Here is a 55,464-nt window from a genome sequence, read left to right on the forward strand (position 1 = left end):
ACGACGGACCAGTAGCCGGCCACGGATTCGTCCGGCTCGGAGGATGCAACGCAGCCTTCGCCAACCAACTCGCCGAACTCATCACCGCAGGAGCCCGCGCCCTGCAACACCAACGCTAAAAAGACGAACAGCCCCCTACACCACGGGCAGGGAAGCCCTGCCAGCACCCGCTCGCAGTGCCGCCACGAGGACACTCCCAGCCGGGAAGCGTCCACGGGCGGCCAGTGGGAACACCAGAGCGGTCACCGCCCATCCGGTACACCACCAGGAGATCCCCGACGCCGGACACGGACAAGAACACCGCACACACCGGGCAGGCCAAGAACAAGACCGAGAAGACCGCCAGCCGCACAACCCGGCGACGAACGCATCCCAGCGCAAGACCGCACGGACCAGGCCAAGAGCAAACCCCGCCACACCAAGAAAGACGCCAAAGACACCCAGCGCCGCTGACCGCACACCCGACGGCCGCCCACGCGCCGGGCCCCGGCCTACCCCCCCAGGCCGGGGCCCAGTCAGAACCGTTGTCTTTCCGATCATGGGGGACATTGGTTCGAGGATCAGTTGGCTGGACGGCCGCGCAGGCTACTGGGGTCGTCGGAGGTCGCCGATGCGACGTAGTTCAGGGTGGTCGACGTCGTCGTTGCCGATGACGATGCTTGCTCGCGTGGCCGGATCGGCCTCGGCCAGGTACTGCCGACAGGCCGCGTGGTAGCGGTTGTCGAAGGCATTCTCGGCCTGTTCAAGTCCGCCGAAGAGCGCTGCGTCCCGTGTCGTGCCGCGCCGACGGGCGACGGAGAAGCTCGTGTCGGCGAACACGACCTCATCCCACAGGTGCGCCAGTTCGCTGCGCTGGAGGAAGCTGCCGTCCACGATCAGCACCGCTTGGGCCGGCGCGGTGGCCGGGGGTTCGTCGATCTGCCGGTCGCTGGCCAGGTCGATGACGCGACCGCGGTAGCGGCGGTCGCCGCCTGGGCCCATCGGTGTGAGTACTGTCCGTGCGAACGCGGGAAGGTCGTAGGCGTCCTGGTAGTAGCCGACTGCTGAGTCGCGGCCCTGCCGGTGGCGGTGGGCGCGCGGGTGGTGGAATCCGTCCATGGACAGGTGAATCGCGGGTCGGCCGCGACCGGCGACCGCAGACGCCAGCGCACGGGCCAGGGTTGTCTTCCCTGCGGCGGTGATACCGTCCACCGCGACACGAAGCGGATGCCCGGGGTCCCGGGCCGCAAGGTGGTCAGCGATCCGCCCAATGACCTGGTCGCGGGTGGGCTGGCCCGAGCGATCGTCAGGCTGGGTCTCGCTGGTCTTGATCAGTTCTGCCACCCCGCAGATTCTACGATGTGCCGTGACGGCCGCATCTCTCTTCGAGCGCGAGTGGGCGGCCGCGCTGGAGTGCTCGCTCTGGCCGAGCTGCTGCTCGCCGACCGAGGCACTGAGCCCGAACCCGTCGCCCACCGCCACGCCGCGACCGGCACCCGCGGCCGGCCCGCCGCCTGACCCTCGTCGAACACCTCACGCACCGAGCGCACCACATCACACCCCAATCCACACACCGAGGCGGCCCGCCGATCGGGCCGCGCCGGAAACATGCCGAAAGATCCTGTCTGTTGCCAACAGGCATGATTTTGGGGCGAGTTGGAGGCACACCGCACAAGCCGCGTGCGCGTACACGAGGGCGAAAATCACCCCTGTGGGGGGGCTGACCGGCTCCGGACAGACGGAAGCGGGGGGCACCACCGCGACTCAACTCATCCCGGTGACACCAGCTACACCGCATCAGACTGTCCCCGCGAGCCGTTCCTCGCTGGCCTGAGCAGACCAGAAACAAAACACGGCCCGGAAGGACACCGGGCTGCGGCTTGCGGGACAACCACCTGCGTGTCGCAATGCGGAGAGCGAGGCGGGGCTTGCGCTGCTCGACACGGAACGTCGGGCCGACCACTGCGCCGGAGAATTCGACCCTCTGACGGAAGGAGTTCAGGGCGCGATCATCTCTCCTTCTTGTGTGATGTGAAATATCACATCACACAAGGCGGGTTGATGGCCCGTCACGCATCGGCGAAAACACAAAGGAGAGCACGTCCCATGAACCGCTTAGCCCTTCTCGCGGTCGGCGTTGCCGGCCTGACCGTTCTGGCCGCCAGCCCGGCCGCCGCGACCCCCGAGGCCGCCGCCGACCAGACCGTGACCACCTGCGGGAACTCGGGGCTCCAGGCAGGCCTGCTCACCCGGCTGTGCGCGGAGGTCACCGGTAACGCGGTGCAGTTCTATGGCAGGGTCAGCCTCGCCGGGCCGCCCTCTCCCGGCAGCCCGACGCCGGCCGCAAAGGAGCTGTCCACCACGCTGTCCGCCGAGGTCGTGGGCGCCGGTGCCCCGCCCCTCACGCAGTACAAGCCTGTCGTCTTCACCGCCACGACGCTCGAGGTGCGCGGCCCGGCGAGCACCGTCCCGTGTGGCACCACGGTCCGCGGCACGTTCGGCGTGGCCTCCTTCCCCTGGACACCCCAGCCGGTCGTGCACGAGGTCACCCTCACCTGCTGACGCCCCGCCACCCGGCGACTCGCCCAAGCGGGTCGCCGACGCGGCCTCCACCCGCGCTGCCGCCACGCAACCGGGGCCCGCTCCACACGGCAACCTGCCCCGCCCGGCTCTCACCTGAGCTGCCGCCTCTCACCGGATGACAGCCCTCACCGCGAACGGCCCGTCGGCGGGGGGCGCGCCCCGCACCCACGACACAAACCCCGAAGGCCGGCCTGGCGCCGCTGGGGGCGAGCCGCGCAGGTGAGCACAATGCCAGTCTGTAAACCCGGCCCCCACCTCTCCATGCGCACAGGTGGTTTCGCACTTGGCCCACGTGCGCCGAGGGCATGTACAAGGCGCCCGGCCACAGCGGTGATTCCCCTCCCCCACGGCACCGCTGTGGCCGCCACCCAAAGCCGACGACCGGCCCCTACTTGACTCTGTCGGGGATCTTGGAGTTTCCCGGTGCGGCAGCATGGTCAAGGGCACGCTCGGGTAGTCCCGATGACCGGTCCCAGCTGGATGCCTGTCGATGGGCGGCCGACTTCGTCAGACGACGGTGGCCGGGCTGGCTGCGCCGTTACCTTCTCGCCGGTGAATCGTTTCTCCGATGGTCGCGACGGAATGCATACCGCTCCCCCGCGGTGCCGCGACACCGGCCCGGGCGCCACCCTTCCCCCCCTTGGCTCCCGGGCCCTACCGCTGAGCTGGCCCCAGTCATACGACCGCCTCCGCCCTGGCTTTGGGGCGCGTCACCGCGGTGAACCCCGACGATTGTCGCGACGTGTGCATGGCCCGGTCGGCGGGGACCAGGAGGTCCGCGTCCCTGATGGTGAGCCCGTCCTGGACGGGGCGGGAGCCGGCGCACCACGGCGTACGGGGCGCGGGCGGGGGGCGCGCGGCGCCGGCCGGGTGCCGTTACCTGTCCTGCGCGGTCAGGAGGAGAACCAGGGCCTTGGAGCGGGTGGTCCCGAGCCCGGTGGCGACCGTCTCGGCGGACACGCCGCCGTCGCACAGCGCGCCCGTCTCCTCCCGGCCGACCTGGGCGGCGACCCGCTCCAGCACCCCGGCGGCGCGCAGCGCGGCCAACGGGGCGACCGCGGCCATGGCGGTCAGCTGCTCGGTGATCTCGACCAGGAGGGCGGCCAGCTGCTCGGGCAGCGGTACCGCCTTGTCGCGGACGAGGGACAGGTGCGCAGTCCAGTCCGCGAGCGGTCCGGTGAGGTCAACGTCAGCCTCGTATAGGGGCCGGTCGCCGATCGCGTGCCAGTCCAGCAGGTATTCGGCGGCACCCCGCCATCCGCACGCGCACACCGCCCGGAGCGCCTCCGCGCGGGCGGCGGTGTACAGCCGCTGTGGACGCTGCCTGTCGGCAAGCGATCGTTTGACGACACAAGGCTGTGACGGATCAGGGCGTATCGGCCGGGAACCGCCACAGCCTTCGACCGGAAGACCACCGCTGGTGTCTTCAAGGCCGCCGGGATAGCGCGTCGACTGGTGTTAGCCGAGTCGGAAGTGCTCGTTGTGGCCCTCGTGCACCCCTCCAGAGCCGTTGGTCTCACATGACCGATTGCTGGTGATGCTGGCCTCAGACCTGCTGGTACGGGTGTTCCTTTCCTTGCGGCGCGGCCGAGAGCAGGGTTCGAACGACACGGCCAGCGAACTCCAGCCCTACACCGAAAGGCCCGGCCAGCGGGTATCCGTACCGTACGCAACGGTGCTCCGCACGGAACTGGCTCTGCGACACGAAGCAAAAGCAGCAGCGCTACCAGACATGCGCGACCGACTGGCAGAGACGGCGGGCCTCCTGGTTCAGGCCCGCCTGGGTTCTCCCCCGTCAGCGTTCCCGCCCGCTCCACAATGGGGCCGCGACCGTCGGGCGCAATCGACAAGGGCGGTGAGCGGCCAAGGATCCCAGCGAGGTCGCTCGCGGTGTCGTGAGTCTCTGCGGCCAGGACCTGTCCACCCACGGCAGCTCCCCATACCGGGGGCTACGGGACAGAGCGCCGACCAGCGCCTCGCCGGACCGGGCCCACGGCCAACCCGGCAACTTTTCTATCTTACTGAGCTCAGATTTTCGTATGTCCGAGAACGATATATCCTGCCGTTGCTACAGCCACTACACGGGTGCGCTGAGCTGCGACAAGCCCGTCTCCCGCGGCACCCGCGTGGAGAGTGAGGTGATGAGGGAGAAGACATGGGGGACGTGGCTCGCGTCCGGACCTTGCCCGATCAGGACGGCATCCGCACTATCGTCTGCTCCGGGGAGTTCGACATCGGCTCCCAAAGCGCCTTGACTCAGGCTCTGAACGCCGCCTGCCACGACGGTGTCACCCGGACCGTCCTCGACCTCGCGCACGTCTCGTTCGGCGACTCCTCCATGCTCAACGCCCTGATCATCGCCCACCACCGACAGCACCTCGTCCTCGCCGGTCCTCTCTCACCCCAGATAGCGAGACTCTTCGAAGTGACCGGCACCGACAGCGTCTTCAACATCTGCGCAGACCTGGCCAGCGCGGCCAGCCGGTAACGGACCCGCTGGTCAGGCCGACTCCACGGTCTGCCGCGCCCACCAGCATGCGGCCGGGGCCCGCAAGCAGGGCAACCTGCAGAAGGAACCGCCGGGTGGCCTGTTCAGCGAGCCTCATGATCACGGGCTGGGACGCTCACGCGGCGGGTTCACCACCAAGCTGCACCTGGCCGTCGAGCAAGGCCAAAAGCCCATGTCGATCGTGGTGACGGCAGGACAGCGCGGCGGCTCGCCGCAGTTCGAACCCGTACTGAAGAGGGTCCGCGTGCCCCGCATCGGACCGGGGCAGCCACGCGTCCGTCCCGATCGCGTGAGTGCCGACAAGGCGTACGCCTCCCGCAAAAACCGCGCCTAGCTGCGCCGCAGCGGAATCCGCTGCACCATCCCGGACAAGGCCGACCAGGCACGCAACCGCCAGAAGCTCGGCTCCCGCGTCGGCCGGCCACCGCACTTCGACCCGGTCGACTACCGCCAGCGCCACGCGGTCGAGTGCGGAGGTCAGTCGCGGCGGGGTATGGGCGAGCGCCCCAGCGATTCCCAGCCCCACGCCGCGGTCTACTCGGGGCGGACCTGCGCGGCCTGCATGCCCTTCTGACCCTGCTCAGCCACGAAGCTGACGGTCTGGCCTTCCTTGAGGCTCTTGAAGCCATCGAACTCGATCGCCCTGAAGTGGACGAACAGGTCGTCGCCCCCGCCATGCGGGGTGGTGAACCCGAAGCCCTTCTCCTCGTTGAACCACTTCACCGTGCCGGTCTGTCGATTGCTCACGTGGCTTCCGTTCTCGCTTCATGATGCTGATCAACCGATGGAGATCCCTAACCGGCACGATGACCGCTGGACCGATGGCGCTGTGACTCGCCACGGTGATGTCCACCCGGGCGGCCGGCGACCGCGCAGGCACTCAGCAGCCCCTCCCTCCGACCGTGATGTCGGGAACGGCCCATACCCGTATGAGTGGGCAGAGCCGTTCGATGCGGTGTAGAGGTCCGTGAACTTCACGGTGTACCACCCTTCGCCCGCGCAGCTGTATGGAATGCGGTAGAAGGTCCCTCCGCCATGAACTGGATCGCTTTCGTAGGAGAAGGGCCCCTGCTTGATCACCTTCTCATTCATGTAGACGGTGTAGCCTCCACTGACCTGGCACTTTGAGTGGTACCAGGAAATCCCCAGCTCCCTTCGCTTGCAGTCGGATTCCATCTTGATGAAGGGGTTGTCGTGGGTGATGAAACAGCCCCGCAACGCCGTCCACCACGTGTCGGTCTGGCGGGCTTCCACACGCTTGCACCCTTGCGGATACGGGGCGGCAGGAGCGGCCGGCCTGGAGAGGCTCGCGCGATCCTCCTTGGCTACGGTGGCCGAGGCGGCATTTGGGAGTGTGCCTCCCAAAGCTGCGATGACTGCTGTGGTGACGGCGACGACTGTGGCGCGCTTGTGCACGGTGACCTCTTCACTTCGCTGGGTACGTCTCTGCACTGAGATGTACGCCGGCAGCCGGTGCTTGATATACGACTTAGACGTCGTTTCAGTTGGCGAGTCTGCGGTAGCCGATGAGGGCTGCGGCGATGCCGACGAAGGCGAGGAAGTGTTCGGCCTTTCGCTCGTAACGGCGATGGAGCCTTCGGCATCCGGCCAGCCAGGAGACCGTTCTCTCGACGACCCAGCGGTGTCGGCCGAGTCGCGTGGACGACTCGATGCCCTTGCGGGCGATGCGGTGGCGGATGCGACGCTCGCGAAGCCATTTTCGCAGGTGGTCGTAGTCGTAGCCCTTGTCTGCGTGGAGCTTGGCCGGACGCCGGCGGCGCGGGCCGCGGCGGGAGCGGATGGGCGGGATCCCGCGCACGAGCGGTTCCAGGCCGAGGCTGTCGTGCATGTTGGCGCCGGAGACGCCCAGCGACAGCGGCACGCCGTTTCGGTCGGTGATGAGGTGGATTTTCGATCCCAGCTTGCCGCGGTCGGTCGGATTCGGTCCGGTCAGTGGCCCCCTTTTGCCGCCCGGACGCTGACGGAGTCGATCGCGCACCGCGACCAGTCCAGCTCGCCCCGAGCGCCGAGTTCGTCGAGGATGACCCGGTGCAGTCTGGCCCACACCCGGTCCTGGCTCCACTGGGCGAAGCGCCGGTAAACCGTGGGCCAGGCCGGCCCGAACACCGGCGGCAGCTGCCGCCAGGTGCAGCCCGAGGTGGCCACGAAGATGATCGCTGCCAGGCATTCGCGGTCACCGGCCCGACGTCGCCCGCCGCCCTGGGGGCGTATGACCTCCGTCGGCGGGACCACCCGTCGGAACAGCACCCACAACTCGTCCGGCACCAATCGCTCCATCAGATCCGTCATGCACGGCTCAACGAGCGATCACGCCATCAGAAACGACGTCTTAACCGGTGTGGGTGATCACCTGATCCCCGAAGTCTGGCTTTGTTCACCGGTTTCGGTTCTGGCACAACTTCTGTGGTGGCGAGCTGATGCCATACCCATCGGGGTGACCAGGTCAGATCAACCCTCGCGTAGCGTTCAACGCATGCACACCACCCTTACGGAGCACGCGCGGTGCGTCTGGGGCGACGAGTACGGCCCGACGCCTGAGTGCGAAGCCCGAGAGCACCACTGGATGTACTTCGCGGAAGAGCTGACCTTTGCCGATGCCGAGGCGATCCTTGCCATGTTGCGTGAGCTCTGCCCTCACTTGGTCGACGGCCTCCTGCCGGTGTGGGTCCGCAACCTCGCCTACCGGCTGATTCTGCTCCAGCGGCCCGACGACCCGGCGAGGATGCGGGAGGCGGCCCTCAACCTTGAGGCACACGGCCCTTCCTGGGACGACATAGCCGAGGACCTCCGCGCCCGAGCGGACGCCCTTGACCCGGAGGGAGCCAGACCTTGGGGACAGGGTCCGGGGTAGGGGCGTAACTGTGAGCCGTGGGGGCGTATTCACGTGCGCACGCATGACTGCGTGGGACCACCCCGCATCCCCCTGCGGCCGGCCATCGGCCCGTCACCACAGAAGTTGAGCCAGAACCCCGGTTTCGACAGCAGTTGTTCAGTGCTTCGGGAGGCGCCCGGGCCGCGGGTGCTGTCGCTTCTCGTGTTCGATGTTCACGAGAAGCGACAGCACCCGCGAACGCCGATGAGTCTGTTGCCGCTCCAGGCAGACCCTACGAACTACGGGATGCTCCAGCGGTGCGGATGGTCGGGACCGGCGGGGCAAGCGCAGACGTTGCGCTCGCCGGAGCGGCCCACGGTGACCTCGGTGGGGGTTACGGACCGAGTCGGGCAGGTCTCGGTCCTAGCGGCCGGCCGTCGGCGTGGCCGTCGGGCGCCACTCGCGGCGAAGGAGGCCGAAGACCCAGGAGTCGGAGACGTCGCCGTTGACGACGCAGTCCTCGCGGAGGGTACCTTCGCGGACGAAGCCGAGCTTCTCCAGGACCCGGGCGGACGCCACGTTGCGGGTGTCGGTCTCGGCCTGGACGCGGTTCAGGTCCAGGGTGTCGAACGCCCACCGCAGGACGGCGTGCGCGGTCTCCGTGGCGTAGCCGTGGCCCCATGCGGCGGCGTCGAAGATGTAGCCCAGGGACGCGCTGCGGAAGTCCGGGTTCCAGCTGGTCAGGCCGCACCAGCCGATGAACGCGTCGTCGGAGACGCGGTCGACGGCCACCCGCGCTCCTGTGCCTTCCTCCTCGATCGTCCGGCAGGTCGCGATGAAGCGCTGGGCGCGGGCCGGTTCGGTCCACGGCGGGGAGTCCCAGTAGCGCAGCACGTTGGCGCTGCTGTGCAGCGCGTAGAGCGACGCCGCGTCGGCGTCGGTGAACGGCCGCAGTCGCAGGCGGGCGGTGTGCAGCTCGGGGGTGGGCAAGGTCATGCGGAGCATCCTGCCGCGTCACGTTCGCCTTCGACCATCCGTTTATCCGGACGGTTGGAGGCGCCTACGTCCGCGGTGACGCCGGACGCGCCGGATGGGCGGTGAGTCCAGTACCGTGCCGGCATGGCGAGCAAACGGCGGCCGTACTGGCGGACCTTCGGGACGCCGACCAGCCTTGTCCTGTACCGGATCCCGGACGGATGGAGGTACGCCGTCCACTTCACCGGGCCGGCCGGCATCGCCGACGGCACTCTCGCTGGTCCTTCGCCCTCTCCCGAGCCGGACATCGCGCAGGCGGCCCTGGTTCAGAAGGCGGAGGAACTCACCCACCGCCGGCTTGACGTCCTCTGGCACGCACCCGATCAACCGGACTGGTGGAGCGGCACGGTCACCGTCGCAGGGCCGCTTCCACCTGCCTGAGGCCGGCGCACCGATGCGGTCAGGGCATCAGACCCCGACGGCGTCGGTCATCGCACCCAGCAGCAACCTCTCCGTGCCAGTGCTGCTGTCGAAACCCGTGAACATTTCGATTCCCTCTCGGGTGGCGGCTGCCTCCCAAACCGGTGTACATCCGCTGCCCGTTCTCGCGGACAGAGCCACGTGGGCGGACGTCCACCGCCAGGACGTGATCCCGGCGATGCGCCGGCTCTACATGACCGCCACCCCCCGGATCTGGATGGAACGGCCCCCGCGGTTCCGGGCGCAGGAGCGTGAGATGGCGGAAGCGCGTCGGCTCGCCGACGAGGAACGGCGTAGGGAGGCCGAGGCGGAGGAGCGCAGGGAGGCCGAGGCCGAGGGGCAGACTTACGTCTCCCGGCCGCGCTAGGACCGGCTCCCGAAGGAACTCGCCTGCTCGATGGACGATCCGAGGGTGTTTGGGCCCGTCGTCTACGAACTCTCCCTCGCATCCGCCATCTCGCGGGGGCTGCTGGCGAAGTACCAGATCGTGGTCGCCGAGCTCACCGACCCGGTCGTCACACCGGACCGGCTGGTCAGTGAGGAGCGGTACGACGAGCAGCTGCGCGGTGAACGGCTCGCCGCCCTGCAGACCACCCTGCTGGAGACCATGTCCGCCCACGGGCTGCAGCCCAGCATCACCTTCCACCACCGCACGATCGAAGCGGAGGCCTTCGCCACCGGGCTGGACCGCGTCGCCCGCCGGCTGCATGCGGTGGATCCGGTGCGGCATCCGAAGCGGGTGTGGTCGGGGTGGCTGTGCGGGGAGCATGAAGGCGCCCACCGGCAGGCGGTCCTCGCCGACTTCGGACGCCGGGCAGGCCGAGCCGTGCTCTCGAATTGCCGGGTTCTGGGTGAGGGCGTCGATATCAGAAGTGTGGATTCGGTTGCCCTGGTCGACCCCAAGGGGTCCGCGGTCGACATCGTCCAGGCCATCGGCCGTGCCCTGCGCCAGCACCCCGGCCAGGGCAAGATGGCGACCCTCATCGTGCCCGTCTTCTTGGGCGCGGATGAAAAGCCCGAGGACACGCTTTCCTCGAATTCGTACCGCCCTCTTATTCGGGTTTTGGAAGGATTGCGGACTCATGACTCCCGTGCCGTGGAAATGCTTGCAATTCCGCAGGAAAGCCAGAAGCGCGTTGTCGAGCCGTCGCTGCCGGTCGGACCGGCCCCGGAGGACGGCCAGGAGGAGGGTCGGCTGCTGCTCCGCTTCGCGGCGCCCCGTGATCCAGCGCTGATCGCCAAGTGGATCAGCTACCAGGTCATCAACACCGAGCGGCAGAACTGGCGCCGGGGCGCCGAGGCCGCACTGCGGTACCGGCAGCGGGAGGGCCATCTCGACGTCCCGTACGAGCACGTCGAGACCGCGGGAGCGTTCCCGCTCGGCAGGTGGCTGTCCGACCAGCGGCGCGCCTACCGGGCCGGCACCATGACCGGCGAACGCGCCGCCGAGCTCGAAGAACTCGGGATCGTCTGGGGCACCGCCGACGCCGCCTTCGCCGAGAACCTCGCCGCCGCCCGCGCCTACCACGCCCTCCACGGCACCCGCGCGGCCCCACGCGGCGCCACCATCCTCGACATCGCCGTCGGGCAATGGCTCACCAACGTCCGCCGCCCCGGCGGACTGGGCAAGGACCCCGACCGGGCGCGCCGGCGGGCTGCCGCGCTCGCCGCCATCGACCCCGACTGGAACCCGCGGACGCTGGGGTGGACGGTCGACTGGCAACGCCACTACGCCTACCTCACCCAGTTTCTCGCCGAAGGCGCCCGCCTGACGGCCGTCGTGCCGGGGGTGACCAGGCACGGCGAGGACGTCGGGCGCTGGCTCGCCACCCAACGACGGAACTGGGACCGACTCAACGCCGAACAGCAACGCCGGCTCGCCGAACTCGGCGTGAAGAAGGCCCCACGCGCCCGCAAGGCCCCCACAAAGACAGCCCCGGCCTCCGGGACGCGCGCCGGCGGTACGGCGTTCGCGAAAGGGCTCCAGGCCCTCCAGCAGTACATCCAGCGGGAAGGGACAGCAGCAAGGATTCCCCGCTCGCATATTGAAGTCGTGCGCTACGACGGGAAGGACGTTGAGGTGCGGCTGGGGGTGTGGCGCAGCAACATGCGCAGCCGGCAAGCGGCACTCCCACTAGAACAGCGGCGGCAGCTGGCAGATCTCGGCCTCTTCGACTGAAAGGGCCGGCGCGGCAGGTGGGCTGTGTCACCGCTCTGCGGCGCACTTGTGAACAGGCACGTCCCTGGCAGCCGGCCATCTTCGGGATTGGCGCCCGACGGCAGCAGCTTGGTCACCTCATGCCAGCCATGATCACTATGGGTGGGCATCGTGAGCAGGGATACCCTTCCCGTACGGGCTGACGCCCATCTGGAGCCACCGCCGCACCCATTCACAGCGGTCAACGGGTCAAGGCGTCTGCCACAGGTCGGGGTAGTAATTCGGACAGACGCAGCGCGGGTTGTCCAACGGGGGTCGATGATGCGCTCAGCGAGAACCCCGAGCGCGGGTTCGATGATTTCTGCTGCGGCGAACTGCCGTTCGGTGACCTCCCACGCGTCTACCACGCTGAGTTCCAGCCGCCCCGAGTGCACATAGGCACAAACACCTTCGCCCGCTATCTGGAACCAGCCTGGCTGCGCCAGCCGCGGAAATTCTTTGATGCGGTTCGGGAAGGCGTCGGACACGCCCACCGGGGAGATGCCGAGTAGGTCGAACACAGCCAGCAAGTCCGCCTCGGTCTCGGCCCGGATTGCCACCCGCAGGTCGTCGTAGTCGTTGGTGTGCCCGCCCAGGCCCCGGCAGTAACGGAACAGTCGCAGCCGCCGCGCCCACGGAGCGTAGATGCGCTCGGCCCACCCCTCGCCATAGCCTTCCCGGTTCCGCCTTTCCCGGTCCCACTGCGTCCCCGCGTCATCAGTCATGGCAGCAATCTACCCCTGTCTGGAACCCGGATCCCGGCGAGATGAGCGCAGCAGTGCGGGCCGCAGGAACCGGATACCGGTGGATTACCGCGGCCATGGTCTGCGGGGCGGCCAGGCCAGGTGCTTCAGAATGAGGCGTCGAGCCCGGCAAACATAACACGGTCATAAACAGTCATTTTTTTCCAACGGTATTACTCGGAAACTCCCACTTGATCACCACGCGAGTCGGGCGGCACAGTATTCGCGGACTGAATACACGCGCATGACCCCGGAGGGCGGCGCGACAGCCCTGGCGGGAAACGCCTTGTGTCCTCCGGCCGGTCCCGGCGTGCTTCGCCCGGCCGGGAGCCGGACGGAGGAACAGGTGGAGGCGTTCACGGGCCTAAAGCGCGAGGACCCCGATCAGATAGGTCCCTACCGCATCATGGCGCTCCTGGGCGAGGGCGGCATGGGACGGGTGTATCTGGGCCTGTCGCGGGGCGGCCGCTCGGTGGCGGTGAAGGTCGTGCGGCCGGAGCTGACGGACGACCGGGAGTTTCGGCGGCGGTTCGCGCGTGAGGTCGACGCGGCCCGGCGGGTGAACGGGCTGTTCACCGCCGGTGTGGTCGACGCCGATCCGCATGGGACGCCGGCCTGGCTGGCCACGGCCTACATCCCCGGGGTGTCGCTGGCCGACGCGGTGAACGAGTACGGCGCGTTGCCGTGGGAGTCCGTCGCGGCACTGGGCGCCGGGCTGGCCGAGGCACTGGAGGCGATCCACACCGCCGGACTGGTCCACCGGGACCTGAAGCCGTCCAATGTGCTGCTGGCCGAGGATGGCCCCCGGGTGATCGACTTCGGGATCTCGGTGGCGAGCGAGTCGACCGTGCTGACACGGACCGGTCTGGTGGTGGGGACGCCGGGATTCATGTCGCCGGAACAGCTGACGGATCGGCGGGTCAGCCCGGCGAGCGATGTGTTCTCCCTGGGTACGGTGCTCGCGTTCGCCGCGTGCGGCGCCGGGCCCTTCGGCACGGGGTCCGTGCAGGGGCTGCTGTTCCGCATCGTGTACGAGGAACCACACCTGGAAGGGATACCCGAGGCGTTGCGGGAGGTGTTGGCGCGATGCCTGGCGAAGGAACCCCACCAACGGCCCTGCGTGCCGGAGGTGTTGGAGGAACTGGCTGGACTGGCTACCCGGCAGGGCGGTTCGCCGGGCCGGAGCGTGGGCTGGCTGCCCGGGCCGCTGGCCCACGCCGTTCGTCTACGCACCGCCCACCCCACCCCCGCGACGGCGCCTGCCGTGGCCGCGCCGTCGGTCGAGGACAAGGTGGAACCCGCACCTCCCACCGTCCGGCCCGGCTCCGAGCGTACTCCGACCGTCTCCGCCCGACCAGGCCCGCCGTATGCCGCGGCCGATCCTGCGGGCAACATCCGGACAGCACGGGGGGACATGAGCCATACCCTCACACAGACGGCCGTGGCCGACGGGCCCCCCGGCCCGGCTCTCCCGTCCCCGCCCGAAGACCCGGAGCTGACGGAGAAGCCGGGTTCCCCGACCGGATCTCCCGCCGCGCCCGGCATCAGCCGGGACGAACGACACCGCCCCACACGCCGCACGATGCTGCTGTCCGTCGCGGCAGCCGTGGGTGCTGTAGGGCTTCCCGCCAGCATCTACCTCACCCGGTCGGCCAGCAACAACCCTTCCCGGACCGGCCAGTCCTCGGCCACCCCCTCCCGGTCCGCGCGGCCCACGTCAGCTCCACCACGACCGGCAACGCGGATCTCCGTCGGATCCGCTGTGAACACGCTGGCATTCAGCCCTGATGGCAAGGTGCTCGCGGGCGGCTGCGACGACGGGGCGATCCGGCTGTGGAGCACGGCGACCGGCAAGCTCAGCGCTACCCTCAAAGCCGAAGAGCCCAACCGGGACGACGGGACCGATGTGCTCGCCGTGGCATACAGTCCTGACGGTAGGACCCTGGCCGGCGCCAGAGATTCCGGCACCCTCCAGCTATGGGATCCGGCGACCGGCAACCTCACCGCCAGCAACGCAGGCGACAGTTTTCATACCTTGGTGTTCAGCCCCGACGGTAGGAATCTGGCCGGCGTGGATTCTGCGGGCACCTTGAGCCTGCGGCACCTGCCTGCGGGCAGAGACCACATCAGGCATTCCGGTGTTGCCGTGTCAGTGGCTTTCAGTCCCGACGGCCAAACCTTGGCCGTTGGCAGCCGCTCATCCGACCCGGGCCGGGCCCGGCTGTGGAGCACGGCGACCGGTAAGCTCACCGCCACCTTGAAGGGCGCCACCTTCGGGGTGAACTCGGTGGCGTTCAGCCCGGATGGCAGGGTACTGGCCGGCGGCTCGGGAGACGACACCGTCGCCCTGTGGGACCCGGCGACAGGTGAACTCACCGCCACCTTGACGGGGGAAGACGTTGACGATGGCGAGGCCCAGAGCGTGGACGAGATGCGGTTCAGCGCGGATGGCACAGTCCTGGTCACCTGCGGCTACCCCAACACAATACGGCAGTGGAATCCGGCGACCGGCAAGCTCAAGGCCACCTCCAAGGCCCCTGCCTACAGGATGTACAACTGGGCGTTCAGCCCGGACGGCAGCGTTCTGGCCGGCACCGATTTGGACAACACCGTTTGGTTCTGGCAGCTATGACGTCCGTCAGGATCCCTGCCGCGGGCTGCCCCATGGGAACCAGGAGGAAGACTTCCACGACTTCGTCCCACTCGGAGGCGTTGATCATCTCCGGCGGCGTGGTCCGTACCTCGACGGTCATTGCGACCGGACCGGTGTGTACCCCGGTGATGACCACGGCTGCACCGGGCTGCGTCACCGCGATGAGACCGTGGGGCTCACCGCTCTCGGCGCCGGGCATTTGTGCGGTGTCGACCAGGCAGAACGTGTGGTTGCTGGCATCGACATCTACCGGGCCGCCGTGGGACTCGGTCATGGAAGCTCCCTGTTGTTCAACCGACTACGGTCTGATCTCGACATGGAAGGCGTCGTCGGCAGCCCGCTGGCGCCACTGGCTCAGCTGACAACCCGAAGTACACGGCCAACGCCCGATGGCTGCTCTACGGCCTGTCCTTTGACGAGGACGCTGCCGATACCCGCTACACCGCATGCACCTGGGAGATGAAAGTCCTGTTCGCCGCCCGGGACGGTGACGAGGCACCCACTGTCTTGACCCCCGCAGGATCCGCAGCCCCCCGGATGTATCCGACTCGGCGTGCGCGGAACTGCTCAAGCGGGTCAAGAAGCGCACCGCCGCCATCCGCCGCCGGACCCTGAATGACTTGCTCGTCGCGACTTCCATCGCGGAAGGCGTGGTCTCCAAGGAGTTCCTGGCCGCCCTCGATGTGGCCGGCAGCATTCCCCGCGTGTACAGCGCGCTCTTCCCCAAGATCGACTACAGCGCTCTCTTCCCGGGCCTCAACATCGCGGCCTTCAACAGCGTGGTGGAGCAGATGGGCCACCTGGTCGACTTCTCGGGTCTGAACCGCAGTGTGGCCGAGATGGCGCTGCAGCAGCAGCGCGACCTCAACGACTCCCTGCGGCGCAGTCTCGACAGCCTCGTACCCAAACTCGACATCGCCGGGCCTGATGCCACGCCCCGACTTCAACGCACTCATCGCATCGTCACTCACCAAGGTGATCGCTGCACAGGACAGCGACGACGAGGAGGCAGAGGTCGCCGACAATCAGCTGTCGTTCGAAGATGCCAACGAGGATGAGACCGGCGACAAGGACGACTCGGCCCCCGAAACAGCGGAAGGCCCCGCGTCCTGACCCGTACGGATGGGCAACGACGGCCGGCTCGTCCCTTCGGTGGCGCGGTGTGGTCCCGGCCGTACTGCGTCCCTCAGACCGGGGGTCGAGGCCTGAGGGAGGCTCCGTTCCGGCGCCGGTGCGGAGCCGAGCTCGTTCAGGTGAGCCGGCAGCTGGTGCTCGTTGGCCGGGTTTCCTATGGGCAACCGGAAGTACGGCAGGCGCACACTGCGGTTGCCTGGGGTTCTTCGCCGAGGGAGCCACCGCCGGCGCACCGCAAGCGGTCCAGGTCGCCGACCGGTGGCGCCTCTGGCACAACCTCAGCGAGGCCGCCGAGCGAAGCGTCTCCCAGCACCGCCGCTGCCTGCACGTTCTGGCTCCCGCCGCCCCGCAAGCCGAGGCAGATCCGGCTCCGGCAACAACCGAGCCCGCGACCTCACCGTGGACGACCAGCAGCCGCTTCGCCGACCGCACCAGGGCCCGACATGCCACGATCCACGCCCTGATCGAGGCCGGACACAGTCGGCGCTCGATCCAGCAGCAGCTCGGCATGACCTACCGCACCGTCCAGCGTTTCGCCAACGCCGCACGGCCGGAAGACCTCTTCACCGGCCAGTGGCAGAACCGGTCCTCTGTGCTGGACGAGTACAAGCCCTACCTCGACAACCGCTGGGGCGAGGGCTGCACCAATGCCTGGAAACTGTGGGAAGAGATCGTGCCACTCGGCTACCAGGGCAGCTACGCGCGCGTCCGCGCCTACCTCCGCCTCAAACGGACATCTCCACAGCCGGTGGCGGCCCGGCCGCCGTCGCCCCGCGCAGTCGCCGGATGGATCCTGCGCCGCCCGGAGGCCCTCACCGAGTCCGAACAGCTCCAGCTCAAGACCGTCTCGGCCGACTGCCCCGAGATCGCCGCTCTCACCCGCCACGTCCGCTCCTTCGCGACCATACTGACCGAGCGCCAGGGCGAACGCCTGCCGGACTGGCTCGACGCCGTCCGACAAGATGACCTTCCCAGCCTCCACACCCTCGCCACAGGACTGGAACGCGACCGGGACGCCGTCATCGCCGGCCTCACCCTGCCCTGGAACTCAGGTGTCGTCGAAGGGCATGTCAACCGGATCAAGATGCTCAAGCGCCAGATGTTCGGCCGCGCGGGCTTCCGGCTCCTCCGGAAGCGGGTTCTTCTCGCCTGACGGTGACCACACTGGTCGTAGGCTGCGGGCAGCGAGTCCGTCCGAGTCTTGGAGGCATGCCGACGTGACAGCGACACTGAGTCTGTGGAAGCAGAAACCTCCGGATGATCCCCGAGCCGTCACCACCTACTGGCACGGACTCTGCGATCCCACTGTCGTAACCCTGCGCATCCCACTGTCGTGCGCAGAGTAGATGTCAGTGCGGCGCAGGGTCGTGTCAGCGAGGGGGTGACGGACGCGTTGTGGCCTCGGGCCGACAGCCGACCGTGGTCCAGGAGTCGGCGAGATCCCCGCATGATGTGGTCGAGCCAGGCCGCACATACCGCGTTAGCACATCGGCGTCGTCGCGAAGGTGACCCGAGTGGTGGCGAACGTTGGTGGGAGAGACATTGGATGTGAAGACCACCCCACCGGTCCGGTCCGTTGCGGATGTGACCTCTCGGGGAGTCGCTGCTACTCCGCATCCTCCCTGAATAGCCGCAATCGGACGATCCCAAGCCGTATGCAGCGGAGCGGAGCGGGCCGATGCCATCCGGCTCCGTGGCCGGAGGCGAGCAGTGTGGCCTGGAATGCGCTGCGACCGATCGAGTACAGCAATGAGGGAGCATCGTGACCGCGCATGAGGACCCGAATTCTGGTGCTCGCGCTGAGCCAGAAGGATCGGATTCTGGTCCGGCCCGAGACTCGGGAGAGCAGGAGAGCCGGGAACGGCTCCTTGCCGGACGCTATCTGCTGGTCGAGATCCTCGGTCACGGCGGTATGGGCACGGTCTGGCGGGCAAAGGACCAGCTGCTTGACCGCGAGGTGGCGGTGAAGGAGTTGATCATCAGCGGCCTGACGGATCAGGAGCGCAGCACCCTGCACTCCCGGATGACACAGGAGGCCCGGGCCGCAGCGCGGATCAAGCATCCCAACGTCATTGCCGTCTATGACGTGCTGGAGCAGGAGGGCCGGCCGTGGATCGTCATGGAACTCGTCGACGGCAGATCCCTGGCTGACACCATTGCCACCGAGGGCACCCTGCTGCCGCACGAGGCGGCAAGGGTAGGCGTCCAGGTAGTGGCCGCCCTGGAGCAGAGCCACCGGCATGGTGTGCTGCACCGTGACGTCAAGCCGGCCAATGTGCTGCTGGAGCGTGGCGGGCGCGTGGTGCTCACCGACTTCGGCATCGCGCTCTTCGAGGGCGGCAGCGGCCTCACCCGCACGGGCGACATCGTTGGTTTCCCGACTTCGTTTCTCCGGAGCAGGCCTCGGGCCACCGGCCGGGTCCCGCATCCGACCTCTGGTCGCTAGGCGCCACGCTGTACGTCGCCGTCGAGGGCCGGGCTCCCTTCAGCCGTACCTCGACCCTGAGTACCTTGCACGCGGTGGTGGCCGAGCCGCTGCTCGAACCGCGGAACGCGGGCCCGCTCAAGCCGGCGATCGAGGCTCTGCTGCGCAAGGACCCTGACGAGCGGCCGACCGCTGATCAGACGCTTCGCATGCTTGAGGCGGTTACAGCCGGCCAGCTGCTCACCATCGGGATGCCGCACACGCCCACTCAGACAGTGGCGTCTGGCCGGCCAGGGGGTCCGGAGACGGAGGTGGCGAATGGAGTGCGAAAGGGCGAGGGGAAGCGGAGCCGACGGGCAAGACTGCTGGTTGCCGGGGCCGGGCTGGCGTTGATTCTTATCGCCGGTGGCATCACATTCGCCATGCTGAACATCGGTGGGCAGAGCTCCACGCACACTGACATCCTGCCGAGCAGAACCGCCGCAGCCACTGGCCCGAGCACCGTATCCGCCAATCCGTGCCCTGGACAGGGCACCGCCAACCTGCCGGTCGGCTGGACGGAGCTGAAGGGCACTGCTATCAGTCCAGGCGCTGACCCCGGCGGCTTCTGCATCCGCTTCGGCGGCCTGTATTGGGGTGGCATCTACTTCTCACAGGTCCCGGGACCCGACTACACGGTGACCGTGGACGGCAAGCTCGCATCAGGCGCCGGCGGAATGGCCTCAGGATCAGGCTGGGGCCTGGCAGCACGCACCACCATCGCGGCGAACGGAACAGTCACAGGACACGGGATCCAATACGACCCCAACGGCTACCGAGATGTGGACTACCCCAAGGACTCCGGAACCACGTATCCGGCGGCCACCGACAACGAATGGCACCAGCTCGCGATCAGCGTGCACGGCTCCCAGTACACACTGTCCGCCGACGGACAGACCGTCACGCAAGGGACGTTGCTGCAACCGGCAGAAGACCACGGCGGCGCCTTCGTCCGGGTCTGGTTCGGCGCCACGGTCGAATTGCGGAACCTCCGCATCATCCCGCAGGATTGAGCCGGATTCATGGCGGCCGCGAGCGGCTCCTCGTCGAGTCACCCCGCGCCTCGATGTCCTCGCCGCCTACCAGGTCGACGCCCTCACCGGGCGGAAGAAGCCCCACGCTTCCGTACGAGGTTCGATCCAGCCCGCCGAGGCCGAGGTCCTCCTGCGCGTCTGGGTCGACGGAGGCATCGACCCTCACGACGCCGCGCAACGTCAGGCCCGGGAAGACCTGGCCGCCGCCGAGATGGTCATCCCCGGCGGCATCATCGACCGCTTCCACGACAACGTGCTGTGTGTGCGCTCCGCAAGGAGTCCCCCGTTTCGTTCTGGCCCTGTCCCACTCGTGAGCTGCCGCAGCAGGCGGAAGGTTATGTTCCGGACCGGCACAAGGCCTGGCGTGGTTCGGCGGGTGCAGGGGGGCGGTCGGTTCAGTCCGCGGCCGAGCAGGGCGGGACGTCGGCCGGAGACCTGCGGCAGCCGGTGCGACGACACCCTATCCATGGTTGCCATCCGCAACTCCCAGGGCTGATTTCCATCCATAGATTTTCAGCCGATGAATGGCTAGAGATGGAACAACCCATGACTGCACGTCAGCAGTGTCTGATCAAGATAAAAGCCATATAGCAGCCAGGCGGGACAAACTGGGCATTCTGCGATCACTCTGGGTGCATGTGGTCTGTGTCACCTCATAGTTTTCGCTTGACCCCCCGGGCATTACGGCCTTTGATTAAGTCGATCATCTCGGGGGAAGATTTATCTCTCCTCGATCAATAAGCGCAAGGACCTCAAGGACGAGAGCGACCTGCCCAAGCTCGACGACTCGAAGCTCCTCGGCGGTTGCTGGGAGATCGGCCTGATCACCGACATCGGTTTCCAGGAGCTGGAGCTCATCCGCTACATGCGGAACTGGGCGAGTGCGGCTGACCCCAACCAGGCCCAGCTTGACGGCCTTCAGCTGGCCAACTGGTTGGGGACCTGCATCAAGCACGTGATCACGCTGCCCTACGACAACATCACGGCCCAGGTCCAGAAGCTCCTCGTGAAGGTCAAGGAGAAGCGACTCGAGGACAGCACGATCAAGGAGATCACCACCTTCTTCGTCAACCTCCCGCCGGTCCAGGCCGACCCCCTCGCTTCTGGCCTCTTCGGCCGATACACCACCCTCACCACGTCACCGGAGACTCTGGACAACATTCGTCGGCTCTGGCCCGACCTCTGGGACCGGGTTTCCGACGAGACCCGTTACAACTTCGGATTCCGGCTCGGCCGGTTCCGCGCCAACGGTGACCAAGACCAGGCCGTTCTTGTTCGACAGCTCATTGACCTTGTCAATGGAGCGACCTACCTGCCATCCGAAGAGCGGGCCTGGGAGATCGACAGTGCCTTGGATGAGTTGATCGACGCGCACAACAACTGGAACAACTTCTATACCGAGCCGCCGATCGCACGCCGGCTCCAGGACCTCGTCGGCCAGCACGGCGATATCCCGGAGGGATTGAGTCGGAAGTACGTGTTCGGATTGGTTGAGGTGTTCCTGACTAACGGGAACGGCATCGCCATCAACGCCGACCCGATCTATCAGGACCTGATCCAGACCTTCGACCCGCAGCAAGCATCGCTCGCTCTGAGGTCGTTCACAGACACCGCGATCACCACGAAACTGCAGTGGGCGATCCCTCGGGAGAAGTGGGCCGAGCTACTCGGACTGATCGGGAACAAACTGACCGGCCGCAAGGACCGCGAGTTGTTCGACGCCGTCAAGTCCCTCGTGAGGAAGCCACAACTCTTGGCCAAGGACGCCGGGATCAAGGCTCAGCTCAAGAGCTTCGACAGCTGACAGGCAGGCGAAAGTGAGTTGAGGGTGCCGCGGCGAGGGCTGCTACACCCTTACGCCGTCGCCGAAATCACTCGACAGGAGCATCGAACAGCCCCCGGCAGGCGCGAGCTGACCCCCAGCTCGCGCCTCACGCCCTCGCGCCGTAGGACGGTCACGACTTTGCCGAAGTTGCGCGGGTTCAGCCCGGCGAACGGGCTATCCAAGACGACTCCGACGCTGTGATCACACGAGCCACAGCTGGATCATCTCAGTTGCAGACGTCGCTGATGCCGACCGATCCTTTGCCTATTCGACGATCTGAGGGAGAACGACGTGGGGCTGACTCTGTTCCCGGGAGACGGAGACACCAGCAGCCCCGACGTCGGCTGGTCCTACAGCGGCTTCGCCTTGTTCCGGCGGCAGCTGGCGCGAGCCGAACCAGCGGCTGGGTGTACGCGTGGATGTCGTGGCCGCCCTGGACCTGATGCGCGGGTACCTCGCCGCGGACCCGGAAGTCATTGTGGCCGCTGCGGCGGCGGGCGCCGCGTGCCCGACCACGGCCGCCTACATGCGCCAGCAGACCTCGGGGCTGCTGACCGAAGCCGTCCTCGCCGACCCCGGCTTCTCCCCGTACCGCCGAGCGGTGATGGGGACCGCAGGCATCGAATGGCTGGAGAGCGTGCCCATGGAGACGGCCGTCGCCGAGGCGGTCCTGGCCCTCGCAGGCGACGGTGCAGCACCCCGCCTCCCTCTGGACGACGCGCAGCTGGCCACCGTCTTCGCCCTGTCTGCCGTCGCCCGCTGCGTGGCCCTCTACGGCCCGGAGGGAACCATGCAGCACCTGGACCGGATCCGATCCGTGGTCGGCGGCCCCTGAGCCTGGCGTCGGTCGCCGGGACGGGCCGGGGCCCCGGTCCGTCCGTGCCCGTAGGGTCAGCACGCCGTCGACCGGTCGAAGGGGTACATGTACCGGTGTGACTCAACTCCAGTGGCCGCGGATCGTGGCCCGTCCTGCCGACATCGTCACCGGCTACGACCAGGTCGGCGGCTGCACCCTCCGCCAGGCGTACTACCGGCTCGTGGTCGAGGGGCTGATCCCGCACACCGCGCCGACGTACCGGCGGCTGTCCTCCCGCCTCGCCCAGGCCCGCCGCGAGGAGCGGTTCCCCGACCTCATCGACCCGCTCCGCGAGGTCCACGTCCCACCGGCCTGGCCGGAGGTCGGCACCTTCCTGCGGGAGGCCCCCGACTGGTTCGACCTGGACCGGACCGCCGACCAGGCGACCGCCGTTTACGTGGCCTGCGAGAAGGACACCTTGCGGGCGCAGCTCACGGGCTGGCTCGCGCGCCCGGGCATCCCCGTGCTCGTCGTCCGCGGATTCGGCAGCCAGAGCTACGCCCACGTGGTGCGCGAGCGTACGGCCCGCGACGAAAGGCCCGCCGTACTGCTCTACGTCGGCGACTTCGACGCATCGGGTGCCGACATCGAACGGGACTGGGTGGCCCGCACAGCCTGCTGACGCGGAGCGCGTCCTGCTCACCCACGACCAGGTCCGCGAGTACGACCTGCCGGCGGCCGCGGGGAAGGCCGGAGACCCGCGCGGGGCCGGATTCGCCGACCGCTACGGGCTCGACGTCGGCCACCCGGTGCAGTGGGAGGTCGAGGCGCTCGACCCCGCCGAGCTCCAGCGCCTGGTCCTCGCCGCCGTCGCCCCCCACGTCGATCAGGCCGTGCTCGACGCGTGCATCGCGGAAGAGGAGCGGCAGCGAGACCGGCTCAGGGCGTTCACCCAGGGCTGGACCGGCGGCCGCCGACCCGGTGACGGCTGAACCAGCGAGACGGTCACAGCGGCCTCCACTCGGCCTCCACGGCTCCGATACGAGAACTGACCGGGCGCAGTGGATCTTGCCCTCTTACTGAAGGATGGTGTTCATGAGGAACACCAAAGCCTTCAAGGAAGCGGTGGCGGAGACGCTGGCCCAGCTCGCCCACCGCGGGGTGACGGTCCGCCCGGGTACGGTCGCCGACACCATCGAGCAGAACATCCGCGCCGTCGCCGAGCGGCTCGGGATCCAGGAGCGCTCCGCCTGGCGGTACTTCGACCCGGCCGGCCTCGCGGCCAGCATCGCCCAGCAGCGGCAGGCGGCCGAGACCAGCAGCACGCCCGGCCAGGTGGGGCGCGCGCCGATGCCGCCAGTCGACAACCCGGAGCTGGCGCTCATCCTCGGGGGTGTCCCCGACGCCCTGGAGGAGAGCGGCGGCGACCCTCTACAGCGTCATCGTCAACGTCGCCGTCAACGCCTGGATGGCCGGCCACATCCACGGCGAGGACGGCTGCACCGGCTGCCAGGACAAACGACCCACCGGCACCGACTGGCAGGCTCGGATGGACACCATCACCGCCATGCAGCCCGACATCACGAAGTGGTTCAACCGGGAGGTCTGGACGGCCGCCCTCAACGACACCGGCTACGGCGTCACCCGCCGCTGACCCAGGCCGTGCTCATCCAGCGGCAAGCGGGCGACTCTGCGAGGGCTCGGCGGTGGCTCCGCGCCGGTCTCAGCCCCGCGACCGGTTCGGACGGTGCGGACGGTGGGGCCGGCGCCGGCCCGGTGAGGGGTCGGGAGCGGCCTCCGGTGAGGAGAACCCGCCCGGCACCGCGGTGCGCTGCGCCGGCTGCTCCACGGAAGGAGCCGCGGGGGTGGGGGCGGCACGCTTGGCCGTGGCCAGAATGGTGATGTGCGGGATGTCCCGCGCGCAGGTCTGGCAGACCTCGGCCAGTGTCCAGACCTGGCCGACGGCCGGGTTGTGGACGAGGACCAGCAGGCTGGTGCCGGCGCACTGGACGCGGGATTCGTGGAGGGCGCAGTACGTGCTGCCGCAGCTGCAGGCGGCGTTGGGGCGGGCGCCGGCCAGGCGTCCGTGGGCCTTGATGTGCTCGACGGCGAAGCGGCGCATGCCCGCAGCGTCCTTCGAGCGGGGCGGCATCCGGTACGCGGCGGTGCTGCAGGTGACGGACACGGTGTGATCGGGGTGGCCGGGGAGGCGGACTGTCCAGGTCCGTCCCGGCACGCGTGCTCCGGGCATCAGGGTCAAGTCGGGGTCCCGTCGTTGGGCTGGTACGTGCCGGCGTTCTGCCGGCTCGTGCAGGGGACGCCGTGCCGAGGGGGACGTCCCCTGGGCAGCGCGGGGCGTTCTGAATTAGAGCGCGCGCAGGACGGCGACTACCTTGCCGAGGATAACGGCGTCGTCACCGGGGATCGGCTGATGCGCCGCGTTGTGCGGCATGAGCCAGACCCGGCCGTTCTCGCGGCGCAGCCGCTTGACGGTGGCTTCGCCATCCAGCATGGCGGCGACTATGTCACCGTGGTCCGCGCTGTCGGCCTTCCTCACGGTGACGATGTCGCCGTCGCAGATGGCGGCCTCGATCATGCTGTCGCGACCACCGTCAACGCGAACAGCTGACCTTCGCCGACCAGGTGCCGCGGCAGCGGCAGAACGTCTTCGACGAGCTCCTCGGCGAGGATCGGCGCGCCGGCCGCGATGCGGCCGACGAGCGGGACCTGGACGGCCTCCGGCGCCATGCCGGCCGGGGTGTCGGGGAGGTCGGCGGGCCGGCCGCTGCGGACGCGGTAGGCGCGGGGACGGTGCGGGTCCCGGTAGAGGAAGCCTTTGCGCTCCAGGGCCATCAACTGGTGCGCGACGGAGGAGGTACTGCGCAGGTGGACGCCTTCGCCGATCTCCCGCATCGAGGGCGGGTAGCCCTTGCGGGCGACGGTCTGCTCGGATATGCCGCCCCAGATCGTCAGCGATCTTCTGGGGTTCTCGCCCAGCACCACAACCCAGTGGTCTACCTACCTCCAAGACGGCTGGTCCGACTTCCTTCGCGCCAAGGAAGAACTGCGGCGTCACCCGCAACCCGCTGACGAGCTCCGGGCAGCATCACCACATGACTGACGGCTCTGCAAGACCAACGGGGCGAGGACGACACTCTGCTCAGCGTGCTGTGACGGCCGTGCACCCGCCGCCGCAGCGCGGGCCCCAGCAGAACGGCGGATTACATGTTGATCATTGGGCCTGAAAACGTCTATCCCAAACCGGTCGGCGACCCGTAGTACTGGCTTCGCGGCCCACCGGCCGTCCACGATCTCAAGGAGCCATCACCCATGACTCGCTTTCGCACCCTGTGCATGGCCCTCACCGGCACCGCGGCGCTGTTCGCCCTGACCGCCGCGCCCGCGCACGCCGCCCCCGGCGACGTGACCACCTCCTGTTCGAGCGTCCTCACCCCGAGCGGCTTCGTCGACGTCAGCTGGGGGTACAGCAGCAGCTGCGGCACGCAGAGCTTCAGCCCGAACATCAAGCAGATAAAGCAGCTCACCGGGCTACCCGTCGGCACCGTGGTCCAGGCCTGCAATTCCACCTACCAGCCCTTCGGCTGGGTTCAGACCGCCTCGTACTACAGCGGCAGCTGTGTCTCCTCCTCGGTCCCCAGCTTCAACAACAACGCCTGGACGCTCAAGCGCGTCTCCTGACCCGTCCGCCCCGACGCCGCGGTCGTGGAGTTCGCGGAGCAGGCGGTCGGCCGGCTGTTCCCCGGACGCCGGGCGGGGCAGCCCTTCCGTCCCCACCACCTGTCCGCACTCCTCAACGAGATCGGCGTCCCTGTGGCCGCCGCCCGCGGCGCCGCCATCCGACAACAACTCCTTGAGATGCCCGCTCCCGTCGTCGCGGACGCTCTCGGCTACCACAACAAGACCACCACCCGCCTGCTCAACGAGACCGGCGGAACCTGGAGCCGATACGCCCCTGGAAATCACACACGGTCACCGGCAGGCTGGGTTCCACGGAGAACTGGCGACAGTTGAATACGAGAGCCCACCAGTACAACTCGCAGCCATCAGCGCGCATCCAAGGGGCCCACTTCCTGCGCATGCGAGTACGCCGAGGCCGATCGCACCTCTGATAGCGCTCCGGCCTATGGGGCCTGGCGCTGGTTCAGAGACCCCTTATGGAACCTGGAATAGGCAGCAGTGATGCCGGCGCCGACCAGATAGAGAAGCAGCAAGGGCCAGGACGTCGTGCTGGGCTCGGACGGCCTGTCAGCAGGGGCCGAGGCGGCGGCCGCAGTCACAGCGGGGGCGGCCACATGTGGAACGGGGGTTCTCGCGAAGAGGCGAGTAATGGCAGTGCCGATGGCCGCCGCGATCAGGAACAGGCTAAGTGCCATCTGGGCGGCCACGAGCAGCCTGGCCCTGTCCGTGACAGGCTGGATGTCACCCATCCCTGTCGACGTCGCAGTGCTAACGGAGAAGTAGGCGGCCTGGACCTTGTTCAGAGTCGGCTTGAAGGATCCCGCATGCGCATGGTAGATCGCGGCGAAACAACCCTCGATCGCAGAAACGGCCGCTACCACCGCCACAGCCGCCCGCCCTGGCAGTGAACGAGCTACAGCTCCCCACAGACCGAGCCATACGAGAATACCGGCGGTAACGAAGAGCCCACTCGCGAATAGAACGATTCCGGTTGGGCGGGTGCTGCTCATCAGTACCAGCCACGGGAAAGTGCCAACAACAAGAGACGCTGCCACGCCGAGCCGCTCGACGGGCTCGTTTATCCAGTGGCCCAGACTCAGCACCCGTCGGAACATGCCCACAACCTCACGGTAGGTGGTGCACCTGGGTGCGAACCATGACACACCGGCAACAACCTGACAATCCGACCAGTTGTACCAACCGCTATCGAGCCCGGAATACGGCTCCAGCACTCTGAGCTGCCGGTCCGATCCGGTATCACGGGCGAGCAGGCAGGCGGTAGAGACCGGGCCCCGGAAGGGAGCACAGGCGCGGTGCACTCACCGCTCTCGGGCAGCCCTTGACGAGTCGCTACTGAGCGTTCGGATCCTCCCCAGAGGCCGGTTCCTGTGTTCTGACAGATGTAGTACCGGCCTTCCCAGTCCGGACTCAAGATCGCACCGAGCATCGCCAATGAGCGCACAGGTTCCGCAGGTCAGCGATTGAAGGGAGCTGGCGAGCTACGTCATAGACGGTCACGTACCCTTCCAATCGGATGCCCCTGACACCAGAGCTCCGCCCACGGCTGTCACGTTGAGTAGCAGTGCCGGAGTGAGGTGGGTCAACTCGCGACGGTTGAATACGCGAGCTCACCAGTATCAACCACCTAAAAATGGTGCCCCTAGCCGCGCTCCCCGGGGTTCTGCAGGCCCTGCCAGGACCGCGCATGGTCGCCGTTGTGACCGGCGGCAAGCTGGCGGATCAAGGTCTTCATGCTGCGGTCACCAGGATCAGATGATCCGAAGAAGACGGCCTAGCTCACCGGGCCTCCGCAGGAATACCGCACTATCCGAATACTGCACCTCCACCAGTGCTGGTCGAGGACGGGCCCCAGGGCGAGCACACAGTGCGCTCCTGGACCCTGGAACGCGGCGAGGCCGCCGGCCGCCGCAGAGATTTCCGGCGGCCGGCGGCCTGTCGAAGGGCTGGGGAACGGTGTCCTCGGCGCGGGCCCCTGTCAGGACTCGCAGGGAAGGTTGACGATGCGGACGGTGTACGCCGAGGAGACCCAGCGGTTGGTGCCCACGTTGCGGAAGCCGTTGGTGGTGGACGCCGATCCGAGGATCGTGGAGCCGTTGGCGTAGGACCCGACGACCGAGTAGCTGGTGCCGGGACCGCTGCGAATCAGCAGACCGCCGCTGGCGTTGACCTTGTAGTAACAGCGGGTGGCGAGCGCACCGGCCGGCGCGAGCTCCACGGCCGCGCCCGTCGCCCGGGCGGGTGCGGCGGCCTGGGCCGTGAGACCGCCGCCGAGGAGCGCGGCGGCGGACAGGGCCGCCACGGCCGCCGTGCGGGCGGCGGAGCGACGCGGTGACATAGTGCGGCGTGCTGCTGTGACCGTCATGGAATCGATTCCCCTTGCGTCATCGGTTCTGGGTGTGGAACACGTACGTAGGAGCAGGCCCGGGTCGGCCGAGCGGTGTCACCTCTCAACGGACACCGGAGCCGCGCACGACGTTAGCGCCATCGGGGCGAAGTCAGCCGCCTGACGCATGAGAACTCCCCAACCGGAAGGGGAAGTTGCCCGTTTCGGTTCCGGTTGGGGAGTCCGTAAGACGCTGGAGCCCCGGGACGCCCCATTCAGGGGGCCCGGACGGCGTCAGCACTTGGCGCGCGAGCTGGTGCGGCCGATGCCGAGCAGGCGCTGAAGAACCGCGGGCGGCATCTGTGTGCAGCGACGACGGCTTCCGCGGCCGTGGAACGGCGCGCCCCCGGTGGGGAGCCCGCCGTTCGGTCAGTTCCTGCGGGTCAGTCAATTCCGTCGGTTGCCCTAGGGGAGGACGAGTAGCTTGCCGGTGGTACGCCGAGCCTCCAGATCGCGGTGAGCTTGGGCGACCTCGGCGAGCGGGTAGCGGGCCGTCACGGTGGTCTCAAGCGCCTTGGTGCGCACCAATTCAAGCACGTCGGCGGCGCGTCGGAGCAGCTCGGACCGATCGGCGATGAAGTGCCCGAGGCTTGGCCGGATCAGGGTCAGCGAACCGCCCTGGGCGAGCCGGATGGGGTCGAAGGGCGGCACTGCACCACTCGCGGCGCCGAAGAGCACCAGGTGGCCGCGGGTTCGCAGGCTGGCGAGGCTCGCATCGAAGGTGTCCCTGCCGACGCCGTCGAAGACGACGGGCAGACCCTGGCCGCCATGGAGCCGCTTCACCTCGGCCGCGAGATCGTCCACTGCGGAGTAGAGGATCACCTCGGCGGCCCCGGCGCGCCGCGCCAGCTGGGCCTTCTCCGGTGTCGAGGTTGTGCCGATCACTCTGCCGCCGAGATGGGTGATGAGCTGGGTCAGCACAAGCCCCATGCCGCCGGCAGCAGCGTGCACGAGCACCGTGTCGCCTGGCCGGACCGGGTAGGCGTCGTTGACGAGGTAGTGCGCCGTCATGCCCTGCAGCAGCACGGCCGCGGCGGCCTCGAAGTCGACGCCGTCGGGCAGGGGCACGAGCCGGGAGGAGTCCACGACGGCCTGCTCGGCATAGGTGCCGGGAATCTCCACCCAGCCGACCCGGTCTCCCACAGCGACGTGCGTGACGCCGGGTCCAACCTCAAGGACCGTGCCCGCGCCCTCAGTGCCCGGGGTGAAGGGCAGCGGGAGGGTGTACCGACCCTGGCGGTGGTATACGTCGAGGAAGTTGACGCCGGACGCGGCGACCTCCACGACCGCCTGGCCCGGGCCCGGCATCGGTTGATCAATGTCGACCAGTCGCAGCACCTCGGGACCGCCCACTTCGGAAACCTGAATCGCTCGCATGACCCCTCCTGAAACGGCTAACTTCCCTCACCAACTCCGGTCGTGGCGATCCGATTCCCGCTCGCGGTGAGGTGTCGTAGCCGTCTCGTGCCCACGTGGGAGACGCCGGCGAACGAGGTCCCCGCTTCGCCGGTTGCGCCCTCGCCGTCCTTCTCCTCGAAGCCGGGGATGGGGGTCTGGGGGGGCCAGCTCTTCCATGTGCGCCTGGTCGCCCCACCAGGGGACGTTGACCGGCGCCATGATGCCGATGCGGCCAGCCGCGGACCGCACCGCCCCGGTGTCAGTCGAGCACGCCGAGCGCGGTGTCTGGGCGGCAATGGGTGCAGGCCTGCACGCCGTCGGACAGTGCACGGCGGGCCTCCGCGGCGGTCAGGGGGCGGCACCGCTTGCCCCGGTCCCAGCAGTCCCCCGCGTGGATGCTGACCGGCGGCCGCCCGGCTCCGATGCCCTGCTCGACCACCCACGCCGGCGGATCGGGAAGCGGCCGTAGTCGGGCGGCCGCGGCCTCCTGCTCCTCGGCAGCGGCTAGTGCCCGCTCGGCCCGGCGCAGTTCGTAGCGAAGGTAGGCCACGATCGTCCGCAGGCGTATGGCATCAGGCGGAAGATCGGACATGTGTTCTATTCTAGGCCCGGAAGCCGTGCGGACCCGCGCCCGGATTTCGGCCATCCGCAGGAACGGTCGCGGTCGGGGCGGCGGACTCTGCCCCGCCACGGCGCGGGCTCCGGGTGGATTTTCGCCACGGCTGAAACTGTTCATCTAAGTGCCGTGCCTACACGCCTCGCCCCTGTCAGGACCGGAGCAGCCCCATGACCACCCCCGCGCCCCGCCCCGCCGTCGTCACCTGGTCCCCCAGCCAGACCGGGCCCTGCGCCAAGTGTGGGCTTCTCTGCACTTCGCCCCATCGCGGCGGGGGTGGAGGTCTCCGCGGTGGACAGCTGCCTCACCCCGTCCCCTACGTTGAGGCCAGTGCCCGAAAAGGCCCCGGCGTGCTGCACGAGGCGAGGGGCCTGGCCGGGAGCCGCTTATTCCGACTGAATGTCACGTCGGCCGGCGCGTCCTGTGTTTCCCTGACGGAGTCGGCGTCCTCATATCAGACGGTGATTACCGTCTTACCCAGAAGCTCCCGGGACTCGATCGCCTCGTGCGCCAATGCGGCGCGCTCAAGGGGGAAGGTTGCGCCGATCACCGGGCGCAGGGTGCCCCTCGCTGCCGCATGGAGGGCCTGCGCTGCGAGCTCGGCGTGTTCGTGGGCCGGCAGTTGGACGTCTCCGATACTGAGCAGGCGAACACTGCGGGCCTTGGCGTCCGCCGGGTCCACCGGGGCGAAGCCGCCCGTCGGGGCGCCGTGGGCCGAGAACCGGCCGCTGTTCGCGACCAGGGCGAACGCGGCCAGGCCGACCTCGCCGCCCACCCCGTCCAGAACGACATCCGCACCCGCGCCGCCGAGTGCCTCGCGGGCCTGATCCACCCAGTCGGGGGGGGGTCGCGTCGACGCAGGCATCCGCGCCCAGCTCCCGCACCAGAGCAGTCTTGCGGTCGCCGCGTGCCACGCCGACGACCCTTGCGCCCGCAGCCTTCGCCAGCTGGACGAGCACGGTGCCCATGCCGCCCGACGCGCCTACGATCAGCACCTGCTCGCCGGACCGGACGGCCGTCGTGCCCAGCAGCTTGGCCGCTGTCACGCCGTCGTGCACCAGGGCCGCAGCGTCTGTGAAAGTGACCTCGTCGGGCACGACGGCCAGTGCCTCGGCCGAGGCCACGGCCAGCTCCGCGTAGCCGCCGGTGAAGCCGATGGAGGCGACGACACGGCGGCCGGTCCACGCCGGGTCCACGTCCTCACCGGTGGCGCGGACGGTACCGGCAATACCGCCGCCCGGCACGTACGGCGGGGTGACTGGGAAGAACTCCCGGCCCCAGCCGCTGCGCACCTGGGTCTCCACGAAAATCGTGTCCACGGCTGCTACGGCGACCAGCACCTGCCCCGGACCCACCACCGGCTCGGCCACATCCGCCACAACCAGTACCTCCGGGCCACCGAACTCGATCACCTGTGTCGCACGCATGGCGTTCGCCTCCGCTCCGGCCATCGGACTCTCCGGTGGTCGTGCCGTGAGTCTCAAACATCAAGTGCGGTTGAGGTCAAATGATCACTGCGCACCCCTTCATACAGGGACGAGAGCAGCTTCGGTGAAGTAGCCGTCAGGGTCGATCTCTGTTGTGGCGACACAAGCAGTGAATCGATACGTCATGACGGGGTTCTATCAGCGCATTCAGCCGAGGCAGGACTCAGGGGGCGAGGCGCCGAGGTTCCACATCCCCACGACGGCGCCCACGACGCGGACTCCGGGATCCCCCTGGGGAAGATCGTGAACTTCTGGCTGGGGAATTGCGTGATCGTCCACACCCACCGAAACGTATCCGCCGTCCCACCCGGGACGGACCTGTGACGGGCCTGACGATCGAGCGCACCTACGAGACCGCCGTGCTGCGCGCACGTGGAGGCCCGAGGCGCCCCCGGACGGGGTCAGACCTCTCCCTGGCCGGAGTGGCCAGGCAAGCCGCTCTGTCACACGGGTGGTCGTCGCGCCGGTCCGCCGAGTCGCGTCTGGCCGACCCTGGAAGAGGGGGCGATCGTGAGGGAGGTCCCGGGGATGGTGCTCAGGCCGCCGGTGGAGCCGATGCTGGCGCAGGCCGCGGAGTCGATTCCGGGCCCGGCCGTGCTGCGTGCGGGGGTGGCGTACGAGCAGAAGTTCGACGGTCACCGGGCGCTGCTGTTCACCCCGGCCGAGCCGGGTGGTGCGGTGCTGGTGCAGACCCGCCGCGGGTCCCTCATTCAGGACCGCTTCCCGGACCTGGTGGCCGCCGCCGAGCAGCAGCTGCCCGCCGGCCTGGTCCTCGATGGCGAGCTGCTGGTCTGGGACGCCGAGGCGGGCCGGCTGTCCTTTGAGGCCTTGCAGCGCCGGGCGGCCGCCCGCAGCCGCGGCGCCGCAACCCTGGCCGCGAAGCTGCCGGCCTACTTCGTGGCGTTCGACGTCTTGCAGCGGGACGGCCAGGAATTCCTCCACCTGCCCTACGCCGACCGCCGCGCCCGCCTGGAGGACCTGTTCACCCGCCACGCCCTGAGCGCGCCGTGGACGCTGTGCCCGATGACGACGGACCTGGCCAAGGCCCGGGAGTGGCTGGAGTCCTGGACGGATGTGTCCGGCGTCGAAGGAATCCTGATTAAGCCCCTGACCAGCCGCTATCACCCCTCGTACCGCGGGTGGACCAAGATCCGCCGCAGGGACACCACGGAAGCGATCATCGGCGGCATCACGGGCACCCTCGCCCGCCCGCAGCTCCTCGTCCTCGGCCGCCACGACGCCTCGCGCGGGCTGCGGGCGGTCGGCCGCACGGTACCCCTGCGCCCTGACGCCGCCCGGCAGGTGGCCGAGCACCTGGCCGCCGCACCTCCCGGGCACCCGTGGACCGGGGTCACGTTCGCCTCGGCATGGGGGAGCCGTGACGTCCTGGACGTCACGCTGGTCCGTCCGGACCTGGTGGCGGAGGTGAGCGCGGACAGGGCCGTTGACCAGGGTGTCTTCCGGCACCCGCTCCGGTTTCAGCGGATCCGTCTGGACGTGACGGTGGACGACGTCCCGCCCTTCGGCCAGGGGTTGGCCGCGGCGGCTGGCTGACCGCCCCGCCGCGCGCCGGAGGCCTCGCGCGTCGGCTGACTGCGGCCGTGCCGGGCGACCACGACCGGCTCCTCTGGGGCCTGGCACCGGAGGGTCAGGCGGGGTTCCCGGGGTGCCCTCCGCGGGGCTGCTCCGCTGCTGTGGCGAGGACGTCGACCAGGTGCCGGAGCGAGTGCAGTGCGGGGTCGTCCGGGGCGACGTGGTGCAGCAGCAGGTAGGCGCTTCCACCCTCCAGGGCGTGCACCAGCTTTCCGGTGTAGACGGTGTCGTCCGAGTCGCGCACGGCGGCCCGTAGCGACTCCTCGGTCCAGGGCATCCGTGCGAGGCTGGCGGCGAACTCCAGCTCGCCCCGGTGCGGGAGCCAGCGGCGTTCCTCGTACGCGGTGAGCAGGGACGTAGCGTCACGCTCCCCCACTCGCCACGCGAGGTCCGCGGGTACGAGGTCCGCCCTCCCCCGGCTGGGCCGGCCGGAGTGACAAGATGCGCACAGGGCGACCCGGCGGACGATTCCAGAGGCCGGGCAGAAGGTAACCGTAAGGGTCGGATCGGCGAGGACCTGGTCCTCGTCCGGGCACAGGTGGCAGCGCGGCGCGACGGCCACCAGGCGGAGTGCCTTGGCGCCGTAGGTACGGGAGGTAGGGGTCTTCACCGGTGCACCACGACGAGCGGCCCCAGCAGATTCTGCCGAGGCCGCTCGGGTGATCAGGCGTCGGGGTCCGGCGATGAGCCACAGGATCAGCGCGGCGTCCATGTCCTGGCTGTAGCGGTAGACGACGCTGATGCTGCGGCCGCCAAGGCGATGGCCTTCATGCTGTCACCCGAAGCTCCGGGCTGGGCAGCAGCCAGCGAAGCCAACTCGTGTCGGGGCGTCAGATGACCGGGGGTCGGCCCAGCCTGGTCATCCTCCACACGGTCCGCCACCGCATGGGCCGCCTTGGCGGGCACGGCACTCGTACGCCTTCGAAGAAACCAGCCCACCAGGCGGCCAGGCCGGACAGCGGGGGTCGCTGCGCGAGCGTGTACGCGGCCCACGTCGCGAGGTAGACCGGGACCAGGACGGCGGGCAGGTGCCGCTCGGCCAGCCAGACCCGGTTCCGGCCCGTGTTGCGGTAGTACACCGCGTGCCGGGACGCCTCGGTGCGAGGGTGCTGGAGCACCATGTCCGCCCGGTAGTCGATCTCCCAGCCGGCGTCCAGCACCCGCCACGCGAAGTCGGTCTCCTCGTGGGCGTAGAAGAACTGGGCGGGGAAGTCGCCTACCTGGTCGATCACGGTCATGCGGATGGCGTGGCCGCCGCCGAGGAACGTAGTCACCGGCCCTGACACCATCGGGTTCTTGCCACCCAGACGGGGGATGTGCCTGCGCTGACTCTCCCCGGTCTCGTCCGCGATCCGGAAGCCCGCGATGCCCAAGCGGGGCCTGCTGGCGAACGCTTCGCGGACCAGGCGGAAGGTGTCGGTGCGGGGCAGAAGTCCGTCGTCGTCCAAGACCACGACGACATCCACGCCGCCGCGCTCGCGCAGCCAGGCCACGCCAGCGTTCCGCCCGCCGGGGATTCCCAGGTTGTGCGGCAGCTCCACGCCGTCCACGCTGTCCGGGAGGGGCGGGAGCTTGGCGCCCTGGCCGAGGACCACGACGGTCGCCGGATCGCCTTGCTGAGCGGCCACGGAGGCCAGGAGGGCCCCCAGTTCTGCGGGCCGGTCGCCCATGGTCAGGACCACAACCCCGATCTTCGGCATTCTGGTGTTCGTTCCTTTCACGCCTGGTTGTTGAGCAGTTCGGTGGCGCGCTGGTTCAGGCTCGCCGCGCCGGCCACACCGCGCTGGCGGTACCGGGCCGCCGCCGCCTGGATCTCTCTGACTGCCTGCCGGTTGCGGTCGGAGACCACACCGCCCATGAAGTCCAGGGACCTGGTCCACAGGCCCACGGCTTCCTCGTGCCGGTGCTGCCCGGCCACCGATCGCCCCAGGTTGGCCATGGTCAGCCCATGCTTGAGCTGGTACGTGCCCGGGGTTCGGCCTGCCAGAGCCCGCCGGTAGTGCCGTTCGGCCGCGGTGTGGTCCTTCATCGCGGTCAGGGTCTTGCCCATGTGCGAGGCGACCGTGGCCGCCACCGGCCCCGAGGCGGCGGCGTAGACGGTGACCGGGTCCCGGGTATCCGTCACGGCGTCCTCGGCGGCCAGAAGCGCCCGTGCGGCCTTGGCGCTCTGGCCGCCGGCCCCGTACGCCCTGGCACACGTCACCAACAGCAGGGCTTCGGTCTGCCGGTCGACCTTCCCCACAGCCCTGCCCAGGGCCGCCTCTGCAAGCTCGGGACATGAGCCAGGGTGGCCCAGGTCAAGGGCTTGATGGGTCAGGGCCCGCATCATCCACGCTGCGTGTCCGTTCGGGTCGGCTTCACAGGCGAGTTGGTAACCCAGCAGGTAGTACCGCTGGGCGGCGCCCTCCCGGCCGAGGTCGTGGTGTTTCCAGCCGACCAGGCAAGCCAGCTGGGCCGCAGCCCGAACGCCTCGGACCGGACCGTGGCGGAGGGGAACCGGGCGGTCAGCATCGTCCAGTTCCGCGCGCCGCGCGGTGATCCGTTCCAGCAGCTCGGGATCCAGCATCCACCAGATCGTAGAAGGCCGCCCGGTCACGGTGAGCGGGAACCGACAAGTCGGCCCCTGAAGATGGAGATGGGGGGCCTCGAACTGACAAGGATGTGCCCAGCGTCGCTCGACTCAGAGCACGCGCTGGTACCGGAGCTCAGCGAGTGTGATCCCGTCGTAGACGTCGTCCTGAGCCGCACCGTCAGCCTGGTAGCCGGCCCGCTCGTAGAAGCGCTGGGCCCCCTGGTTGTCACAGAGAACCCACAAAGCTGACGCCTTGAAGCCCTGGCCCTTCATTTGAGCATGTGCCTCACCCAGGAGGATCCGGCCGATGCCCTGGCCGATCAGGTCCGGCGAGATGTACAGGGCGTAGACCTCACCGACCCGTTCCACACCGGGCATCTCACTTCGACACGGCCCGAAGCAGATCCACCCCACCGGGCCACGGTCACCGAGCGCCACAAGGTCTCGTGACGTTCGTCCGGGTTGAGAAAACCGCTGCCGCCGTTGACCAGCATCACCTTCCACCGTCATGGCATCCAAATACGTCTGGGGAACGATGCCGGCGTACGCCGCCTGCCATCCTCGGACTCGGATCGTCGAAACGGCCTCGATGTCGGCCGCATTCATCTCCCGCACGTGCACCATCGCGCCACCGTAATGGCACAGGTACCTCAGAACGAACTGCTTTACCCCGCTGGCTGTGCCTCCCCCAACGAGAGCGGCTCCTGACGAACGATCTTCTCCGCGGACTGCCGCCCACCACCAGGATGAGTCCCCCGAGCACGGGTCACACCAGCCCTTTGACCTGCGACTTCAAGTTGGCGGAAGCTCACTGAGTGGAGTCCACTCGATGGGCTCCACTCGGTGTCGGCATCGGACGGTCCACTCGGTGGACGATGCCCGGCGTCGTCACCACAGCCAGGCATTCGAGTGCCGCATCCGGGACAGGGCGCGGGCATCGCGGCGGGCGGCGGCGCTGCCGATGCGGTTCTGCCGGGGCCGGGGCCGGCGCGCCTGGGCGCCGTAGAACCGGCGTACCCCGGCCGCCTTGAGCCGCTTGCGCTGCTTGGCCAGCTCCGCCTTCTTCGCCTTGATGGACTTCGGCTTCCGGGGCCGCTTCCAGATCGGCTGCCAGACCGGCGGCGGGCCGAACGCTCCGGCGCGCTCCTGGACGGCCTCCTTCAGCCGGGCGGCGACGGCTTCGATCCTCCGGTCCACGGGCGGCGTAAAAGTCATGCGATTCCTCCGGTGGATGTCGTCCGGCCCGGCGCGGGCTGGACGGGCTGCTGGGCGTGCGGCGGTGGGGCCGTCGCCGGGGTGGGCTGATGTGAGGGGCGGCGGGCGGCGGCTCGTTCCCGGATACCGGCCTGGAGTCGGGCGGCCATCTCGGCGGCTGCGCCCTCCAGCGTCCGGCGTGTCTACTCCACCGCAACGACGTCCGTCGTCGGCTCCAGGTCTCGGCCGGCCCTCCGCTCCGCCCGCCCCGGACGCAGGGCGCGTCTCGGGATGGTCGGCACGGCGACGGTGCGCGACCGGGGCCAGGAGTTCAGGCGGTCCGCCCGGCGTACGGCATGGACCCGGGCAGTCAGGGCGGCGGCCGCGAGGCGGGCACGCTGGTACGGGGTGGCAGACCGATTGCGGGTCAGGGGGCGCAGCACGGCCTGGTCCTCGGTGTCGTGCGGGTACAGGGCGCGGAGGTCGGCGGTCATCATCAGACCCTGGCCGACCGGGCGGGTGTAGCCGTCGATGGCCGCCTGGACGATCTGGTCGTCCAGGCCGGGCTGGTGGGGGCGGCCGCGCAGGACGTAGGTGAGGTGGCGCCGGGCTTCGGCCAGGAGGTGGTGGTGCGCGAACGCGCCGCGCATCACGTACACCACGGCGATGGTCTCGGCGGCGGCCAGGGCGACGTCGACGACCGGGCGTACCCGCGCCCATATAGCTGCGGCCGCTGCTCCGGCTCGCCCCCAGCCGTGCGACGACATCGGCTCCGTACGCTCGGGCCGCCGAGTCCCGCCAGGCGGCGCGAAGCTCGGACAGCGACCGCAGTTCCTTGCGCTTGGGCCGACGGGTCTGGTCGGCGGCCTGACAGGCCAGCGCGTAGGCGGCCCACTCCCCCGGCGGGTGCCCCTGCCATTCCTCGTACTTGGCCGTGAGGACGGGCAGGGCGTCCTCGATCTGCTGGCGGCGGGTGGACTGCCAGCCGATGAGCCTCTGGTCGCTGATGGTCACCAGGCCGATCGGCTGGTGGTCGGTGACGCGGACGACGGTCCAGGCGCCGGGCGTCTTCGGGTAGCTGGTCTGCCGGGCGGCGACGCGCTCCTTCGTGACCGGGCCGCCGAGCGGCCCTTCAGCGCGCCGGAGAAGAGCGCCCGCCGCCGTCGTGGTGGGCCAGCTGACGACGGAAGTCGGCCAGGTGGTGCCGCAGCTCGTGAAGCGTGTGCACGGCGAGCCAGCGCAGGGAGCGTTCCCGAGGCTCGGGGTAGGGGTACGTCAGTGTGCGCTCCCAGTCGGACGGGGACAGCCGGTCGAGGGCGTGGCCGAACAGCAGGGCAGCGTCCTGGAGCTGGCGCGCGACATCGGCCGGATCCTGCTGGGCGTAGCCGTCGTGTTCGACCCGCTCCTCGCGCCCCATCGATTCGGCGACCGGCGTATCTCGACGCCGTGCGGCCAGCAGCCGTTCCCGCTGGACGAGCAGCACGTCACGCACGTGGCAGGCGTACTCGAGGGGTGACCACACCTGCGGCTCAGAGCGCCGCCGCAGTGCCGTGGGCTCGCCGCCCAGCAGTTCCGCGTATGCGCGCGCGTCGTCCTCGGCGAGGACCGAGACCCTGGGAGCCAGGGCGAGGTCGTACGCGAAACCGCATTCCGTGCAAGCCGTCATGCGCTCACGGTACAACCGTCCCCGCCGGCCCGGCCCTCCACGGACGAGGGAGCCGACCGGCCCCTCCCCCTACGGCTCTGGAGTTCTCAGGCTCCGCCCCTGCCCGCCGCGGGAGCTCGTCACAACGGTGAGGGAGGGGAGTGCGGCCGTCCGGCCGTCCGGTCACGGTCACTGAGGGTGGCGCCCCGGCCGCGGGCCGGCCGATACGGGCTCTCTCGCCCGGGCCCGGATCCGCGCGGCGCCACAGCGGGACCGCGCCGGGCCGCCGGTGCCGGCCCGCCGGGTACGGACGCGGTGCAGCCCCGGCCGGCGCCCGGGCATACGCCACCGCGGCCGGGGGTAGTCCGCTGGAGTGGGATGTGAACGGCTGAGCTTCGACGGCTGGATCGCGGCCGCCGGAACCGGGTCCGGCACCCGTGTGGTCGTCGGGCACTGGCCGCGTTCGCCCTTCGGGCCGTTCAGTGACGTGATGCTGGAGCGGGCCGACGGCTGGCGCGTACTGCTGGCACCCACGTCCCGCACCGCGGAGTACATCGCCGGCGTGTACCACTTCGACGAGGTCCGCACGGGCCGGGTGACCGTGCGCAGGCGTGACCCCGTGTGGGACGTCACAGCGGGGCCCTTGGTCCTGCGCTTCACCGTCGGCCGCCGCGGAGCCCTCGGCCTCGCGCTGCGGACCGTCCCGTGGCAGCTCGCCCGACGGCCGCTGTGGGCGGCCGTGGCCGACGTCCCCGCCCGCCTGATGGCCGGCGTACGGACCCGGGGCAGCTCGCGCACCGGATACCGCCAGTGGTACGCGGCCGGCGACCTGTGGCCGATCGTCAGCGCCGGCGCGTCGTTCGACGGCGTCGACCTGGGCCCGCTCGCTCCCGTCGTCCCGCCGGTGCGCTTCGGCTTCGCATCGGCTCCCGCCACGCCGGCGCTGGTACGGGTCCTCTCCACCGTCGAGCGCGCGGATCCGGGAGGCGGTGCGAGGCCATGAGGATGCGGTGAGGCCATGAGGACCTTGGGAGCGCACCCCGTGGCGGAAGGCCGCTTCCGTCATCGCGGAGCCGAGCTCGTGTACGGCGACGCCGGCCAGGGGCCGCTCGCCTTCTACGCCCACGGCGGGTTCGCGAGCCAGGCCGACGAGGAGCGGATGGGCCTCTTCGACTGGGCGCGCGTCGTGGACGCCGGGCGCCGCCTGGTCCGCTACGACGCGCGCGCCCATGGCCGGTCCACCGGTGGGCCCGTCGCCACGGGCTACACCTACGCCTCCCTCGCCGACGACCTGCTGCCTGCTCGACCACCTGGGGGCGGCGGAACCCGTCGACGGCCTCGGTGCCTCCATGGGCTGCGGCACCGTCCTGCACGCCGCCGTCCGCGCACCCGACCGGTTCTCCCGGCTGGTCCTGCTCATCCCGCCCACCGCCTGGGCGAGCCGCGAGGCCTACGCGCGCGCCAACCGGTCGGCCGCCGACACCGTCGAACGCGAGGGGCCGCGGCCTGGCGGGCCACCAGGGACCGCGGGCCCCGCCCCGCGGTCGTGGCGGACGTGCCCGAGTTCCCGCCGACACCCGCGGAACGGGTCCTGCCCTCCGTGCTCCGCGGCCTCGCGCTGGCCGATCTGCCTATGCCCGCCGCGATCACCGCGCTGCGCCAACCGGCCTTGGTCCTCGCCTGGGCGGATGACCCGGGCCATCCGCTGTCGACGGCGGTCACCCTCGCCGACCGCCTGCCCGGCGCGCGGCTGCTCGTGGCACGGACGCGCGCCGAAGTCGGGACGTGGGGAGAGCGCATGGCGGAGTTCCTGTCCCGGCCCCCGCACCCCGGCTGACGAGCACCGGCGGGCGACGCCAGTGCCTCCCGCCGAACGTGTCCCGTACCGGTCACCGCACTAGCCTGAGGTCATGCGGCTGCTCCTGACGTCCGACACGCACCTGCCCACCGCGCGAAGCGACTTCCGGACGAGCTCGTGCGGCACATGGAACGTGCCGACCTGGTCGTCCACGCAGGGGACTGGCTCGACGAGGATGCCTACCGGCTCGTGGAATCCCGTGCGCCCCCTGCTCGGTGTGCGGGGCAACAACGACAGCCCCTGGCTGTGCGAGCTGCTGCCCGAGGTCGCCCGGGCCGACTGCGAGGGCGTACGGGTGGGCGTCGTGCACGAGACGGGACCCGCCCAGGGGCGTGAGCGCCGGTGCGAGCTGCGCTTCCCCGATCTGGACGTACTCGTCTTCGGCCACAGCCACATCCCCTGGGACACCACCGCGCCCGGTGGCCTGCGGCTGCTGAAACCCGGCTCGCCGACCGACCGGCGGAGGCAGCCGTTCTGCACGTTCATGACGGCCCTCGCAACGGACGGCCGCCTGGAGGACGTCCGGCTCCATGGCATCCCGCGTCCGGACCTCCGGTCCGACCCGACGGGCGCCTGACGCCGCACGGCGAAGCCGCGCCCCCCAGTTGCGGGGGGCGCGGCCTCGGCCGTTCGCGGTGAGGGGGGTCAGTTGACGTTGACGGCCTTCCAGGCCGCCGCCACCTGCTGGTACTCCGTGCCGGACGTGCCGTACAGGTCGGCCGTCGCCTGGAGCGTCGCCGTGCGGGCGCCCGCGTAGGTGGTGGTCGAGGTCATGTAGGTGGAAAGCGCCTTGTACCAGATCTTGTAGGCCTTGACCCGGCCGATGCCCGTGACGGTGGAGCCGTCGTAGGTGGGGGAGCTGTAGGACACACCGTTGATCGTCTTCGCGCCGCTGCCCTCCGACAGCAGGTAGAAGAAGTGGTTCGCCACGCCCGAGGAGTTGTGGACGTCGAGCCGGCCCACGGTCTTCGACCAGTAGTCGGCGGAGGCTCCGTCCTTGCTCGGCTTGTCCATGTAGCGCAGCGGGGTGCCGTTGCCGCGGATGTCGATCTTCTCGCCGATGAGGTAGTCACCGACGTCGGCGGAGTTGTTCGCGAAGAACTCCACCGAGGTGCCGAGGATGTCGCTGGTCGCCTCGTTGAGGCCGCCGGACTCGCGGCTGTAGTTCAGCTTGGCGGTGGCGGCGGTCAGGCCGTGGCTCATCTCGTGGCCCGCGACGTCCAGGGACGTCAGCGGCTTGGAGTTGTTGGCGCCGTCGCCGTAGGTCATGCAGAAGCAGCTGTCGGACCAGAAGGCGTTGACGTACGCGTTGCCGTAGTGCACCCGGGAGTAGGCGGCCTTGCCGTCACCGGCGATGCCGTTGCGGCCGAGTTCGGCCTTGTAGAAGTCCCAGGTGACCGCGGCGCCGTAGTGCGCGTCGACGGCGGCGGTCTGCCGGTTCGCCGCCGTTCCGTCGCCCCATGTGTCGTCGGCGTCGGTGAAGAGGCTGCCGATGCCGGTCGTGCCGCCGTTCAGGTCGTAGGTCTTGTGGCCGCCGCGGCCCGCGTCGGTCAGGCTGTACGCCGACCCGCTCAGGGTGGTGCCGAGCGTGACGGTGCCGGAGTAGCCGCTCGTGCCGGTGCCCGTGTCGATGGCCTCGTACGCGTACAGCTCGGCGCCGGTGGCGGCGTCGGTGATCACGTGCCGCTCGCTGGGGGTGCCGTCGTGCTGGGTGCCGGTGACGACGGCCTCGTAGGCGAAGACCGGGGTACCCGTCGCGGCCCAGACCACCTGGCGGGCGCCGGCGGGCGCGGCTTTGAGGGAGCGGGCGGCGGCCGGGGCTATGCGGGCCTCGGTGCCCTTGGTGGTCTTGCGGCTGCCGTCCTTCTTCTGGTGGACGACCAGGTCGCCGCCGAGGACCGGCAGGCCCTGGTAGGTGCGCTCGTAGCGCGTGTGGACCGTCCCGTCCGCGTCCTTGATCACGTCGCGGGCGACGAGGCGCTCCTCGCCGCCGAGGCCGATGGCGCGCGCGGTACCGGCCGCTTCCGTCTGCGCGGCGGCTATCGCCTGGGTGCGCGCGGCGCTCGACAGCTGGACGGCCGTGGCGCCGTCCTCGCGCTCGGCCGCCGCGTTGGCGGAACCGCTCTGGACGGCCAGCGCGACCATCGCCGCGGAGGCGACGAGGGCGGCCGTACGGAGCACGCGAACGCGGCTGCGGGAGGTGGGGGATGAGGACATGTGGTGGGTCACTCGCTCTCCTTTGATGCCGTGGGGGCGGGAGTGAGAGTGCCAGGAAGCGGACGGTGATTGACAGGTATGCAACAAGGATTTGACCATCTGTTGTCCGGAGAGAGGATTCCAATGTCCGCTCAACGGTCAAAAACAGGCCATTCCGCTTGCGGGGCAGGGCAGTTCGGTCTCCGGTGCCCGCGTACGAAGACGTCCGAGGGGTGACCCCGGGCGCCGGAGCGCGCCGGACGGGGGTCAAGGCGCGCCAGGCCGCCGCGCGTTGTTCGCGGCGCCCCCCTGCGCGCGGCGGGCGCTCGCTCCTTCGCGGTCCGCGTCGGTCCGGTCGACTTCAGCCGCCGTGTTCGTCCGCCCGGCCCCAGCGCGTCCCGTGAAGCGGGCAGGCCAGGTCGGGGCTCTGGGAGTCGTAAAGGACGGTGAATGGGTGAACTCGACGCCGTCCTCGCCGTAGGCGCAGGGAGCCCGAGGCCTCCTTCCAGGAGGTGTCGGTCCCGAGACGGGCCAGGTGCGCGGCGAGGAGGCCGGGGCCGCCCTGGTCGCCGGTCTGGTCCATGCGGTGGGCGAGCAGGGGCCACTGGCGGGAGCCGCCCAACAGGCCCGCCTGCGCCTCGGGCAGCACGTCCTTGACGACGCCGACGATCGCGGCGTGCGCGAGCCGATTGACTCCGAGCCGCTCCAGCGCCTTCGCGCGGTCGCCGAGGTCCAGGTCCCGCGGCACGCTCAACCCCTCGGTCAGCGGGCCCCAGGAACACTTCGCGTCCACACTCGCGGGCGGCGCCCACGCATCGACGGCCTCCCGCACCGGCGCCGCAGGAGCGGGCGCGGCAGTCGGCGCGGTAACCGGCGCAGCGGCGGATGCGGCACACGGGCGTCAGCCGAAGTCGGCGCGGGGGCGGCCGCGGTGGTGACGGCGGCGACGGCCTGGTCGACGCCCGCTCCGGCGGCGTGCGCGTCGAGGAGGATCCGGGCGACGTCGATGCCCTTGGCGTCGAGTTGGCCCATCGCGGCCGCGATGTCCGGCCATACCGGGAAGGCCAGGATCGCGTCGCGCACCAGGCCGCCTGGCATCGTCGCCTTGAGGAGGTCGGCCCACCGGTCGGTGCCCTGCGCCTTCGTCCGGGCCGCGTTGGCCACGACGGCCTGGTGGACTGCGGCGGTCATGCGGCCCATCTGCGGCAGGAAGGTGCCGAGGTCGACTCCGGCCTGCTGGAGACCGACGAGCTGGCGGGCCAGCTGCGGCCAGTCCGCCCCGCCCAACAGCTCGGCCAGGATGTCGTCGCCCAGGACGCCGCGCAGCTGGTCGGCCGACCAGCCCGGGGCCATCTTCTGGGCGTCCTCGCTGAGTTCGGTCTCCTTGCCGGTGAGCCGTTTCTGGGTGGCGCGTCGTACGGCGTCGGTGATGGTCATCATCAGCCGGTAGGCCATCGCGGCGGTCTGCGCGGCCTCCCCGAGCGCTTCGGAGAACGGTTCGGGCTGGGGCGGGTACGTCATCAGCGGGGCTCCCTCGGGTGGGGGGCAGCGCGTACAGGTCGGGCTCGGCCGGCCGGGATCCGGGCGCGGCCGAACCGGTACACCGGTAACGGGCCCGGTGGGCGGCAGGCCAGGGCCCGCGGTGCGCACCACCCGACCGGTACGCGGCTTCGTCGTCGGGGGCGGGGCGCCGGTCAGGCTGGCTGCTTCGCGCAGCAGGACGGCGGCCTGGGAGGCGGCTTTCGCCTGCGCCCGGTACTCCTGCGCGCGGTGCCAGGAGGCGGCGGCCTCCACGAGCGCGATCAGCAGGGTCAGGACGACCGCGGCGCCGCCCCCGCGTGCGGCGCGGGGGGCCCGCTCCAAGGCCCGGGTCGAGGCGCGCCATCCGGCACGCGCGCGGCCCTCCAGGCTGCGGGCGCCGGGGGCGCGGGCGGCTTGCTCGAAGGCGTCGGCCGCCGCCTGGACGGGGTCGCGGACCAGGGCCGGGGAGCGCGCGGCGGCCACCGCCAGGAGGTCGCCGAGCGCGGCGACATCCCCGGCGCCTTCGGCCTGCCCGGCGCGGCCCAACAGGGCGGACGCTTCGCGGATCCGGTGCTCTGCGAGCGCCCAGTCGGCCGGGGTGACGAAGGGCTCGAAGCGTTCGCGGACGCGGGGCAGGGACAAATCGTAGGCGAGCGTCGAGCCGGCGAACCAGACCGGGCGGGTTCCGCCGTCGGTGCGGTCCCCGGGCAGCGCGACCGCGTACCCGACCCGGGCGCCGTCATCGTCGAGGCGCTCGCGCACGCGCAAGCCCGCGTCTCGGAGACGGTCGAGGAAGTCGGTGTCGCCGTGGGCGAGGGCGGCCGCGGTGCGGACGGTGCGCTGCAGCACCTCCCGGGCGGTCTCGGCCAGGCCGCGGCGGGCGGCCTTCTCGGCCTCGCCGGTGACCGGGCGTCGGCGCGCGGTGCGGTCGAGCGGTGACATCGGGGTGAGGCCCCAGCGGGCTTCGAAGGCGCGGGCGGCGGTGTGCATGTTGAGGATGTCGCCGCGTACGCGGGGGTGGCGGCCGTCCTGGCGGGCTAGGGTCGCCGCGATGTGGATGTGGTCGTCCGCGTGCCGCACCGCGATCCACCGGCAGGCCTGTTCGTCGCCAGGGGCGGCGATGCCCGCGGCGTGCACCATGGCGGCGGCGACCTCGCTCCATTCGGCGTCCGACAGCAGCCGGTCGCCGGGGGCGTTGCGGACCGAGCCCGTCGTGGACGCTACAGCGACGACAGCCGGCCTCGCCGTCGCGCTGGCGGCAGCGCTTGCTGTCAGATTCTGCTCAAGATCAACGTTAGGCTGTTCTCGACCATTTTGCGGGGGGATTGTATGGACACAGACATCAAGACGCACCACGTACGGCAAGGCGCGGGAGGAGCCCGCTCGGCCGCCGAAACGGCACTGGAGAACCTTCGCCGGTCCCTCGATTCGAGTGACACGGCAGCCGACGGCCATCACGGCTGGGCCTCCGCCGCGGCGTTGAAGCGGTGCGCGACCGCCTGGGAGGACCACATGGTCGACCTGGGTAAGCAGATGAACACCATGGCCGACAACCTCCACACCACGGCCAACGCCTATGACACCACGGACTACCAGGCCAAGGACGCCTTCAACCGGCTCCAGCACGGCCTCGCCGACTTCGGGGGCAACTGACCCGTGGTTTCCTATCACGACCTGTATGCCTGCCGTGTGGACCAGTGGCAGAAAGCGGCGGACGACTGGGTCGACCTGGCCCGGCGCTCCTCTTCCGCCTGCGAGGACATCCGCGCGCAGGGCAAGAAGCCGCTCGACGACCACTGGGCCGACGCCACCGGCAAGACGGCCGGCAAGCGCTTGGAGGACCTCGCCAACCGCCTGGAGGCGGGCGGCGACATCATGAAAGGCGTGGCCATGGTCCTCGACGCGCTCGCCCACTCCATGGGATACGCCCAGCGCACCCTGTTCCACGCGGTCGAACTGGCGGGCGAGTACGGACTGCACATCCAGGACGGCCGCGCCGAGGGGGCGTACACGGGCGCCGCACCCGTGGGACCGAACGTCCCGCAGAACGTACGCGACGCCTACTCCAAGGAACAGGGCCACATATCCCAGGTCAACGGGCTGATAGAGGAAGCGCTGCGCGAGGCCGCGCAGGCGGACTCGAAAGCCTCCGCCGAACTGGACAAGCTGGCGACGACCATCAACGTCGCCAATCCCAGTCAGGCGCACAACGAGATCCTGGTCGAAGCCTCCCACGTCGAATTCGAGATACTCAGGGCCGACATCCCGGTCGGGAAAGACCCGCAGCTCGTTCGCGCCTGGTGGGACGGCCTGACGCCGCAGCAGCAGAAGGACCTCATGCGGGCCGATCCAGTGACCCTCGCCGACCTCAAGGGTCTGCCGCCCGAGGTCGGGCGCGAGCTGCGCGGACCCGACGGGAAGATCGACCGGGTCGAGATGGTGCGGTACGCCCTCGATCACTGGGACAAGAAGGACGACCTCAAGTTCGATAACAACTGTGCCAACTTCACATCGTCGGCCCTTGAGGCCGGAGGGATGCAGAAGAAGTTCGACTTCTGGACGGGGCCCCGCGGCGACAACACCTGGGGCCGGGAGACCGGCCTGGGGTGGGACTGGGTCGACCAACGGGCGTACCACTCCCGGTCATGGGCGCAGGCCAAGGGTCTGCACGGCTTCCTGCTGCACAACGGCGGCGAGGAAGTCACCAGATCGGATGCACGTCCCGGCGACGTCATCTTTTACGAGCAGGTCGCTCCTGACCCGGACGAACCCCAGGGCGAGATCTACCACGCCGCCGTGGTCACCTCGGTGACCCCTGACGGCGACATCAAACTGACCCAGCACACCAGCTCGTTCCAGAACGTAAGTCTGGACAGCCGCGAACACGTCGCCACCAAGAACCACGGCGAGCAGCGCATCCACATCGTCCGACCGCACCCGAATTGGTACTGATGGAAACCCCCTCTTCCTCCGCCGCGGCGCACGACACCATTACGCATAAGCGGCGGGTCACGCCCGGCACGGTGATCGCGGCACTGTGGGTGCCGCTCGCCACCGCCATCGGCGTGGTCAGTTCGTATTACGTGCAGGTCATCCACTGGGATTGGGTCGACCGGCAACAGGCAGCATGCCGGCACATGCCCTTCCCGCGGGCGGAGCACCTCGCCGCGTGGGCCGGGCCGATCCTCGGTATGTCAGCTGTGGTCGTCTGCGTACTGCTCGCCAAGTCCATCCGCCGACGGCACGGCGTCCCGCTCGGGGGAACGAAGCGAGGGCTGGTGGCATACATCGGTGTGTGGCCCGGCGTACTGACGATTCCGCTGGAGCTGTTCATGCTGTGGGCCTCCTACACCTCCGACGGGTCGGGGCCGATCCTGGGCGACTGCGGCTGAGCCCAGCCAGGAAGACCGGCTGGTACGCGCTGTACGGACTCGCCCTGCGTTCGGATTCCGCACGGTCGGGGTCGGAAAGACACACGGGGCTCAGGCCCTCGGCCACCTCGCCGTCCGCCAGGGTCCCACGTCCGGTTCGCCAAGACCAGCCGGATCCTCGCGGACCTCGCCGGCGGCCACGCGGACCGCACCTGGGACAAGCGGATCCGCGAACTGGTACGGCCCGACGTGCTCATCCTCGACGACTTCGCCATGCGCCAGCTCGGAGCGGCCCAGGCCGATGACCTCTATGAACCGGTCAGCGAACGGCAGGGCAGGTCCCTGATCATCACCAGCAACCGGGCACCCAGCGACTGGTATCCGCTGCTCTTGCGCAGCCGATTCTTGCCGTCGGGGGCCTGGCCGGCACGCCACCGCAGTCCGGCGAGGGGGCTGGCCGTCGCGGGCCCTGAGGCGACCGTCGCCCGGCGTAGCTCTCCCAGTGTTTCGATGACCTTGGGGTGTCCTTCTTCTGCAGGGCCAGGCGTCTTTTGATACCGATCAGGCGGTCATCCGACGCCAGCATCCACACCACACGTGCGGCGTTCTCCCGACCCAGGTCACGATGCGGTCGATGACCTCGGTGGGGGCGGTGGAGCCCGCATCGGTCATGGTCATCCGGATGCGCAGGGTGTCCTCCGGGAAGCCCCCGAGTCGAGGTCTTCGTACCGGATCGTCACCGTGCGGCCGTCCGTCCTCCTCCACCGATGGACAGCCCGCGAGTGCCGTGCGCAGCCCGCCGAAGACCGTTACGGCGTCGGTCCCCGCGTAGGACGACAAGAAGTTGACGGTCGGGCTCCCCGGCTTCTCCGTGTCGAAGGTCTGGGAGACGGCGGCGTGGGCGTCCCGCTGGCGGAGCAGGCCCCACATGGTGGTACAGGGCGCCGTCAGTTCGGGCATAGTGGCCTCCACTTCGGCCTCGTCCAGGCGCGGGTGCTGCCCCCGTCCTCCCGGGCCCCGGCGGTCTCGCCCGGCTGCAGCGCCAGTTCCACCGGCCGCGCGGTGTCCGGTACCTCGCCCGCCGCCCCCGGCGCCGGCAACGCAGCGGTGGGCGTCGGCTTCGAGTGGGCGGGCGCGGCGGAGGTGCGCGTGCCGACCGCCGGGCGGTCGGCGCCGCCGGGTGCGGGGGGGGGCCTCCGCAGGCGGAGAGCAGCAGGCAGCCAGCGGTGACGTCTAACCAGCGCCCCCTCCCCGCGACGGGGAGACAGTAAGGGACCGTCACTTCGTCCAGGTCTTCCACACGTAAGCCAGGAGTCACGCGACCGCGGCATGCTGGCTCAGGCACCGACGGCGAGCCGGGCATCAGCGCGTACCCGCAGTCCCTGGAGATCCGGCCGGCCACCTGGCACGCGGGCGGCGCCGAGGCGTAATCAAAAGTCCCTCCGTGCTGGCCGCGCGAGCCCCTGGATGATGCCGCCCGCTCACCGGGCATCGGCTGGAGTGCCTGCGGGAATTGGCTGGCAGGTGCATGACGAGTAGGTGGGGTACGGGGCTACCTTCTTAGGGCTCCGGAGGGGCGGCTGTCCGAAACCGCGGGCCACAGGCGGACGGTGGCGGTGTCTCCAGTGCCCCGGCTCCGCCGAGGGGCCGGCCCCCCACATATGAAGGAAGACGACCATGTTTCTGGGCACCTGGCTGAAAGTCGGCACCTCCGCAGCCGCGCTGGTCCTCGCGGCGGCAACCGCCGCGGCCGCGGCACCCGCGCCCATACCCAACGCCCCCGCAGCGGTAGTGACACTCCGTTACGACGACAGCCGGGCCGGTGGCTGGGAAGCGGCCATCGCGGCCGGCGTCGCCTCCTGGAATGCGAACGTCAGTAACGTACGGCTGGTGGAGGCCGCGCCCGGCGCCGGGGCCGAGATCGTCATCGTCGCCACCACAGGCTGGCCGCAGGCCACCCTCGGCCCGGTCCGTCCAGGACGACAGGTCCGGGTCGAACTCGGCGCGCAGGCCGTGAGCCAGGGGTACGACAAGACGCGCATCGCCGCGCACGAGCTGGGCCACAGCATGGGCCTCCCGGACACCAAGCCGGGGCCGTGCTCCCAGCTGATGTCCGGGTCCAGCGCCGGAACGGCCTGCACCAATGCCGTGCCCAACGCGACGGAGCGGTCCCGCGTGCAGAACGCGTACGCGAACGGGCTCGTGGCAACCGTGCCGACCGACGGCCGGGTACTCATCGACGCCCCCTGACCGGCGGGTCGGCGGGTGGGCCGGTCCGGGGCCGGGTTGGGACGGGACTCCCGGAGGGCGGCCGGGCCGGTCCACTGCCGCGCCTTGATCGAAGCACTCGACCAGCCCGGCCCCCACGCCGCGCAGCTCGCCCCCCTCGAATACTTCAAGCACGCAGTATGCGTCGCCTACTCCCTCGACCTGCCCGGCCGAAACCAAGACAGGCCGCACAGCGCAGGCGCAGGAGCCCGCACCCGGGGGACGAGGCATGGGCGCATGGCTGCTCGTGGTCTCCCTGATCCCGGCACTGCTCTGCTATTTCATGCTCGCGATACAGCAACGGTGCAGGAGTGGGAGCGTGCATACGCACGGTGGCTCTCGGCCTTCACCGCCTGGCAGTTCGACCGCTACCGGCGGCAGCAGTCGACGGCCGCCACCGCCGGTGACGCGTGAGCCCCGGCTACCCAGCCAGCCCAGCCGTCTTCAGTTGCGGAGCTCACGACGGATTGCGGCGGCGGGCGGTGGATCGTGTGCGGCGGGTCGTCTTTGGGGCTGCTGCCGGGCCACCGCGGCCACGGGTGGAGCGCGGCTGCGGCAGCCCCAGCACGCGGTCGCCCGCAACCATGATCGCGCGGGGCCAGGTGCTCACGGGGATCACCCAGCACACCGGCCACCTCGTCAGCTCCGTGGGGTACACCGACAGGGAAGCGGGCGCCGACAACGTCTGTGTCGCCGCCCACCAGATCACCGACGCGCCTCAAGCCGGGTCCCGTAGCCGCGGATGAGGCGACGGCGGCGCACTGGGCACCCGGGTGGTGCGCAGCGGATGCAGGGCACCCTGGAGACCGCGACCATGGGCTCGTGGATGAAGGAGAGGACATGGCGCGAGCAGGCCGGCGCACGGCACGCCTGGCGGACGGCGAACACAGGGTCGGGAGCGCTGCCACAGAGCGGTTGCAGGAAGCACGCGCGGTCGTCGCATCGCGTGCCTGGCACCTCATGGCGCCCGCCGAACTCGGTGCATGCCTGGACGTCGACCCTGGCGTGTGGGAGCGGCTCGCCGTGCACTGGGACGACCTTGCGGTGGATCCGTACGCCGCCCAGAGCGGTACACGCCGCCTGCGCCGCTACGGGCAGTTCCTGCTGTCCCGCTCCGGTGAGATCACGACGATGCCTCACGACGTCTTCGTGCAGCCGCACGCCAGCAACCCGCTCTATGTCGACGTCGAGCGCCGCTTCGAGCCGCTCACGGAAGAGTTCCAGGCCGAGCCGGTGGTGACGGCGCTGATCCGCATGCTCGGCGAGATCGCGGCGGGCCTGGACGACGTGGAGGAGTGGACCGTCAAAGTTCACCCCTTCAGAGTGATCGCGCAGGCGGACAGCGCGGGCCAGCCCACCCCTGAAGGCCGGCACAAGGACGGAGTCACCCTGGTGACCTCGCTCCTGATCGGCCGGGAGAACGTCACCGGCGGCCAGAGCACGCTGTACGACGACGAGGGGAGACCCATCGCGGCCGCCACGCTCACCGAGCCGGGGACTCTGCTCCTGAACGACGACCGGGCGACCTGGCACGCGGTCTCCGCGATCCACCCGCTGGACGCCGGCCGTCCCGGCCTCCGCGATGTCCTGGTCACCACCCTCGCCGCCCGCTGACCTCAACCCTCAAAAGCCAGGCCATGGCCTGTCGCCAGCACGAGCTGGTCCACCGCTGCCGCGGGGCCGGCCGAGCCGGCACCCCAGGCCCGCTGCCGCAGCGCCCCGTCCCCCCGGGTCGCCAGGCGCTGAAACAGCGCGGTCACCTCATCCAGATCCCCGAACTCCTCCAGTACCGGCCGCACCAAACCCACAAGATCGTCGGCGATGTCCGCCACCGGCCTCACCCGGCCGGTCAACGCGTCAAAGCCATTCCCGCTCCACCCGTCCCGAGCTGCCCGCCAGCACGCGGCCCGCAGCACCTCCCCCGTCCAAGCCGGCCCCGGATCACCACAGCGCGCACTGCCGGCCGCGGTGACCACCAAAGCGCGCAGGAGCACCGCGACCGCGACGGTGTCGTCAAGGTCCTGCAGCACGTCCATCGCACGGATTTCCAGGGTGGGCAATCTCGGGTTGGGCCGCAGATCCCAAAACGGGATACCTGCGTCCAGCATGGCCTCGGTATCCGCAATGACCACCGCGAGCCGCTCATGCTCCTCCAGCGACGCCGCGTACGGCGGCGGCCCCAGGCATGGGAAGCGGCTGCGAATGACAGTGCGCCAACTGGCGTACCCGGTCTCCTCTCCCCGGTGGAACGGCGAGTTCGCACTCAGCGCGATGAGCAGAGGCAGCCAGGGGCGCAGATGATTGCCCGTCAGCACGGCCAGCTCCCGGTCGGGAAGATGGACGTGGACGTGCAGCGCGCTGATGGCGAAGTCGTCCATCATGCTCCGGTACTGCAGACGCCCGGCCAGATAGCGCGGATGATCAGCCACCTGCGCAGGCCCGGCCCCCTGCATGACCGCGGTGCCCGACGCGCACAGCCGGGCCCCCTCCGCTCGGGCCGCAGCGACCAGAGCCCCACGCACCCGCCCAAGTTCCCAACGCAGCTCCCCGGCCGTCCGGCACGGCGGCGTCCGTCCCTCGACCTGGCACAGAGCGAACTCCTTCGTCACCAGATCGCCCACCTCGCCCGCTGCCCGCGCAGCGACCGCCGGTCCTGCAGGAACAACGAAGCGGGTGTGCGGGTCGACAAGGAAGAATTCCTCCTCCACCCCGATCGTCGGTGCTCGCTCAACGGACAGGGCGGAGGAAGAAGAGGACACGTTCATGCCCCCAGCATTCCTCCCACCCGCCGCTGAAGCGTCCGGCACGCGCAAGGGTGACTGCTATCGAGCTTCGGTACACACCCTTACCCGCACCCGAAGAGCGACGCCGAGTGCGATGCGAATCGCCGGGCCGACGACGACTACCAGCGAAGAGACTCGTCCACCGCTCTCACGGAATGTGTGCCAGTACCCAGTTTCGAGAACACTTGGGTACTTGCTTCGGCGGCGTGCCGATGCTTTGCGTCGTGCTGGCGCGTGGCCGGTCACGGCATGGGGTCGGCCCGGTCGTGGGTCGGGCCGACCGCGGACATGATGGCCTGCCAGGGGGCGGCGTCGAAGATGAGCTTGATCGAGGTGATCCAGCCGTCGTACAGGCGGAAGTGCTCGGCCGTGTGCTGGGTGATGCCGACAGCAGGGGCGGTGTGGACGTCGTAGACCAGGGTGGCCTCGGTCTCGCCGTACAGCTCGCTGATCAGCTCCACGCGGGTGACGATGCCGAGGAGTCCGTCCAGGCCGTCGAGGTGGCCGGTAGGGCTGTCGGAGGTGATGAACGGGCTGCGGAAGCGGAAGCCTTCGCCGATCTGGGCGGCGGCCGTGCTGACGTCTCCCCGGAAGCGGGCCTCGTGGTAGGCCCGCACGGTGCGTCGGGTGGCTACGGAGGCTGTGTCGGTGGGCATGGGGTGCTCCGTCGTCGTTGGTTCAGGAAGCCGGCGGCTGGTCGTGCGGTCCCGCGTTCAGGTGCTGCTCGATGCGTTGCTGGTTCTCGACCACGCGCAGGCACAGGTCGCGGAACCGGGCAAGGTCATCTTCGGTGAACCCCTGGAAGACGGCGGACATGGCCCGTTGCGTCGGCTGCCGGAAGGCGTCCAGCCAGTCGCGGCCGGCCGGTGTGATCGTGGCTCGTACCGACCGGCGGTCGCCCGGGTCCTGGACCCGCCGCGCCAGGCCGTCACGTTCGAGTGTGTCGACCAAGCCGGTGACGTTGCGGGAACTCACCCCCGCCGCACGAGCCAGTTCGCCAATGCTCAGGCCTTCGTCCACGGCTGTGCTCAGCCGTGCGAGGACGTCGAGCGCCCCCGCGCTGAGCCCGCGTCCCCCCGCACCGTGCGACCTCAGCCGGTCGACCGCCTGCGAGGCCGACCGGACGGCTGCGGCCGTCTCCAGCGCGCGGGTGTCGCCGCCTGCCGAGAACGCCTGCATGGAGTCCCGGACGCCGGGGTCGTAGAGGAAGCCATCAGGGTCACGGGCCAGATCCAGATTATGTACGTGCTTCATAAGGAAGTCATACTCTACTCTGCCGAGAGACCGGCGTCCTGGTGGCCGGCTGCGCGCCATCGGCCGGACCGTACCGCTGCGCCCCGACGCCTCCCGGCAGGTCGCCGAGCACCTGACCGCGGCCGCGCCCGGGCACCCGTGGGAGGGCGTGCGCTTCTCCGAGACGTGGGGGGAGCCGTGACGTGGTGGCCGAGCCAGGTCAGCTCGCGGGCGAAGGTCTCCCCTTCGCGGTCGGCTTCCTTGAGGGCTGCCTGGCTGATGAGGTATCCCTCCAGCCGGGCCAGGCCGGCCGCAGTCTCGCGCGCATGGTCTCTCACCGGCGTTCATACCCGCTACGGGGTGTCGGGACCTTGTCCGGGGGCGGCGCCGCGTGGGGCTGATGCGCCGTCCTGGTCGATCATGTCCCGTTTGCGGCCGCCGACGTAGTCGAGGGCCGCGATCTCCGGGCGGTGCAGGTCGAAGGCAGGGGATTCGGAGCGTACTCGGGGAAGGGTGACGAAGTTGTGGCGTGGTGGGGGGCAGGAGGTGGCCCATTCCAGGGAGCGGCCGTACCCCCACGGGTCGTCCGCCTGGATGCGGGGGGCGAACTTGGCTGTCTTCCACACGTTGTAAAAGAAGGGGAGCGTCGAGGCGCCCAGGAGGAAGGCGCCGATGGAGGAGAGGGTGTTAAGGGCGGTGAACCCGTCGGCGGCGAGGTAGTCGGCGTAGCGGCGGGGCATGCCTTCGGCGCCGAGCCAGTGCTGGACGAGGAACGTGAGGTGGAAGCCGGTGAACAGCGTCCAGAAATGGATCTTCCCGATGCGTTCGTCGAGCATGGTGCCGGTCATCTTCGGCCACCAGAAGTAGAAGCCGGCGAACATGGCGAACACGACGGTGCCGAAGACGACGTAGTGGAAGTGGGCGACGACGAAGTAGGAGTCGGTGACGTGGAAGTCCATGGGCGGTGAGGCCAGGATGATGCCGGTCAGGCCGCCGAAGAGGAAGGTCACCAGGAAGCCGACCGACCACAGCATCGGTGTCTCGAAGGAGATAGAGCCCTTCCACATCGTGCCGATCCAGTTGAAGAACTTCACCCCGGTCGGCACGGCGATGAGGAAGGTCATGAAAGAGAAGAACGGCAGGAGGACGGCGCCGGTGGCGAACATGTGGTGGGCCCACACCGTCAGGGAGAGCCCCGCGATGGTAATCGTCGCGCCGACCAGCCCGAGGTAGCCGAAGATCGGTTTGCGGGAGAAGACCGGGATGATCTCGGTGATGATCCCGAAGAACGGCAGGGCGATGATGTAGACCTCGGGATGGCCGAAGAACCAGAACAGGTGCTGCCACAGCAGCGGGCCGCCGTTGGCCGGGTCGAAGACGTGCGCGCCGAACTTCCGGTCCGCCTCCAGGGCCAGCAGTGC

At 69.7% G+C, this 55,464-nt stretch carries 55 protein-coding genes and 6 pseudogenes (1 of these 61 only partly in view); 28 read left to right on the plus strand and 33 right to left on the minus strand.

The window, feature by feature from the left end:
* Both AC07DU_RS27720 and AC07DU_RS27725 read right to left on the minus strand, forming a co-directional pair.
* Positions 1 to 215: hypothetical protein (locus AC07DU_RS27720; protein WP_479114286.1), on the minus strand; the 215-nt coding region annotated here is incomplete at its 3' end.
* 370 nt (positions 216 to 585) lie between these two features.
* A complete protein-coding gene (locus tag AC07DU_RS27725; RefSeq protein ID WP_479114288.1) occupies positions 586 to 1,323 on the minus strand; it encodes a hypothetical protein in 738 nt (245 codons plus the stop codon).
* Positions 1,324 to 2,085: 762 nt separating this feature from the next.
* Here AC07DU_RS27725 and AC07DU_RS27730 point away from each other — a divergent pair.
* Positions 2,086 to 2,541 carry a hypothetical protein gene (locus AC07DU_RS27730; RefSeq protein WP_479114290.1) on the plus strand — a complete coding sequence of 152 codons (456 nt, stop codon included), beginning with the start codon at positions 2,086 to 2,088 and terminating at the stop codon, positions 2,539 to 2,541.
* Positions 2,542 to 3,438: 897 nt separating this feature from the next.
* Here AC07DU_RS27730 and AC07DU_RS27735 read toward each other — a convergent pair.
* Positions 3,439 to 3,834 (minus strand): hypothetical protein, encoded by a 396-nt coding sequence (locus AC07DU_RS27735; RefSeq protein WP_479114292.1) that lies wholly within the window; start codon positions 3,832 to 3,834, stop codon positions 3,439 to 3,441.
* An 883-nt stretch (positions 3,835 to 4,717) separates the two neighbouring features.
* On the opposite strand from AC07DU_RS27735, the gene AC07DU_RS27740 reads away from it, so the two are divergent.
* Positions 4,718 to 5,050, plus strand: a complete 333-nt coding sequence (locus tag AC07DU_RS27740; RefSeq protein ID WP_479114294.1) for an STAS domain-containing protein — start codon at positions 4,718 to 4,720, stop codon at positions 5,048 to 5,050.
* Positions 5,051 to 5,069: 19 nt separating this feature from the next.
* Positions 5,070 to 5,546 (plus strand): annotated as a pseudogene (locus AC07DU_RS27745) (transposase); the annotation flags it as partial.
* Positions 5,547 to 5,605: 59 nt separating this feature from the next.
* On the opposite strand, the gene AC07DU_RS27750 reads toward AC07DU_RS27745, so the two are convergent.
* Positions 5,606 to 5,818: a cold-shock protein gene (locus AC07DU_RS27750; RefSeq protein WP_479114296.1), complete on the minus strand. Its 213-nt coding sequence runs from the start codon at positions 5,816 to 5,818 to the stop codon at positions 5,606 to 5,608.
* A gap of 754 nt (positions 5,819 to 6,572) precedes the next feature.
* Positions 6,573 to 7,369, minus strand: a protein-coding gene (locus AC07DU_RS27755) for an IS5 family transposase (RefSeq protein WP_479114484.1) whose coding sequence is annotated in 2 segments (ribosomal slippage) — positions 6,573 to 7,031 and positions 7,034 to 7,369 — 795 coding nt in all. Because the reading frame shifts where the segments join, the coding sequence is not laid out codon by codon here.
* 196 nt (positions 7,370 to 7,565) lie between these two features.
* Here AC07DU_RS27755 and AC07DU_RS27760 point away from each other — a divergent pair.
* A complete protein-coding gene (locus tag AC07DU_RS27760; protein ID WP_479114298.1) occupies positions 7,566 to 7,943 on the plus strand; it encodes a hypothetical protein in 378 nt (125 codons plus the stop codon).
* A gap of 384 nt (positions 7,944 to 8,327) precedes the next feature.
* On the opposite strand, the gene AC07DU_RS27765 is transcribed toward AC07DU_RS27760, so the two are convergent.
* Positions 8,328 to 8,900, minus strand: a complete 573-nt coding sequence (locus AC07DU_RS27765; RefSeq protein ID WP_479038934.1) for a GNAT family N-acetyltransferase — start codon at positions 8,898 to 8,900, stop codon at positions 8,328 to 8,330.
* Between the two features lie 123 nt (positions 8,901 to 9,023).
* Between AC07DU_RS27765 and AC07DU_RS27770 the strand changes: the two genes are divergently transcribed.
* The 3 genes from AC07DU_RS27770 (at position 9,024) to AC07DU_RS27780 (ending at position 14,931) form a co-directional block, all read left to right on the plus strand.
* Positions 9,024 to 9,320 (plus strand): hypothetical protein, encoded by a 297-nt coding sequence (locus AC07DU_RS27770; RefSeq protein WP_479114300.1) that lies wholly within the window; start codon positions 9,024 to 9,026, stop codon positions 9,318 to 9,320.
* Between the two features lie 436 nt (positions 9,321 to 9,756).
* A complete protein-coding gene (locus AC07DU_RS27775) occupies positions 9,757 to 11,538 on the plus strand; it encodes a helicase associated domain-containing protein (RefSeq protein ID WP_479114302.1) in 1,782 nt (593 codons plus the stop codon).
* Positions 11,539 to 12,645: 1,107 nt separating this feature from the next.
* A complete protein-coding gene (locus AC07DU_RS27780) occupies positions 12,646 to 14,931 on the plus strand; it encodes a WD40 repeat domain-containing serine/threonine protein kinase (protein WP_479114304.1) in 2,286 nt (761 codons plus the stop codon).
* On the opposite strand, the gene AC07DU_RS27785 is transcribed toward AC07DU_RS27780, so the two are convergent.
* Entirely contained in the window at positions 14,864 to 15,226 is a 363-nt protein-coding gene (locus AC07DU_RS27785) for a hypothetical protein (RefSeq protein ID WP_479114306.1), read from the minus strand. The genes AC07DU_RS27780 and AC07DU_RS27785 overlap by 68 nt on opposite strands.
* Before the next feature lie 346 nt (positions 15,227 to 15,572).
* Between AC07DU_RS27785 and AC07DU_RS27790 the strand changes: the two genes are divergently transcribed.
* The 4 genes from AC07DU_RS27790 to AC07DU_RS27805 all read left to right on the plus strand — a co-directional run bounded on the left by AC07DU_RS27790 (position 15,573) and on the right by AC07DU_RS27805 (position 19,563).
* Entirely contained in the window at positions 15,573 to 16,010 is a 438-nt protein-coding gene (locus AC07DU_RS27790) for a hypothetical protein (protein ID WP_479114308.1), read from the plus strand.
* Between the two features lie 584 nt (positions 16,011 to 16,594).
* Complete coding sequence (locus AC07DU_RS27795) at positions 16,595 to 17,239, plus strand: ISL3 family transposase (protein WP_479114310.1); 645 nt, start codon at positions 16,595 to 16,597, stop codon at positions 17,237 to 17,239.
* Between the two features lie 609 nt (positions 17,240 to 17,848).
* On the plus strand, positions 17,849 to 18,532 hold the full coding sequence (locus tag AC07DU_RS27800) for a serine/threonine-protein kinase (protein ID WP_479114312.1): 684 nt from the start codon (positions 17,849 to 17,851) through the stop codon (positions 18,530 to 18,532).
* Between the two features lie 65 nt (positions 18,533 to 18,597).
* A complete protein-coding gene (locus AC07DU_RS27805; RefSeq protein WP_479114314.1) occupies positions 18,598 to 19,563 on the plus strand; it encodes a serine/threonine-protein kinase in 966 nt (321 codons plus the stop codon).
* Positions 19,564 to 19,570: 7 nt separating this feature from the next.
* Here the strand turns inward: AC07DU_RS27805 and AC07DU_RS27810 are convergent, their stop codons facing one another.
* Positions 19,571 to 19,831 carry a hypothetical protein gene (locus AC07DU_RS27810; RefSeq protein WP_479114316.1) on the minus strand — a complete coding sequence of 87 codons (261 nt, stop codon included), beginning with the start codon at positions 19,829 to 19,831 and terminating at the stop codon, positions 19,571 to 19,573.
* 618 nt (positions 19,832 to 20,449) lie between these two features.
* Here AC07DU_RS27810 and AC07DU_RS27815 point away from each other — a divergent pair.
* Entirely contained in the window at positions 20,450 to 21,388 is a 939-nt protein-coding gene (locus AC07DU_RS27815; RefSeq protein ID WP_479114318.1) for a hypothetical protein, read from the plus strand.
* A gap of 131 nt (positions 21,389 to 21,519) precedes the next feature.
* On the opposite strand, the pseudogene AC07DU_RS27820 reads toward AC07DU_RS27815, so the two are convergent.
* Positions 21,520 to 21,623, minus strand: a pseudogene (locus AC07DU_RS27820) (IS5/IS1182 family transposase); the annotation flags it as partial.
* Positions 21,624 to 21,824: 201 nt separating this feature from the next.
* On the opposite strand from AC07DU_RS27820, the gene AC07DU_RS27825 reads away from it, so the two are divergent.
* From AC07DU_RS27825 to AC07DU_RS27835, 3 genes are all read left to right on the plus strand, one after another.
* Positions 21,825 to 22,244: a hypothetical protein gene (locus AC07DU_RS27825; RefSeq protein ID WP_479114320.1), complete on the plus strand. Its 420-nt coding sequence runs from the start codon at positions 21,825 to 21,827 to the stop codon at positions 22,242 to 22,244.
* A 97-nt stretch (positions 22,245 to 22,341) separates the two neighbouring features.
* The gene (locus AC07DU_RS27830; protein WP_479114322.1) at positions 22,342 to 22,887 is read left to right on the plus strand and encodes a hypothetical protein; all 546 of its coding nucleotides are present in this window, start codon (positions 22,342 to 22,344) and stop codon (positions 22,885 to 22,887) included.
* Entirely contained in the window at positions 22,844 to 23,197 is a 354-nt protein-coding gene (locus AC07DU_RS27835; RefSeq protein WP_479114324.1) for a hypothetical protein, read from the plus strand. The genes AC07DU_RS27830 and AC07DU_RS27835 overlap by 44 nt, the downstream gene beginning before the upstream one ends.
* A gap of 84 nt (positions 23,198 to 23,281) precedes the next feature.
* Here AC07DU_RS27835 and AC07DU_RS27840 read toward each other — a convergent pair whose 3' ends face one another.
* Positions 23,282 to 23,590 (minus strand): hypothetical protein, encoded by a 309-nt coding sequence (locus tag AC07DU_RS27840; protein WP_479114326.1) that lies wholly within the window; start codon positions 23,588 to 23,590, stop codon positions 23,282 to 23,284.
* Positions 23,591 to 23,598: 8 nt separating this feature from the next.
* Between AC07DU_RS27840 and AC07DU_RS27845 the strand changes: the two genes are divergently transcribed.
* Positions 23,599 to 23,859: a hypothetical protein gene (locus AC07DU_RS27845; RefSeq protein ID WP_479038101.1), complete on the plus strand. Its 261-nt coding sequence runs from the start codon at positions 23,599 to 23,601 to the stop codon at positions 23,857 to 23,859.
* 69 nt (positions 23,860 to 23,928) lie between these two features.
* Here AC07DU_RS27845 and AC07DU_RS27850 read toward each other — a convergent pair whose 3' ends face one another.
* A complete protein-coding gene (locus AC07DU_RS27850) occupies positions 23,929 to 24,390 on the minus strand; it encodes a hypothetical protein (RefSeq protein ID WP_479038098.1) in 462 nt (153 codons plus the stop codon).
* 180 nt (positions 24,391 to 24,570) lie between these two features.
* A pseudogene (lexA, locus tag AC07DU_RS27855) lies at positions 24,571 to 25,145 on the minus strand (transcriptional repressor LexA); the annotation flags it as partial.
* 390 nt (positions 25,146 to 25,535) lie between these two features.
* Here lexA and AC07DU_RS27860 point away from each other — a divergent pair.
* Complete coding sequence (locus tag AC07DU_RS27860; protein ID WP_257559891.1) at positions 25,536 to 25,904, plus strand: hypothetical protein; 369 nt, start codon at positions 25,536 to 25,538, stop codon at positions 25,902 to 25,904.
* 24 nt (positions 25,905 to 25,928) lie between these two features.
* Positions 25,929 to 26,237 (plus strand): hypothetical protein, encoded by a 309-nt coding sequence (locus tag AC07DU_RS27865; RefSeq protein ID WP_479114328.1) that lies wholly within the window; start codon positions 25,929 to 25,931, stop codon positions 26,235 to 26,237.
* Between the two features lie 110 nt (positions 26,238 to 26,347).
* Here the strand turns inward: AC07DU_RS27865 and AC07DU_RS27870 are convergent, their stop codons facing one another.
* The 6 genes and pseudogenes from AC07DU_RS27870 to AC07DU_RS27895 form a co-directional block, all read right to left on the minus strand.
* A complete protein-coding gene (locus AC07DU_RS27870) occupies positions 26,348 to 27,019 on the minus strand; it encodes an ion channel (protein WP_479114486.1) in 672 nt (223 codons plus the stop codon).
* Between the two features lie 881 nt (positions 27,020 to 27,900).
* A complete protein-coding gene (locus AC07DU_RS27875) occupies positions 27,901 to 28,287 on the minus strand; it encodes an SH3 domain-containing protein (protein WP_479114330.1) in 387 nt (128 codons plus the stop codon).
* A 426-nt stretch (positions 28,288 to 28,713) separates the two neighbouring features.
* Entirely contained in the window at positions 28,714 to 29,685 is a 972-nt protein-coding gene (locus tag AC07DU_RS27880) for a quinone oxidoreductase family protein (RefSeq protein ID WP_479114332.1), read from the minus strand.
* Between the two features lie 280 nt (positions 29,686 to 29,965).
* Positions 29,966 to 30,298, minus strand: a complete 333-nt coding sequence (locus AC07DU_RS27885; protein WP_479114334.1) for a DUF6233 domain-containing protein — start codon at positions 30,296 to 30,298, stop codon at positions 29,966 to 29,968.
* Between the two features lie 478 nt (positions 30,299 to 30,776).
* Positions 30,777 to 31,154 carry a zinc-binding dehydrogenase gene (locus AC07DU_RS27890; protein WP_479114337.1) on the minus strand — a complete coding sequence of 126 codons (378 nt, stop codon included), beginning with the start codon at positions 31,152 to 31,154 and terminating at the stop codon, positions 30,777 to 30,779.
* A gap of 73 nt (positions 31,155 to 31,227) precedes the next feature.
* Positions 31,228 to 31,773: pseudogene (locus AC07DU_RS27895) on the minus strand (alcohol dehydrogenase catalytic domain-containing protein); the annotation flags it as partial.
* A gap of 564 nt (positions 31,774 to 32,337) precedes the next feature.
* On the opposite strand from AC07DU_RS27895, the gene AC07DU_RS27900 reads away from it, so the two are divergent.
* Positions 32,338 to 33,363: an ATP-dependent DNA ligase gene (locus AC07DU_RS27900; RefSeq protein WP_479114339.1), complete on the plus strand. Its 1,026-nt coding sequence runs from the start codon at positions 32,338 to 32,340 to the stop codon at positions 33,361 to 33,363.
* 94 nt (positions 33,364 to 33,457) lie between these two features.
* Here the strand turns inward: AC07DU_RS27900 and AC07DU_RS27905 are convergent, their stop codons facing one another.
* From AC07DU_RS27905 to AC07DU_RS27935, 7 genes and pseudogenes are all read right to left on the minus strand, one after another.
* Entirely contained in the window at positions 33,458 to 34,012 is a 555-nt protein-coding gene (locus AC07DU_RS27905; protein ID WP_479114341.1) for a hypothetical protein, read from the minus strand.
* A gap of 220 nt (positions 34,013 to 34,232) precedes the next feature.
* Positions 34,233 to 35,102 carry a glycosyltransferase family 2 protein gene (locus AC07DU_RS27910; protein WP_479114343.1) on the minus strand — a complete coding sequence of 290 codons (870 nt, stop codon included), beginning with the start codon at positions 35,100 to 35,102 and terminating at the stop codon, positions 34,233 to 34,235.
* 17 nt (positions 35,103 to 35,119) lie between these two features.
* Entirely contained in the window at positions 35,120 to 35,968 is an 849-nt protein-coding gene (locus tag AC07DU_RS27915; protein WP_479114345.1) for a tetratricopeptide repeat protein, read from the minus strand.
* Positions 35,969 to 36,082: 114 nt separating this feature from the next.
* Positions 36,083 to 36,598 carry an N-acetyltransferase family protein gene (locus AC07DU_RS27920; RefSeq protein ID WP_479114347.1) on the minus strand — a complete coding sequence of 172 codons (516 nt, stop codon included), beginning with the start codon at positions 36,596 to 36,598 and terminating at the stop codon, positions 36,083 to 36,085.
* Between the two features lie 264 nt (positions 36,599 to 36,862).
* Positions 36,863 to 37,189: a hypothetical protein gene (locus AC07DU_RS27925; protein WP_479114349.1), complete on the minus strand. Its 327-nt coding sequence runs from the start codon at positions 37,187 to 37,189 to the stop codon at positions 36,863 to 36,865.
* A pseudogene (locus AC07DU_RS27930) lies at positions 37,186 to 38,227 on the minus strand (relaxase domain-containing protein); the annotation flags it as partial. The gene AC07DU_RS27925 and the pseudogene AC07DU_RS27930, both read right to left, overlap by 4 nt.
* 73 nt (positions 38,228 to 38,300) lie before the next feature.
* Positions 38,301 to 38,834, minus strand: coding sequence for a DinB family protein (locus tag AC07DU_RS27935; RefSeq protein ID WP_479038058.1), 534 nt, complete (start codon positions 38,832 to 38,834; stop codon positions 38,301 to 38,303).
* 352 nt (positions 38,835 to 39,186) lie between these two features.
* Here AC07DU_RS27935 and AC07DU_RS27940 point away from each other — a divergent pair, with 352 nt between their 5' ends.
* The 3 genes from AC07DU_RS27940 to AC07DU_RS27950 all read left to right on the plus strand — a co-directional run bounded on the left by AC07DU_RS27940 (position 39,187) and on the right by AC07DU_RS27950 (position 41,248).
* Positions 39,187 to 39,816: a hypothetical protein gene (locus AC07DU_RS27940; RefSeq protein ID WP_360901739.1), complete on the plus strand. Its 630-nt coding sequence runs from the start codon at positions 39,187 to 39,189 to the stop codon at positions 39,814 to 39,816.
* Positions 39,817 to 39,831: 15 nt separating this feature from the next.
* Positions 39,832 to 40,650: an alpha/beta fold hydrolase gene (locus AC07DU_RS27945; protein WP_479114351.1), complete on the plus strand. Its 819-nt coding sequence runs from the start codon at positions 39,832 to 39,834 to the stop codon at positions 40,648 to 40,650.
* 196 nt (positions 40,651 to 40,846) lie between these two features.
* Positions 40,847 to 41,248 (plus strand): metallophosphoesterase family protein, encoded by a 402-nt coding sequence (locus tag AC07DU_RS27950; RefSeq protein WP_479114353.1) that lies wholly within the window; start codon positions 40,847 to 40,849, stop codon positions 41,246 to 41,248.
* A gap of 68 nt (positions 41,249 to 41,316) precedes the next feature.
* On the opposite strand, the gene AC07DU_RS27955 is transcribed toward AC07DU_RS27950, so the two are convergent.
* The 3 genes from AC07DU_RS27955 to AC07DU_RS27965 form a co-directional block, all read right to left on the minus strand.
* Complete coding sequence (locus AC07DU_RS27955; RefSeq protein WP_479114488.1) at positions 41,317 to 42,888, minus strand: M4 family metallopeptidase; 1,572 nt, start codon at positions 42,886 to 42,888, stop codon at positions 41,317 to 41,319.
* A gap of 340 nt (positions 42,889 to 43,228) precedes the next feature.
* Positions 43,229 to 43,615, minus strand: a complete 387-nt coding sequence (locus AC07DU_RS27960) for a hypothetical protein (protein ID WP_479114355.1) — start codon at positions 43,613 to 43,615, stop codon at positions 43,229 to 43,231.
* Positions 43,616 to 43,629: 14 nt separating this feature from the next.
* The gene (locus AC07DU_RS27965; RefSeq protein ID WP_479114357.1) at positions 43,630 to 45,528 is read right to left on the minus strand and encodes a hypothetical protein; all 1,899 of its coding nucleotides are present in this window, start codon (positions 45,526 to 45,528) and stop codon (positions 43,630 to 43,632) included.
* A gap of 189 nt (positions 45,529 to 45,717) precedes the next feature.
* Between AC07DU_RS27965 and AC07DU_RS27970 the strand changes: the two genes are divergently transcribed.
* The 4 genes and pseudogenes from AC07DU_RS27970 to AC07DU_RS27985 form a co-directional block, all read left to right on the plus strand.
* The gene (locus AC07DU_RS27970; RefSeq protein ID WP_479114359.1) at positions 45,718 to 46,041 is read left to right on the plus strand and encodes a type VII secretion target; all 324 of its coding nucleotides are present in this window, start codon (positions 45,718 to 45,720) and stop codon (positions 46,039 to 46,041) included.
* 36 nt (positions 46,042 to 46,077) lie between these two features.
* Positions 46,078 to 47,340, plus strand: coding sequence for an amidase domain-containing protein (locus AC07DU_RS27975; protein WP_479114361.1), 1,263 nt, complete (start codon positions 46,078 to 46,080; stop codon positions 47,338 to 47,340).
* Complete coding sequence (locus AC07DU_RS27980; RefSeq protein WP_479114363.1) at positions 47,340 to 47,780, plus strand: hypothetical protein; 441 nt, start codon at positions 47,340 to 47,342, stop codon at positions 47,778 to 47,780. The genes AC07DU_RS27975 and AC07DU_RS27980 overlap by 1 nt, the downstream gene beginning before the upstream one ends.
* A gap of 55 nt (positions 47,781 to 47,835) precedes the next feature.
* A pseudogene (locus tag AC07DU_RS27985) lies at positions 47,836 to 48,146 on the plus strand (ATP-binding protein); the annotation flags it as partial.
* Between the two features lie 174 nt (positions 48,147 to 48,320).
* On the opposite strand, the gene AC07DU_RS27990 reads toward AC07DU_RS27985, so the two are convergent.
* Positions 48,321 to 48,719, minus strand: a complete 399-nt coding sequence (locus tag AC07DU_RS27990; protein WP_479114365.1) for a hypothetical protein — start codon at positions 48,717 to 48,719, stop codon at positions 48,321 to 48,323.
* A gap of 717 nt (positions 48,720 to 49,436) precedes the next feature.
* Here AC07DU_RS27990 and AC07DU_RS27995 point away from each other — a divergent pair.
* Positions 49,437 to 50,009, plus strand: coding sequence for a snapalysin family zinc-dependent metalloprotease (locus AC07DU_RS27995; protein WP_479114367.1), 573 nt, complete (start codon positions 49,437 to 49,439; stop codon positions 50,007 to 50,009).
* Between the two features lie 858 nt (positions 50,010 to 50,867).
* Positions 50,868 to 51,641 carry a 2OG-Fe dioxygenase family protein gene (locus AC07DU_RS28000; RefSeq protein ID WP_479114369.1) on the plus strand — a complete coding sequence of 258 codons (774 nt, stop codon included), beginning with the start codon at positions 50,868 to 50,870 and terminating at the stop codon, positions 51,639 to 51,641.
* A gap of 2 nt (positions 51,642 to 51,643) precedes the next feature.
* On the opposite strand, the gene AC07DU_RS28005 is transcribed toward AC07DU_RS28000, so the two are convergent.
* The 4 genes from AC07DU_RS28005 to ctaD all read right to left on the minus strand — a co-directional run.
* Positions 51,644 to 52,792, minus strand: a complete 1,149-nt coding sequence (locus AC07DU_RS28005) for a carboxylate-amine ligase (protein ID WP_479114371.1) — start codon at positions 52,790 to 52,792, stop codon at positions 51,644 to 51,646.
* Positions 52,793 to 53,052: 260 nt separating this feature from the next.
* Positions 53,053 to 53,466: a hypothetical protein gene (locus tag AC07DU_RS28010; RefSeq protein WP_479114373.1), complete on the minus strand. Its 414-nt coding sequence runs from the start codon at positions 53,464 to 53,466 to the stop codon at positions 53,053 to 53,055.
* 22 nt (positions 53,467 to 53,488) lie between these two features.
* Positions 53,489 to 54,064 carry a MarR family winged helix-turn-helix transcriptional regulator gene (locus AC07DU_RS28015; RefSeq protein WP_479114375.1) on the minus strand — a complete coding sequence of 192 codons (576 nt, stop codon included), beginning with the start codon at positions 54,062 to 54,064 and terminating at the stop codon, positions 53,489 to 53,491.
* A gap of 332 nt (positions 54,065 to 54,396) precedes the next feature.
* Positions 54,397 to 55,464, minus strand: the 3' portion of a protein-coding gene (gene ctaD / locus AC07DU_RS28020; protein WP_479038126.1) for an aa3-type cytochrome oxidase subunit I. Its footprint extends 666 nt past the window's final position; the window shows 1,068 of its 1,734 coding nt (coding positions 667–1,734); its start codon lies off the right edge, out of view; the stop codon is at positions 54,397 to 54,399.

It is taken from the genome of Streptomyces sp. NPDC045695 (genome assembly GCF_056432025.1).

What these genes read in the sequence shown, in the direction of transcription:
- AC07DU_RS27730 (WP_479114290.1), top strand. Translation starts at nt 2,086, where the DNA reads ATGAACCGCTTAGCCCTTCTCGCGGTCGGCGTTGCCGGCCTGACCGTT.
- AC07DU_RS27740 (WP_479114294.1), top strand. Translation starts at nt 4,718, where the DNA reads ATGGGGGACGTGGCTCGCGTCCGGACCTTGCCCGATCAGGACGGCATC.
- AC07DU_RS27760 (WP_479114298.1), top strand. Translation starts at nt 7,566, where the DNA reads ATGCACACCACCCTTACGGAGCACGCGCGGTGCGTCTGGGGCGACGAG.
- AC07DU_RS27765 (WP_479038934.1), bottom strand. Translation starts at nt 8,900, where the DNA reads ATGACCTTGCCCACCCCCGAGCTGCACACCGCCCGCCTGCGACTGCGG.
- AC07DU_RS27770 (WP_479114300.1), top strand. Translation starts at nt 9,024, where the DNA reads ATGGCGAGCAAACGGCGGCCGTACTGGCGGACCTTCGGGACGCCGACC.
- AC07DU_RS27775 (WP_479114302.1), top strand. Translation starts at nt 9,757, where the DNA reads ATGGACGATCCGAGGGTGTTTGGGCCCGTCGTCTACGAACTCTCCCTC.
- AC07DU_RS27785 (WP_479114306.1), bottom strand. Translation starts at nt 15,226, where the DNA reads ATGACCGAGTCCCACGGCGGCCCGGTAGATGTCGATGCCAGCAACCAC.
- AC07DU_RS27795 (WP_479114310.1), top strand. Translation starts at nt 16,595, where the DNA reads ATGACCTACCGCACCGTCCAGCGTTTCGCCAACGCCGCACGGCCGGAA.
- AC07DU_RS27815 (WP_479114318.1), top strand. Translation starts at nt 20,450, where the DNA reads ATGCGGAACTGGGCGAGTGCGGCTGACCCCAACCAGGCCCAGCTTGAC.
- AC07DU_RS27840 (WP_479114326.1), bottom strand. Translation starts at nt 23,590, where the DNA reads ATGAGCGCCAGCTCCGGGTTGTCGACTGGCGGCATCGGCGCGCGCCCC.
- AC07DU_RS27860 (WP_257559891.1), top strand. Translation starts at nt 25,536, where the DNA reads ATGACTCGCTTTCGCACCCTGTGCATGGCCCTCACCGGCACCGCGGCG.
- AC07DU_RS27870 (WP_479114486.1), bottom strand. Translation starts at nt 27,019, where the DNA reads ATGTTCCGACGGGTGCTGAGTCTGGGCCACTGGATAAACGAGCCCGTC.
- AC07DU_RS27875 (WP_479114330.1), bottom strand. Translation starts at nt 28,287, where the DNA reads ATGACGGTCACAGCAGCACGCCGCACTATGTCACCGCGTCGCTCCGCC.
- AC07DU_RS27880 (WP_479114332.1), bottom strand. Translation starts at nt 29,685, where the DNA reads ATGCGAGCGATTCAGGTTTCCGAAGTGGGCGGTCCCGAGGTGCTGCGA.
- AC07DU_RS27885 (WP_479114334.1), bottom strand. Translation starts at nt 30,298, where the DNA reads ATGTCCGATCTTCCGCCTGATGCCATACGCCTGCGGACGATCGTGGCC.
- AC07DU_RS27900 (WP_479114339.1), top strand. Translation starts at nt 32,338, where the DNA reads ATGGTGCTCAGGCCGCCGGTGGAGCCGATGCTGGCGCAGGCCGCGGAG.
- AC07DU_RS27910 (WP_479114343.1), bottom strand. Translation starts at nt 35,102, where the DNA reads ATGCCGAAGATCGGGGTTGTGGTCCTGACCATGGGCGACCGGCCCGCA.
- AC07DU_RS27915 (WP_479114345.1), bottom strand. Translation starts at nt 35,968, where the DNA reads ATGCTGGATCCCGAGCTGCTGGAACGGATCACCGCGCGGCGCGCGGAA.
- AC07DU_RS27920 (WP_479114347.1), bottom strand. Translation starts at nt 36,598, where the DNA reads ATGGTGCACGTGCGGGAGATGAATGCGGCCGACATCGAGGCCGTTTCG.
- AC07DU_RS27925 (WP_479114349.1), bottom strand. Translation starts at nt 37,189, where the DNA reads ATGACTTTTACGCCGCCCGTGGACCGGAGGATCGAAGCCGTCGCCGCC.
- AC07DU_RS27935 (WP_479038058.1), bottom strand. Translation starts at nt 38,834, where the DNA reads ATGACGGCTTGCACGGAATGCGGTTTCGCGTACGACCTCGCCCTGGCT.
- AC07DU_RS27945 (WP_479114351.1), top strand. Translation starts at nt 39,832, where the DNA reads ATGAGGACCTTGGGAGCGCACCCCGTGGCGGAAGGCCGCTTCCGTCAT.
- AC07DU_RS27950 (WP_479114353.1), top strand. Translation starts at nt 40,847, where the DNA reads ATGCCTACCGGCTCGTGGAATCCCGTGCGCCCCCTGCTCGGTGTGCGG.
- AC07DU_RS27955 (WP_479114488.1), bottom strand. Translation starts at nt 42,888, where the DNA reads ATGTCCTCATCCCCCACCTCCCGCAGCCGCGTTCGCGTGCTCCGTACG.
- AC07DU_RS27965 (WP_479114357.1), bottom strand. Translation starts at nt 45,528, where the DNA reads ATGGTGCACGCCGCGGGCATCGCCGCCCCTGGCGACGAACAGGCCTGC.
- AC07DU_RS27970 (WP_479114359.1), top strand. Translation starts at nt 45,718, where the DNA reads ATGGACACAGACATCAAGACGCACCACGTACGGCAAGGCGCGGGAGGA.
- AC07DU_RS27980 (WP_479114363.1), top strand. Translation starts at nt 47,340, where the DNA reads ATGGAAACCCCCTCTTCCTCCGCCGCGGCGCACGACACCATTACGCAT.
- AC07DU_RS27990 (WP_479114365.1), bottom strand. Translation starts at nt 48,719, where the DNA reads ATGCCCGAACTGACGGCGCCCTGTACCACCATGTGGGGCCTGCTCCGC.
- AC07DU_RS27995 (WP_479114367.1), top strand. Translation starts at nt 49,437, where the DNA reads ATGTTTCTGGGCACCTGGCTGAAAGTCGGCACCTCCGCAGCCGCGCTG.
- AC07DU_RS28000 (WP_479114369.1), top strand. Translation starts at nt 50,868, where the DNA reads ATGGCGCGAGCAGGCCGGCGCACGGCACGCCTGGCGGACGGCGAACAC.
- AC07DU_RS28005 (WP_479114371.1), bottom strand. Translation starts at nt 52,792, where the DNA reads ATGAACGTGTCCTCTTCTTCCTCCGCCCTGTCCGTTGAGCGAGCACCG.
- AC07DU_RS28010 (WP_479114373.1), bottom strand. Translation starts at nt 53,466, where the DNA reads ATGCCCACCGACACAGCCTCCGTAGCCACCCGACGCACCGTGCGGGCC.
- AC07DU_RS28015 (WP_479114375.1), bottom strand. Translation starts at nt 54,064, where the DNA reads ATGAAGCACGTACATAATCTGGATCTGGCCCGTGACCCTGATGGCTTC.